This window comes from Luteimonas sp. gir (genome assembly GCF_037198055.1).
Classification (GTDB): Bacteria; Pseudomonadota; Gammaproteobacteria; order Xanthomonadales; family Xanthomonadaceae; genus Luteimonas; species Luteimonas citri_A.
In genome coordinates, this window is record NZ_JBBAXQ010000002.1 from 506,526 (window position 1) to 560,966 (window position 54,441).

Consider the following 54,441-nt stretch of genomic DNA (forward strand, 5'->3'; position numbering starts at 1 on the left):
TCCTCCGGCGCCTGCAATGGGGATTGGCGTTGGTCGCGGTCGCCTGGGTGATCGGGCAACTGGGCCCGGTGCTCACGCCGTTCGTGCTCGCCGCGCTGCTGGGCTGGCTGGGCGACCCGCTGGTCGATCGCATCGAGCGCCGCGGTCACTCGCGCACGCTGGCGGTCTCGCTGGTCTTCGCGCTGATGACGCTGTTGCTGGCGCTGGTGCTGATCATCTTGGTGCCGATGATCGAACGGCAGATCGTGACCCTCGTCGACAGCCTGCCGGCCTACCGCGACTGGATCATCGGCACCGCGCTGCCTTGGATCGAGCAGCGCACCGGCTACGAGGTCGTCGCCTGGCTCGATACCGACCGGTTGATCGAGCTGATCCGCGAACACTGGCAGCAGGCCGGCGGCGTCGCCGCGGCGGTGCTGGGCTACCTGTCGCGCTCGGGCTTCGCGCTGCTCGCGGTGGTGATCAACCTGGTGCTGGTGCCGATCCTGACGTTCTATTTCATGCGCGACTGGGACCTGTTGGTCGAGCGCTGCGCCTCGCTGGTGCCGCGCGACCACATCGGCACCGCGAATCGGCTGGCGCGCGAGACCAGCGAATCGCTTGGCGGTTTCCTGCGCGGCCAGTTCCTGGTGATGCTGGGACAGGGCGCGATCTATGCGGTGGGCATGTCGCTGGTCGGTCTGCGCCTGGGGCTGCTGATCGGCATGATCGCCGGGCTGATCAGCTTCATTCCGTACCTGGGCGCGACCGTCGGCATTTTGATGGCGTTGATCGCGGCAATCGTGCAGGTCCAGGGCTTCGACTGGACGCTGCTGATCCTGATCGGCGTGGTGTTCACGATTGGCCAGCTCGTCGAAAGCTACGTGCTGACCCCGCGCCTGGTCGGCGACCGGATCGGCCTGCATCCGGCCGCGGTGATCTTTGCAGTGCTGGCCGGCGGCCAGTTGTTCGGCTTCCTGGGCATGCTGCTGGCGTTGCCGATGGCCGCGGTGGCCAATGTGCTGTTGCGCTACGCACACGAGCGCTACACCCAGAGCAAGCTCTACGCGGGCGACAAGCCGACGATTGCATTGGCAGGCAGCAGCATCGCAGTGCCGCACGACAGCCGGACCGACGACCCGGTCGATCCGACGCGATGAGCGCGCCATCGCCGCAATTGCCGCTGGCGCTGCGCTATCCGCCGGACCAGCGGCTGGACACGTTCGTCGCCGACGACCCGGCGCTGATGCCGCAGTTGCGTGACTTCGCGCTGGCTGGTGCACGCCGGGCGCTGTACGTCGCCGGCCCGGCCGGCACCGGGAAGACCCACTTGGCGATCGCGCTGTGCGCGCAGGCCGAGCAACTGGGCCGCAGCGCGGTCTACCTGCCCTTGCGCAGCCTGGCCGGGCGCGTGCGCGCGGCCGCCGAGGCCTTGCAGGGGCATGATCTGGTCGCGGTCGATGGCTTGGAGGCGATCGCCGGGGATCGCGATGACGAGGTCGCGCTGTTCGACCTGCACAACCGGCTGCACGATGCCGGCCGCAGCGTGTTCTACACCGCCGACCAGCCGCCCGAGGGGTTGGCGCTGCGCTTGCCCGACCTGCGCTCGCGGCTTGCGCAGAGTGTGCGCGTGGTGTTGGCGCCGCTCGACGACGCCGGCCGGCACGCGTTGCTGCGCCTGCGTGCCGAACGCCGCGGCCTGCAGGTCGACGCGGCGACGATCGATTGGTTGTTGCGCCGGGTCGATCGCGACCTGCCGGCGCTGACCGCACTGCTCGACCGGCTCGATCGCGCCTCGCTGGCCTCGCAGCGCCGGCTCACCGTCCCGTTCGTGCGTCAGGTGCTGGCCGAGGCCTCGTAGCCGCAGTCGGCGCGCACGCGCGCCGTCACTCCTTCAGGCGCGGACGGATCGTCGCCAGGTTGCAGGGCCGGGTGGTCGAATCGAGCTGGTGGCGGATGATCCGCTCCCACGCCGTCGTGCAGGCCGAGGTCGAGCCGGGCAGGGCGAAGACGAAGGTCGCGTTCGCCAGGCCGGCGAATGCGCGCGACTGCAGCGACGAGGTGCCGATCTCCTCGAACGACACTGCGCGGAACAGTTCGCCGAAGCCCGGCATCTCCTTGTCGAGCAAGGGCAGCAGCGCTTCTGGCGTCGAATCGCGACCGGTGAAGCCGGTGCCGCCGGTGACCAGGATGCCGTCGACATCGGGATCGGCGATCCAGCGCGAGACCAGCGCGCGCATCGCGTAGCGGTCGTCGGGCAACAGGGCGCGCTCGGCGACGCGGTGGCCGTCGGCGCGCAACGCCTCGGCGAGGTAGTCGCCGGAGGTGTCGTTGGCGGCCGTGCGGGTGTCGGAGACCGTCAACACGCAGATGGACAGCGGAATACGTTCGTTCAATGCGCTCATGCGGTCAGATTACCACTGGCGCGTGTGCCTCCTTCGCATCTGTCGACTCGCGTGTAGGAGAGCTCGCCGTGCGAAGCGACGGCGTCGCCTGTCATGGGGCCGCAGGTGTGGAACAGGTACCCAGATCGCGGGTGTCAGTATTTTCCTATACGTAGTGAAGGAGAAATCTGACAGCGTGTGCGTGTCGTATCCGCGATGGTTGAGCTCGCGAGCCATCCGGCTCGCTTGCATGGAGGAACATCATGAAAAAACTGGGCCTGCGATTCGCCCTCGTGTGTGCGGTCGCCGTCGCGGCGTCGGGCAGCGCAAACGCGCTCGAGGGCACGCCGTGCACGGAGGGTCAGGAGAACGCATACGTGCAAACCGGGCTCTATGGCTACAAGGTCTATCAGTGCCTGGGCGTGTGGACCTATCTTTACGAATGCGATGAGTCCGGCTACTGCTTCATCGGCAGCCCCAGCTGACGCGGCGGCTTGAAACCGGAGGCTCTGACCCCGTCAGAGCCCATCTGCTGAGTGCGCGAGCGGTGGGCAGCGTCGCCCAGGTGACTCTGCAAGGCTCGCGCACGCTCACTGCGCGGTGAGCTGCGCCAGAGCGTCGGCTTGGTGTTCCTGCGACAAGCGGTCGACGAGCGGCTCGAGTTGGCCCTCGAGCACGTTGGGCAGGTCGTAGAGGGTCAGGCCGTCGACCCGGTGGTCGGTGATCCGGCCCTGCGGGTAGTTGTAAGTGCGGATGCGCTGGCTACGGTCGCCGCTGCCGACCTGCAGTCGGCGGATCTGCGCCGTCGCGGCCGCGCGGCGTTCGGCTTCGGCCTCGGCCAGCATCGCGCGCAGCCGCTTCATCGCCTTGTCGCGGTTGGCGTGCTGGCTGCGTTCGGTCTGCGACTCGACCACGGTGCCGGTGGGCACGTGGGTGATGCGGATCGCCGAGTCGGTCTTGTTGACGTGCTGGCCACCCGCGCCCGAGGAGCGGAAGGTGTCGACTTTCAGATCGGCCGGGTTGAGCACGATATCGGCGGCCTCGTCCTCGATCGGGATGATCGCGACGGTCGCCGCCGAGGTGTGGATGCGGCCCTGCGATTCGGTCTCGGGCACGCGCTGCACGCGGTGGGTGCCTGACTCGAACTTCAGCCGCGCGTAGGCGCCGGCGCCTTCCACGCTGGCGACGATCTCGCGAAAGCCGCCGTGCTCGCCCGGGTTGGCCGATTCGACCTCGACCCGCCAGCCGTTGCGCTCGGCGAAGCGCTGGTACATCCGGAACAGGTCGCCGGCGAAGATCGCGGCCTCGTCGCCGCCGGTACCGGCGCGGATTTCCAGGTACAGGCCACCCTCGTCGCGCGCATCGCGCGGGACCAGCAGCGCCAGCAGTTCGGCCTCGAGCGACTCGATGCGCGCGGTCGCCGCAGCGATTTCTTCCTCGGCGAGTTCGCGCAGATCGGCGTCGTCGAGCATCGCGCGCGCGGCGGCGAGGTCGGCATGGGCCGCGCGTTCCTGCGCCAGCGCCGCCGACAGCGGTTCGAGCTGGGCGAACTCGCGCGACAGCGCACGGTAGCGGCCCTGGTCGGCGACCGTGGTCGGATCGGAGAGCAGGCGTTCGACCTCGTCGCGACGCTCGGCCAGGGCCTCGAGCTTAACGCGCAGGGTCGGCAGCATCGGCATCGGTCCGGGCGGGAGCGGGTGGCAGCAGCCGGTCGAGGCTGTCGGCCAGCGCGTCGTCGCCGCGCAGCGCGGCCTCGCGCAGCGCAGCGGTGGGCAGGTGCAGTAGCCGATTGGTCAGGGTGTGGGCGAGCAGTTCGAGCACCGCCTCGGGGGGTTGGCCGGCCGCGAGTTGCTGGCGCGCGCGTGCCAGCGATTCGCTGCGGATCGCGTCGCCGTGCGCACGCAACCGCTTGACCGGAGCCAGACGCGCGCTCGCCGCACGGGTCTCGCCGTAGCGGCTGACCTGCAGGTCGATGATCGCCTCGGCATCGCTCGCAGCCTCGCGCCGGCTGCGGCGGTTGTCGTCGAGCGTGCGCTCGAGGTCGTCGACCGTGTACAGGAACACGTCGCGCAGTTCGGCGACATCGGGCGCGATGTCGCGCGGGACCGCGAGGTCCATCAGCAGCATCGGGCGGTGCTTGCGTGCGGCCAGCGCGGCGGCGACCTGGGGCCGGGTCAGCACGGGCTCGCGGCTGGCGGTGGCCGAGAACACGATGTCAGCCAGGAACAGGTGACGGTCGATCTCGTCGAGCGGCAACGCGATGCCGCCGTGCCGTGCCGCCAGTTCCTGGGCGTGGGCATAGGTGCGATTGGCGACCAGCAGCCGCTTGACCTTGGCCTGCGCCAGGTGCCGGGCTGCCAGCTCGATGGTCTCGCCGGCGCCGACCAGCAGCACCGCCGAATCGGAGGGGCGTGCGAACGATTCCTGCGCCAGCCGCACGGCGAGCGAGGCGACCGACACCGGGCTGTTGCCGATCCGGGTCTCGCTGCGCGCCCGCTTGGCGGTCACGAAGGCATGCTGGAACACGCGGTCGAGCTCGCCGCCCAGCGTGCCGGCGCTGCGTGCGGTGGCCCAGGCCTGCTTGACCTGGCCCAGGATCTGCGGCTCGCCGAGGACCAGCGAGTCCAGCCCGGTCGCCACCCGGAACAGGTGGCGCACCGCATCGTCGTCGCGATGGCGGTAGAGATAGGCGTCGAGCGAGCCGCCGCCCGTGCCGCCGTCCTGGTCGGGATGGGCAGCCAGCCAGTGCGCCAGTGCGCTGCCGTCGTCGTCGGCGACCGCGTAGAGCTCGGTGCGGTTGCAGGTCGACAGCAGCGCGACTTCGCGCACTTGGGGCAGCGACTTGAGTTCGGCCAGCGCCGTCTGCAGCGTATCCCCGGAGAACGCGACGCGCTCGCGCAGGGCGACCGGCGCGGTCTGATGATTGATGCCGAGGGCGTACAGACTCATGGGCTGGCGGGCTCTCCCGGGATGGCTCATCCCGTTCAGGCGCTTGCGATAAGCTTCCGGTGAAGCGCCCATTTTACGGCCCGGTTGCCCCAGATGCCCGTTTTCGATTCCATTCCGGTCGCCCGATTGCGCGCGGCCCTGCTGGTGCCGTTGCTCGGCGTCGTCTGCGCGGCGCAGGCGCAGCCTGCGGTCGAGGCTGCCGACCCGCTCAGGCGCGACGTACTCGGCGCCACATTGGCCGGCGAATTCGCGGTGCAGGCCGGGCGTCTGGACGAGGCCGCCAACTGGTATCTGGACGCGGCCCGCCATTCGGACGGCGATGCCGGGCTGGCCGAGCGGGCGACCCGCATCGCGCTGCTTGCCGGCGACGACCGTCGCGCGGGCCAGGCGCTGGACCTGTGGCGTCGCAACGCGCCCGAGTCGCTGCCGATGCGGGCCGCGGAGGCGACGCTGTCGTTGCGCAACGGGCGCGATAGCGCCGCGCGGCGGCAGCTCGAAGCGCTGTTGCGCAGTGATGATCCGACCGGCTGGCGGCATGCCTTCACGGTGCTGTCGGGCGGCGGACGGGACCCGCGCCAGGCGGCGCGGCTGCTTGAGCGGATCGTCGCCGACGGCGCGATTCCCGACGAGTTGCAGGCGTGGATGGCCTTCGGTGGCCTGGCCCAGCGCCTCGATCGTCCGGACCTGACCGAGCGCGTGCTCGACAACATCGTCGCGCGCTTCCCGGGCGAGCCGCGGGTCGCGCTGCTGCGCGCCAGTCAATTGCGCGAATCAGGTCGCACCGACGAAGCCCGCGCGGCGTTGGCGGCGATGGCCGAGGCGGCGCTGGCCGCGCCCGATCTGCGTCTGGCGATCGCGGGCGAGTACGAGGCGATGGGTGATCTCGACGCCGCCGAAGCCACGTTGGCGGCAGGTCCGCAGGATGGCCGCACTTATGTGCTGCGGGCCTCGCTGCTCGCCCGCGCCCAGGACAAGGCGCGGCTGGCGGCGCTGTACGAGGAGGTCAAGGCGGTGGCGCTGGCGCCCAATCCTGCCCAGCGGCTGCTGCTGGGGCAGATGGCCGAGTACCTGGAGCAATACGACGAGGCGCTGGACTGGTACGACGCGGTGCCGGGCGGCGAGGAGCGCTTCCAGGCCAGGCTGCGCGGCGCCCGGGTGCTGCACGAGCTGGGGCGCCACGACGAGGCCTGGGCGCGCTTGCGCGCGCTGCAGGCCGACGGCACCGCCGATGACGAGTTCCGCCGCAGCGCCTATCTGCTGGAGGCCGAGCTGCGCCAGTCGGCCGACGATCCGGCCGAGCTCGACGCCTACAATCGAGGACTGTCGGCGATGCCCGACGACCCGGCGCTGCTCTACGCACGCGCGCTGATGTGGGAGCGCCGCGACGACATTCCGCGCGCCGAGGCCGACCTGCGCCGGTTGCTGGTCGCCGAGCCGGAAAACGTCGCTGCGCTCAATGCGCTGGGTTACACGCTGGCCGATCGCACCACCCGCTATACCGAGGCGCTGGAACTGATCGACCGCGCGCGCGTGGCCGAGCCCGACAATGCCGCGATCGTCGACAGCTACGGTTGGGTGCTGCACCGCCTGGGCCGCAACGCCGAAGCGCTGGTGGAGTTGCGCCGGGCCTATTCGATGATGAAGGACGCGGAAGTCGCCGCGCACATCGCCCAGGTGCTCTGGGCGATGGGGCGCCGCGATGAGGCGCGCAAGTACTTCGACGAGGCGCGCGCCATCGATCCGGAGAACCGGTCGCTGCTGCGTGCGCTGGAGGTCACCGGCGCATGAGGTGCTGGCGTGGGATGGTGATGTTCGCGGCGATGGTCGCGCTGTCGGCCTGCACCAGCGTTCCGGTCCGCCCGCCTGCGGAGGTCGTGCGGCTCGATGCCGAGGCGCGGGCGGCGGCCGATGCCCGGCTCGCTGCGCGTGAGGCGGCGGTGCGCGCCCTGCCGGAGTTCGGATTTGCCGGGCGTGTGGCGATGTCAAACGGTCGCGATGGCGGCAGCGGCCGCATCGAGTGGCAGCAGCAGGGCGCGCGCTATCGGGTCGTGCTCAGTGCGCCGGTCACGCGCCAGAGCTGGCAGCTGCAGGGTGGACCGGACGGCGCGCGGATCGATGGCCTGGACGGCGGCCCGCACGAAAGCGCCGATGTCGGGCAATTGCTGTGGGAGACCACCGGGTTCGAGATCCCGGTCGCGGCGATGGCTGCCTGGGCGGCCGGCGCGCGCGCCGACGCTGCACTGTCGGGCGAGGCCGAGGTCGACTACGACGCCGCGGGACGCCTGGCGCGGCTGCGCCAGGACGGCTGGACGATCGATTATCTCGAGTGGCAACCCGAGACCGACGGCGCGCTGGCGCTGCCCACTCGCGTGAATGCCGCGCGCGGCACGGCGCGGGTGCGGCTGGTGGTCGATGCCTGGACGCTTCCCGGCGTTGCGTCCGCAGCGCCTGTCGCGCCGTGACGCCGCTGGACGATGCCGGCTGGTCCAGTTGGCCGGCCCCGGCCAAGCTCAATCTGTTCCTCAGGATCACCGCCCGGCGCGCGGATGGCTACCACGCCTTGCAGACGGTGTTCCGGATGCTCGACTGGGGCGACACGGTACGCCTGCGGCTTCGCGACGACGGTCTGATCCGCCGGGTCGGGGCTTCGGTCCCCGGATTGGCGGAGGACGATGATCTCGTCGTGCGTGCGGCGCGTCTGCTTCAAAATGCTGCCAATTGTACGCAAGGCGCCGATATCGCCGTCGAAAAGCGGATTCCGACCGGGGCCGGGCTCGGCGGCGGGTCGTCGGATGCGGCCACCGTGCTGCGGGTGCTCGACCGGCTGTGGGGCACTGATCTGGGGGAGGACCGGCTGGCCGAGCTGGGCCTGGCGCTCGGGGCCGATGTGCCGGTGTTCGTCCGCGGCCGCAACGCCTGGGCCGAGGGCGTGGGCGAAACGCTCAGCCCGGTGGCGCTCGAGCCGGCCTGGTATCTGCTCGCCGACCCCGGCGTGCACGTGAACACCGCGGGCCTGTTCCAGGCCCCTGAATTGACGCGAAATGCCCAGCCCGCGACAATGGTCGACTTCGTTTCAGGTGCTTCGCTCGGCAACGCGTTCGAGCCGGTCCTGCGGCGCCGCGAACCTGCCGTCGAGGCGGTGTTTGTCGCGCTCGCAACGGTCGGCACGCCACGCCTGACCGGGACGGGCAGCGGCTGCTTCGTCGAATTCGCGACCCGCGAATCCGCCGAGGCCGCCCAGGCGCAGGTCGCATCGCGGGTCCAGACCCGTGTGGTCGCCGGCGCCGTCCGCTCGCCGCTGCTCGAGGCACTGGAAAGGGAAATTCGGGATAAGGGTTGAAGATGCGTGGTGCGGCGCTGCCGAATCCCCGATCTCAAATCCAATCCTGTTCGCCATAGGGGCGTCGCCAAGTGGTTAAGGCACCGGGTTTTGATCCCGGCATTCGCAGGTTCGAATCCTGCCGCCCCTGCCATGCCCGTGCGCGCGTGCGTGCACGGTCCTTCCATCCGCTCGGTCAGAGCGACGCGGAATCTCCGACATGAAAGAAGAACGCAATCTCCTGATCTTCTCGGGCAACGCCAATCGCCCGCTCGCCAAGTCCGTCTGCCGCGAGCTGGGTGTGCGCCAGGGGCGGGCACTGGTGTCCACGTTCTCCGACGGCGAGGTACAGGTCGAGATCGAGGAGACCGTGCGTCGCCAGGACGTGTTCGTCCTGCAGCCCACCTGCGCGCCGTCTGCCGAGAACCTGATGGAGCTCTTGGTGCTGATCGACGCGCTCAAGCGCGCATCGGTGTCGAGCGTCACTGCGGTGATCCCGTACTTCGGCTATTCGCGTCAGGACCGCCGGCTGCGCTCGAGCCGTGTGCCGATCACCGCCAAGGTCGCCGCGCGCATCATCACCGCCGCCGGCGCCGATCGCGTGCTGACGGTGGACCTGCACGCCGACCAGATCCAGGGCTTCTTCGACATCCCGGTCGACAACGTCTATGCCTCGCCGTTGCTGCTGGCCGATATCTGGCGCGCGCACGGCACCGACAACCTGATCGTCGTGTCCCCGGACGTCGGTGGCGTGGTGCGCGCGCGCGCGATCGCCAAGCGGCTCGATGATGCGGATCTGGCGATCATCGACAAGCGCCGTCCGCGCGCGAACGTCGCCACGGTGATGAACATCATCGGCGACGTGCAAGGCAAGACCTGCGTGCTGGTCGACGACATCGTCGATACCGCCGGCACGCTGTGCGCCGCCGCTGCCGCGCTCAAGGCCCAGGGGGCCATCAAGGTGGTTGCCTATTGCACGCACGCGGTGCTGTCGGGGGCTGCGATCGACAACATCAACAAGTCCCAACTCGACGAGATGGTCGTCACCGACACCATTCCGCTGTCGGAGGCTGCACGCAACTGCGCGCGCATCCGCCAGCTCAGCGTCGCCGAACTGCTCGCCGAGACGATCCGCCGGATCGCGTTCGGCGAGTCGGTCAGCTCGCTGTACGTCGATTGATCCCAACCCAACCGGCTCTTCTGGTCGCGGAAGAGTCAATCCAACCGCCGCGAGGCGGAATCATCGCAACATCAAGAGTGAATCCAATGGCCATTTCGCATGAAATCAAGGTGCAGCGCCGCGAGGACGAGGGGAAGGGTGCGAGCCGCCGCCTCCGTCACGCCGGTGAAGTGCCTGCTGTCGTCTACGGCGGCGACCTCGCACCGGTGAGCATCAAGCTCAGCCACAACGATGTCTGGCTCGCCAGCCAGCACGAGTGGTTCTATGCATCGATCCTGGACCTGAGCCTCAACGGCGACGTCCAGAAGGTGCTGCTGCGCGATATGCAGCGTCACCCGTTCAAGCAGCAGATCCTGCACCTGGACTTCCAGCGCGTGAACGACAACGAGGTGATCAAGACGGCGGTGCAGCTGCACTTCCTCAACGAGGACACCTCGCCGGCCGGCAAGGCGGCCGACGTGATCGTGATGCACGAGCTCACCGAAGTCACCGTGACCTGTCTGCCCAAGGACCTGCCGTCCTCGATCGAGGTCGACCTGGCCAATCTGGCGGTCGGCGACATCATCCACCTCTCGGCGCTGAAGCTGCCCAAGGGCGTGGAGATTCCCGAGCTGGCGCTCGGTCCCGACCACGACGTCGCCGTCGTCGTCGCCAAGCACGGTCGCGTCGAAGCCGAGCCTGAAGAGGGCGAGGGCGCGTCGGCCGATGTGCCGGCGACCAAGGCCGCGAAGGACGAGTAATCCCGTCGCGGGCGTGCGCGCCTGTTGGCGCGCGCGTTCCGGCGGCATTGCGATGACGACCGGTCTGCAATTGATCGTGGGGCTGGGCAATCCCGGCCCCGAGTACGCGCGGACCCGGCACAACGCCGGGTTCCGCGTCGTCGACGCGCTTGCCGCACGTGCTGGCGAGGCGTTCGCCATCGATGCCAAGCTGTTCGGCGAGACCGCGCGGGTGCGCATCGATGGGCACGACGTGCGCCTGCTCAAGCCGGCGACCTTCATGAACCTCAGTGGCAAGTCGGTGCTGGCCGCGCAGCGGTTCTGGAAGATCGACCCCGAGCGCACGCTGATCGCCCACGACGAGCTGGACCTGCCGCCTGGCGTGGCCCGGTTCAAGTTCGACGGCGGCCATGGCGGCCAGAACGGCCTGCGCGACACGATGCGGCTGTTGGGTCACGGTCGATTCCATCGCCTGCGTATCGGTATCGGCCATCCCGGCCACCGCGACAAGGTCACGCCCTGGGTGCTGGGCCGGCCGAGCGCCGACGACGACATCCTGATCGGCCGCGCCGTGGACGACGCGATCGATGCACTGCCGCTCGCACTGGCGGGCAACTTCATGGACGCGATGACGCGGCTGCATACGGCGAAGCCGTAATTGGTGATTGGTGATTCATCGCGCGCCTGCCGCGTCGAGTCCTCAATCACGAATTGCGAATCACGAATCACGGACGCGCCATGGGCATCAAATGCGGCATCGTCGGCCTGCCGAACGTCGGCAAGTCGACTCTCTTCAATGCACTGACCAAGGCGGGCATCGCTGCGGCCAACTTCCCGTTCTGCACGATCGAGCCGAACGTCGGCATCGTGCCGGTGCCGGACCTGCGTCTGAACGCGTTGGCAACGATCGTCAAGCCGCAGAAGGTGCTGCCGACGGCAGTCGAGTTCGTCGATATCGCCGGGCTGGTCGCCGGTGCGGCCAGCGGCGAGGGCCTGGGCAACAAGTTCCTGTCGCACATCCGTGAGGTCGATGCGATCACGCACGTCGTGCGCTGCTTCGAGAACCCGGACGTCATCCACGTCAACAACAAGGTCGACCCGATCGCCGATATCGAGACGATCGACACCGAACTGGCGCTGGCCGATCTCGATTCGGTCGAGCGCGCGCTGCAGCGCGCCGAGCGTTCGGCCAAGACCGGCGACAAGGATGCGAAGGTCCGCGCCGAGGTGCTCGGCCGTGTGCACAAGGGCCTGGCCGACGGCCGGCCGGTGCGCTCGCTCGCGCTGTCGGACGACGACCGCGCGGCGATCCGCGACTTGTTCCTGCTCACCGCCAAGCCGGTGCTGTACATCGCAAACGTGCTCGAGAACGGCTTCGAGAACAATCCGCACCTCGATGCGGTGCGCGCGCGTGCTGCAGGCGAGGGCGCCGAGGTCGTGCCGGTGTCGGCGGCGATCGAAGAGGAGCTGTCGCAGCTCGACGACGCCGACCGCGACGCATTTCTGGCCGATCTTGGGCTCGACGAGCCGGGTCTGAACCGGGTGATCCGCGCCGCCTACGGCTTGCTGGCACTGCAGACCTACTTCACCGCCGGCGTCAAGGAGGTGCGGGCCTGGACGGTGAAGATCGGCGCGACGGCGCCGCAGGCCGCCGCGGTCATCCACACCGACTTCGAGAAGGGCTTCATCCGCGCCGAGGTCGTCGGCTATGACGACTTCATCCGCTACGGCGGCGAATCGGGCGCCAAGGAGGCCGGCAAGTGGCGCTTGGAAGGCAAGGAGTACATCGTCAAGGATGGCGACGTGATGCATTTCCGCTTCAACGTCTGATCGGCACCCAGTGGGCCTCGGCGGGTGCGTGGCACCGTCTGAGTCCACTGGAGGTTTCCTTCCGCCAAAGGCGCCCTTCGGGGCGCCTTTCGTGTCTCTGGCGCCAGGGACTCGACGCCGTGTGCCGGGAGAGAGGGGCGCGGCGCATCGCCGGTCGAATGTGCTGCGGCCCGGTGGGGCGGAGCGCCTACACTCCAGGCTTCGTCACGTCACCGGAGTTCCCATGCGCGCACTCGCCCTGTCTGCCTGCGTTCTGCTGTCGAGCGCCGTCCTCGTTCCATCTCCGGCCGTCGCGTCCGGCGCGGCGGCGGACCAGGTCGCGCCCGGCCCGGTGCTGGCGATCCACGGCGGTGCCGGGGTCGTGCGCGGCAATCTCACGCAAGAGGAAGAAACCTCGGCACGCGCGGCGCTGACGCTGGCGCTGCGTACCGGCCATGCCTTGCTGCGCGAGGGGCGGCCGGCGCTCGATGCGGTGGTCGCGGCGGTCACCGTGCTCGAGGACGATCCGGCGTTCAATGCCGGTCGCGGTGCGGTGTTCACCCATGAGGGTCACAACGAGCTCGATGCCTCGCTGATGGACGGGGCCACGCGCGCCGCGGGGGCTGTCGCGGGCGTGCGGCGGATCCGCAATCCGATCCAGCTCGCGCGGCGGGTCATGGAGGACTCCCCGCACGTGATGCTGATCGGCGAGGGCGCCGAGGCGTTCGCCCAGTCGCAGGGCGTCGAGTTGATCGATCCGGCCTGGTTCCGGACCGAGAAGCGCTGGCAGCAACTGCAGAAGGTCCGGGCCGAGGGTGCCGCGGCCGAGCGTGCGGCGACTGTCGTCGCTGACGATCCGCTGCGCTATTTCGGGACCGTCGGCGCGGTCGCGCTCGATGCGCGCGGCGCGCTGGCCGCGGCGACCTCGACCGGCGGCATGACTGATAAGCGCTGGGGGCGCGTGGGCGATGCGCCGGTCATCGGCGCCGGTACGTGGGCCGATGCGCAATGTGCGGTCTCGGGCACCGGCTGGGGCGAGTTCTACATCCGCAGCGCCGCCGCGCACACGATCTGCAGCCGCGTCGGGCTGCTGGGCGAGGGGATCGAGCAGGCGGCGGCTGCGGTGATCGACCGGGACATCCCGGCGATGGGCGGCAATGGCGGCGCGATCGCGCTTGATGCCGACGGCAACATCGCCATGCCGTTCAACACCGAGGGCATGTACCGGGGCTGGATCGGCGCCGATGGTGTGCCGCATGTCGCGATCGGGCGCGACGATGTCGCCCAGGAGGATGGCGCGCCGGCGCGTTGACCGGTACTATGCGCGCCCCGCCATCGCGTACGGCAAGTACCGGGGCGGGGCAGCCTGGCTCCACCGCATCGCGGCGTTGACAGGAAGGAAAACTGGCCGCAAAATCGCGGGCTGTTTTCACCGGCAACGCGAAATCGCCGGAGGGATACCCAAGCGGCCAACGGGGGCAGACTGTAAATCTGCTGGCTTACGCCTTCGGTGGTTCGAATCCACCTCCCTCCACCATCTTGCGGTCCGGTGGAACGAACAAGCAGTGCGACAGGTTGTGCGGCAGACTGGATCCCGGTGCGGGAGTAGTTCAATGGTAGAACCTCAGCCTTCCAAGCTGATGGTGCGGGTTCGATCCCCGTCTCCCGCTCCATTGACGGCTCCGGCCGCATCCAGAGGTTGAAATCGTTGCTCACGTAGCTCAGTCGGTAGAGCACCTCCTTGGTAAGGAGGAGGTCGAAGGTTCGATTCCTTTCGTGAGCACCACATCTATGCGGATCCTTCCGCGAAGAGCCCGGCAATCCATGGCCGGACTTTTCAAAAGGCAGTCAATTCACAAACGTTCAGCGAGACAAGGCAGCCATGGCAAAGGGTAAGTTCGAGCGCACCAAGCCGCACGTCAATGTCGGCACGATCGGTCACGTCGACCATGGCAAGACGACGCTGACGGCGGCGCTGACGAAGATCGGCGCCGAGCGTTTCGGCGGCGAGTTCAAGGCCTACGACGCGATCGACGCGGCGCCGGAAGAGAAGGCGCGCGGCATCACGATCTCGACCGCGCACGTGGAATACGAGAGCCCGACGCGCCACTACGCGCACGTCGACTGCCCGGGCCACGCGGACTACGTCAAGAACATGATCACCGGTGCGGCGCAGATGGACGGCGCGATCCTGGTGTGCTCGGCCGCTGACGGCCCGATGCCGCAGACGCGCGAGCACATCCTGCTGTCGCGTCAGGTCGGCGTGCCGTACATCGTCGTGTTCCTGAACAAAGCCGACATGGTGGACGACGCCGAGCTGCTCGAGCTGGTCGAGATGGAAGTGCGCGAGCTGCTGAGCAAGTACGAGTTCCCGGGCGACGACACCCCGATCATCTCGGGTTCGGCGCGCCTGGCGCTGGAAGGCGACCAGTCGGAGATCGGCGTGCCTGCGATCCTGAAGCTGGTCGACGCGCTGGACACCTGGATTCCGGAGCCGGAGCGCGACATCGACAAGGCGTTCCTGATGCCGGTCGAGGACGTGTTCTCGATCTCGGGTCGCGGCACGGTGGTCACGGGTCGTATCGAGCGCGGCATCATCAAGGTCGGCGACGAAATCGAAATCGTCGGTATCCGTCCGGTGCAGAAGACGACCGTTACGGGCGTGGAAATGTTCCGCAAGCTGCTCGATCAGGGCCAGGCGGGCGACAACGCCGGTCTGCTGCTGCGCGGCACCAAGCGTGACGACGTCGAGCGTGGCCAGGTGCTGGCCAAGCCGGGTTCGATCAAGCCGCACACCGACTTCGAGGCCGAGGTCTACGTGTTGTCGAAGGACGAGGGTGGTCGTCACACGCCGTTCTTCAAGGGCTACCGTCCGCAGTTCTACTTCCGCACCACCGACATCACCGGTGCGGTCGAGCTGCCGGAAGGCACCGAGATGGTGATGCCGGGCGACAACGTGAAGATGGTGGTCACGCTGATCAACCCGGTGGCGATGGACGAGGGCCTGCGCTTCGCGATCCGCGAAGGCGGCCGGACCGTCGGCGCCGGCGTGGTGGCCAAGATCATCAAGTAATCCCACGGCCCGCGCGCTTTCGCGCGCGGAGCCGGATCACTCTTCGCCTCGCGGGGGTGACGATTCAAAGGCGGGCCGGCAACCCGGTCCGCCTTCGTCGTCTAAGGAGTATCCTGGGCGGCGTGTTTCAACAGCCACACGCCAGTAGCTCAATTGGCAGAGCAGCGGTCTCCAAAACCGCAGGTTGGGGGTTCGAGTCCCTCCTGGCGTGCCATTTTTGCGGAGACTTTTCCGCACGGGCCCTGGCGCAGCGCGGCCTGGCCTGCCAAACGAGCAGTCGCAACCGATGAGTCGCCGGGACTTGAACAGCAGAGTGGAACATTCGAAAGGCGCATCCTCCGCGGATTTCGCCAAGTACGCCGCCGCCGCGCTGCTGGTCGTGGCCGGCGTGTTCGCCTTCTACTGGTTCCAGGCACAGATGGCCACGCCGGTGCGCAGCATCATCGTCGGTCTGTGCGTCGTCGGCGCTGCGGCGATCTTCCTGACCACCGGCAAGGGCCATCAGACCCGCGAATTCTTCTCGGAAACCCGTTTCGAGATGCGCAAGGTGGTCTGGCCGACGCGCCAGGAGGCGATGCGCCTGACCTGGATCGTCATCGTCGCGGTGATCCTCATCAGCCTGATCCTGGCCGGTTTCGACCGGGTCATCCAGTGGCTCATTCAGCTCATCCTGCGGCAGTGACGGAGTAACGAACCTGATGGAAACCGAAGGCGTCAAGCGCTGGTACGTCGTGCATGCCTATTCCGGCTTCGAGAAGTCGGTGGCGCAGGCGCTGCGCGATCGCATCGCGCGGACCGGCATGCAAGACCGTTTCGGCGATGTCCTGGTGCCGACCGAGGAAGTGATCGAAATGCGCTCCGGCCAGAAACGCCGTTCCGAGCGCAAGTTCTTCCCCGGCTACGTCCTGGTGCAGATCCTGACCTCAGACGAGGGCGGCATCCCGCGCATGGACAACGAGAGCTGGCACCTGGTCAAGGAGACCCCGAAGGTGATGGGCTTCATCGGCGGCACCGCCGACCGCCCGCTGCCGATCCGCGACGAAGAAGCTGCCGCGATCCTCGATCGCGTTCAGGAAGGCGTCGAGAAGCCGCGTCCGAAGGTGCTGTTCGAAGCTGGCCAGATGGTCCGCGTCATCGACGGCCCGTTCAACGACTTCAACGGCGTCGTCGAGGAAGTCAATTACGAGAAGAGCCGGCTGCGCGTCGCCGTGTTGATCTTCGGCCGTTCGACCCCGGTCGAGCTGGAATTCGGGCAGGTCGAGAAGGCCTGACCCGTTGCGCCCGGATGTGACGGGCGCGCAAAACCCTGCTATAGTGCACGGCTCACTGTCCGGTCGAGCCGGGCAAGCGCACAGGCCGCCGCATGGGCGGCCTTTGTCGCGGATGGACAACGTGAAGCCGGGACACGTGATTTTCCCGGCCCGATGGGGAGCCTGAGCACCAGGCGTTCGCACCCGGAGAGCACACAATGGCAAAGAAAGTCGTCGGTTACATCAAGCTGCAGGTGAAGGCCGGTCAGGCCAACCCCTCGCCGCCGGTCGGTCCCGCGCTGGGTCAGCGTGGCCTGAACATCATGGAGTTCTGCAAGGCGTTCAACGCAGCGACCTCCAAGCTCGAGCCGGGTCTGCCGACTCCGGTCATCATCACTGCGTACTCCGATCGTACGTTCACCTTCATCACCAAGAGCACGCCGGCCACGGTGCTGCTGAAGAAGGCGGCGGGCGTGAGCTCGGGCTCCAAGCGTCCCAACACCGAGAAGGTCGGCAAGGTCACGCGCGCCCAGCTCGAGGACATCGCCAAGGCGAAGGAGCCGGATCTGACCGCAGCGGATCTGGATGCAGCAGTGCGCACCATCGCGGGCTCGGCCCGTTCGATGGGCCTGACGGTGGAGGGCTGAGACCATGGCACAGACCAAGCGACAGAAGCGGCTGCAGGCCGCGGTGCAGCCGGGCAAGAGCTACGGCATCGATGACGCGCTGAAGATCGTCAAGGACAACAGCAACGCTAAGTTCGCCGAGGCTGTGGACGTCGCCGTCCGCCTGGGCGTCGATGCGCGCAAGTCCGACCAGCAGGTCCGCGGTTCGACCGTGCTGCCTGCCGGCACCGGCAAGAGCGTCCGCGTCGCGGTGTTCGCCCCCGCCGGTGCCAAGGCCGACGAGGCGCTGGCTGCTGGTGCCGACGCCGTCGGCATGGACGACCTGGCCGAGAAGATGCAGGCCGGCGACATCAACTACGACGTCGTGATCGCAACCCCGGATGCGATGCGCGTCGTCGGTAAGCTCGGCACGTTGCTCGGCCCGCGCGGCCTGATGCCCAACCCGAAGGTCGGCACGGTCTCGCCGAACCCGGGTGAGGCGGTCAAGAACGCCAAGGGCGGCCAGGTCCGCTACCGCACCGACAAGGCCGGCATCATCCATTGCACGATCGGCAAGGCCGACTTCGACGCCGACAAGCTCAAGGAAAACCTGCAGGCGCTGCTGGCCGACCTGGTGAAGGCCAAGCCGGCCACCGCCAAGGGCCAGTACCTGCAGAAGATCTCGCTCAGCTCGACGATGGGCCCGGGCGTGATCGTCGACCAGTCCACGCTGAGCATCGCGCGCTGATCGATCGGTGATATCGCGCGTCGCCCCGTCCGCGGGGCGACGCCACTTTTGGGGGCATCGCGACGGACCTTTGGTCCAGCGCGGCGCCGTCAAAGACCGCAGGCGCGGTCTGGATCGACGTGGCGACGGGCATGGATGCGTCCAACTGGCAGGGAATCGCCGCCACCGAGGATCGAGAGCGCTTAATCCCGAGGTGTCCGCACCGAAGGGCCTGCGCAGATGGTGATGCCCTTTCTGGAGTTTTCTGGTTCGACATGCGTCCAGCCAGGCGGGAAAGGCCACCACCGGGATGCTTCGCGCATCCCCGGTCTCCCAGGGACGGGGGCCGCTCAGGACCGCAACCGGCAGGAGCCGTGAGCGGAGTTCACAACGAGGAGTGATGAATGGCTCTCAATCTGTCCCAGAAGCAGGAAGTTGTCGCCGAGCTGGCACAGGTCGCCGCGAACGCCCACTCCCTGATCGCCGTCGAGTACCTGGGCACCTCGGTCAGTCAGCTGACCGCGATGCGCAAGAAGGCTCGTGAGACCGGTGTGTACTTGCGTGTTGTCAAGAACACCCTGGCCGCGCGTGCCGTGGAAGGTACCGAGTACGAGTGCGCCAAGGACTCGCTGTCCGGCCCGCTGCTGTACGCGTTCTCGACCGAGGAGCCCGGCGCTGCCGGTCGCCTGATCAAGGAATTCGCCAAGACCAACGACAAGCTGCTGCCCAAGCTGGTCGTCGTGGAAGGCCAGCTGTATCCGGCCAGCCATGTCGACGTGCTGGCGTCGCTGCCGACGCTCGAGCAGGCGCTGTCCATGCTGGCCCGCGTGCTCTCCGAGCCCGCCGCGATGTTCGCCCGCGCCGTCAAGGCCGTCGGCGACAAGCAAGGCGGTGGCGAGGACGCGCCGGCCGAAGCTGCTGCTGAAAGCGCGACCGAAGCGACGGCGTAAGCCCGATCTGCTGGTCCAACGAACCCAATCCCAGAAAACTTTTCAAAGGTAATCACAATGTCCCTTACCACTGAGCAGATCGTCGACGCCATCGCCGAGAAGTCCCTGATGGAAGTGATGGAGCTGGTCAAGGCCATCGAAGAGAAGTTCGGCGTCTCCGCTGCCGCCCCGGTCGCCGCCGCTGCCGCCGCTGCCGGCCCGGCCGCCGCTGCCGAAGAGCAGACCGAGTTCACCGTCATCCTGAAGGCTGCCGGCGACAAGAAGGTCGAGTCGATCAAGGTCGTCCGCGCCATCACCGGCCTGGGCCTGAAGGAAGCCAAGGATCTGGTCGAAGGCGCGCCGAAGGAGATCAAGGAAGGCGCGACCAAGGAAGAAGCCGAGAAGATCAAGAAGGATCTCGAAGCCGCTGGCGCGACCGTCGAGATCAAGTAAGCGGCACCATGGCATCGCAGCACATGCTGACGATGCGCCGGGGCCGGGGGCGAAAGCTCCCGGCCCTTGGTCGTTCCGGAAACCGGACGGCCTGAACAGACAACGACGCAGTTGTCAGTGGGTAGTAGCGGGAGAAGGCGTGCTGGTGCCGGCAATACCAGCGACTACCCAGTGGCAACTCATGTTCCCGGATCGCCAGTCGGTCCACCGATCCATCGAGGCGTACTCCCCATGACGACGTCCCAGCTCCAGTCGACCCCGCACCAGGCGAACTACTCGTTCACCGAGAAGAAGCGCATCCGCAAGAACTTCGGCAAGCGCCGGCAGATTCTCGAGGTGCCGTTCCTGCTGGCCATCCAGGTCGACTCCTATCGCGAGTTCCTGCAGGCCGACCGCGACCCCGCCAAGCGCGAGGACCGCGGCCTGCATGCCGCACTCAAATCCGTGTTCCCGATCGTCAGCTACAACGGCTATGCCGCGCTGGAGTACGTCGGCTACAAGCTCGGGGAACCGGGGTTCGACGAGCGTGAATGTCGCAACCGTGGCCTGAGCTACGGCGCCCCGCTGCGCGTAACCGTGCGCCTGGTGATCTACGACCGCGAGTCGTCGAGCAAGGCCATCAAGTACGTGAAGGAGCAGGAGGTCTACATGGGCGAGATTCCGCTCATGACCGACAACGGCACCTTCATCATCAACGGCACCGAGCGCGTCATCGTCTCGCAGCTGCACCGCTCGCCGGGCGTGTTCTTCGACCACGACCGCGGCAAGACCCACAGCTCGGGCAAGCTGCTGTACTCGGCCCGCATCATTCCCTACCGCGGCTCGTGGCTGGACTTCGAGTTCGACCCGAAGGACGCGCTGTTCACCCGTATCGACCGCCGCCGCAAGCTGCCGGTGTCGGTGCTGCTGCGCGCGCTCGGCTACAACAACGAAGAAATGCTCAACGAGTTCTTCGAGATCAACAGCTACCACATCCTGCCCGAAGGCGAGGGTGTGCAGCTGGAGCTGGTCTCCGAGCGTCTGCGCGGCGAGACGTTGAACTTCGACCTGCTCGACGGCGAGAAGGTCATCGTCGAGGCCGGCAAGCGCATCACCGCGCGCCACGTCAAGCAGCTCCAGGCCTCGGGCATCACCGCGCTGGCAGTGCCGGACGACTACCTGGTCGGGCAGATCCTGTCGCACGACGTCATTGATCCGTCGACCGGCGAGCTGGTCGCCACCGCCAACGACGAGATCTCGCTCGAGACCCTCGAGGCGCTGCGCAAGGCCGGCATCGAGACCATCGGCACGATCTGGGTCAACGACCTCGATCGCGGTCCGTACCTGTCCAACACCCTGCGCATCGACTCGACCAAGACCCAGCTCGACGCGCTGGTCGAGATCTACCGCATGATGCGTCCCGGCGAGCCGCCGACCAAGGACGCCGCGCAGAACCTGTTCCACAACCTGTTCTTCACCTTCGAGCGCTACGACCTGTCGGGCGTGGGCCGGATGAAGTTCAACCGCCGTCTGGGCCGCAAGGAAGTCACCGGTGCGCCGGTGCTCTACGACGCGCGCTACTTCGCCGAGCGCAAGGACGAGGACTCGGTCAAGCTGCGCGAGCAGTACGGCCAGACGTCCGACATCCTCGACGTGATCCGCGTGCTGACCGAGATCCGTAACGGTCGCGGCGTGGTCGACGACATCGACCACCTGGGCAACCGCCGTGTGCGCTCGGTCGGTGAAATGGCCGAGAACGTGTTCCGCGTGGGCCTGGTCCGCGTCGAGCGCGCCGTGCGCGAGCGCCTGACGATGGCCGAGGCCGATGGCCTGACCCCGCAGGAGCTGATCAACGCCAAGCCGGTCGCGGCCGCGGTCAAGGAGTTCTTCGGCTCCTCGCAGCTGTCGCAGTTCATGGACCAGAACAACCCGCTCTCGGAAGTCACGCATAAGCGTCGAGTCTCGGCTCTGGGCCCGGGCGGTCTGACCCGCGAGCGCGCCGGCTTCGAAGTGCGCGACGTGCATCCGACCCATTACGGCCGCGTGTGCACCATCGAAACGCCGGAAGGCCCGAACATCGGCCTGATCAACTCGCTGGCGACGTTCGCGCGTACCAACAAGTACGGCTTCCTCGAGACCCCGTACCGCAAGGTCGTCGACAGCCGCGTCACCGACGAGATCGAGTACCTGTCGGCGATCGAAGAGAACGACTACGTCATCGCGCAGGCCAACGCCGTCCAGGACGAGAAGGGCGTGATGACGCAGCAGTTCGTCGACTGCCGCTTCCAGGGCGAGTCGCTGCTCAAGCCGCCGGCTGAGATCCATTACATGGACGTCTCGCCGATGCAGACGGTGTCGGTCGCAGCGGCGCTGGTGCCGTTCCTCGAGCACGACGACGCCAACCGCGCACTGATGGGCGCCAACATGCAGCGCCAGGCCGTGCCGACGCTGCGTGCGCAGAAGCCGCTGGTCGGGACCGGCATCGAGCGCGCCGTGGCGCGCGACTCGGGCGTGACCGTCAACGCCCGCCGCGGCGGCGTGATCGAGCAGATCGACGCTGGTCGCGTCGTGGTCAAGGTCAACGAGGACGAGATCTCCGGCGAGCACGATGCCGGCGTCGACATCTACAACCTGATCAAGTACACGCGCTCCAACCAGAACACCTGCATCAACCAGCGTCCGCTGGTGAACGTGGGCGACGTGGTCGCGCGCGGCGACGTGCTGGCCGACGGTCCCTCGACCGACATCGGCGAGCTGGCCCTGGGCCAGAACATGCTGGTCGCGTTCATGCCCTGGAACGGCTACAACTTCGAAGACTCGATCCTGCTGTCGGAACGCGTCGTCAAGGAAGACCGCTACACGACGATCCACATCGAAGAGCTGACCGCGGTCGCTCGCGACACGAAGCTGGGGCCGGAGGAAATCTCCGCCGACATCCCGAACGTGTCGGAGAACGCGCTCAACCGTCTCGACGAGTCCGGCGTGGTGTACATCGGTGCGGAAGTCCGCGCCGGCGACATCCTGGTCGGCAAGGTCACGCCGAAGGGCGAGAGCCAGCTGACCCCGGAAGAGAAGCTGCTGCGCGCGATCTTCGGTGAGAAGGCCTCCGACGTGAAGGACAGCTCGCTGCGCGTGCCCCCGGGCATGGACGGCACCGTCATCGACGTGCAGGTCTTCACCCGCGACGGCATCGAGAAGGACAAGCGCGCCAAGCAGATCGAAGAGTCCGAGATCAAGCGCGTCAAGAAGGACTTCGACGACCAGTTCCGCATCCTCGAGTCGGCGATCTACGCGCGTCTGCGCTCGCAGATCCAGGGCAAGGTCGCCAACGGCGGTCCGGGCCTGAAGAAGGGCGACACGGTCTCCTCGCTGGTGCTCGACGGCCTGAAGAAGTCCGACTGGTTCCAGATCCGCATGAAGGACGAGGACGCGGCCGACGCGATCGAGCGCGCGCAGAAGCAGATCGACGCGCACCAGAAGGAGTTCGAGCGCCGGTTCGCCGACAAGCGCGGCAAGATCACCCAGGGTGACGACCTCGCGCCGGGCGTGCTGAAAATGGTCAAGGTCTATCTGGCCGTGAAGCGTCGCATCCAGCCGGGCGACAAGATGGCCGGCCGTCACGGCAACAAGGGTGTCGTGTCGACCATCGTGCCGGTGCAGGACATGCCCTACATGGCCAACGGCAACACCGTCGACATCGTGTTGAACCCGCTGGGCGTGCCGTCGCGTATGAACATCGGCCAGATCCTCGAAGTGCACCTGGGCCTGGCGGCCAAGGGCCTGGGCGAGAAGATCCAGCGGATGCTCGACGCGCAGGCCAAGGTCAACGAGCTGCGTGCGTTCCTCGACCAGATCTACAACCACGACAAGTCGGTGGCCGCACAGCGCGTCGACCTGTCGCAGTTCAGCGATGAGGAGCTGCTGACGCTGGCCGGCAACCTGACCGACGGCGTGCCGATGGCGACCCCGGTGTTCGACGGCGCCGCCGAGTCGGAGATCAAGGCGATGCTGGAACTGGCGGACCTGCCGACCAGCGGCCAGACCCGCCTGTTCGACGGCCGCACCGGTGAAGCGTTCGAGCGCGAGGTGACCGTGGGCTACATGCACATGCTCAAGCTCAACCACCTGGTCGACGACAAGATGCACGCGCGCTCGACCGGTCCGTACTCGCTCGTCACCCAGCAGCCGCTGGGCGGCAAGGCGCAGTTCGGCGGTCAGCGGTTCGGCGAGATGGAAGTCTGGGCGCTGGAAGCCTACGGCGCGGCCTACACCCTGCAGGAAATGCTGACGGTGAAGTCCGACGACGTGCAGGGCCGCAACCAGATGTACAAGAACATCGTCGACGGCGAGCACGAGATGGTCGCCGGCATGCCCGAGTCGTTCAACGTGCTGGTCAAGGAAATCCGCTCGCTGGCGATCAACATGGAGCTGGAGGAGCACTGAGGCAGGGCGTCTCGTCGCGCGGCGCATGTGAGCGCGCCGCGCGCGACAACGATCCATCCCGCCCCAGGTTCCCCATTCCCGGAGTAAAGACATGAAAGACCTGCTCAACCTCTTCAACCAGCAGCGCCAGATCCCGGACTTCGACGCGATCAAGATCGCGCTGGCCTCGCCCGACCTGATCCGTTCGTGGTCGTTCGGCGAAGTGAAGAAGCCCGAGACGATCAACTACCGTACGTTCAAGCCCGAGCGCGACGGCCTGTTCTGCGCGGCGATTTTCGGTCCGATCAAGGACTACGAGTGCCTGTGCGGCAAGTACAAGCGCATGAAGCACCGCGGCGTGGTGTGCGAGAAGTGCGGCACCGAGGTCACGCTGGCCAAGGTGCGCCGCGAGCGCATGGGCCACATTGACCTGGCCTCGCCGGTCGCCCATATCTGGTTCCTCAAGTCGCTGCCCTCGCGCATCGGCCTGATGCTGGACATGACCCTGCGCGACATCGAGCGCATCCTGTACTTCGAGGCGTTCGTCGTCACCGAGCCGGGCCTGACCCCGCTCGAGCGCGGTCAGCTGCTCAACGAAGAGCAGTTCCTGCAGATGCGCCAGGAGCACGGCGACGACTTCGACGCCGCGATGGGCGCCGAGGCGGTGTTCGACCTGCTGCGCACGATCGACCTGCAGGCCGAGATGGCCCGCCTGAAGGAAGAGATCGCCGCGACCGGCTCGGAGACCAAGCTCAAGCGTTTGACCAAGCGCATCAAGCTGGTCGAGGCGTTCATCGATTCGGGCAACCGTCCCGAGTGGATGATCATGACCGTGCTGCCGGTGCTGCCGCCGGATCTGCGCCCGCTGGTGCCGCTGGACGGCGGCCGCTTCGCGACCTCGGATCTCAACGATCTGTACCGCCGCGTCATCAACCGCAACAACCGCCTGCGTCGCCTGCTCGAACTCAATGCACCCGACATCATCGTGCGCAACGAAAAGCGCATGCTGCAGGAATCGGTCGATGCGCTGATGGACAACGGCCGTCGCGGCCGTGCCATCACCGGCACCAACAAGCGTCCGCTCAAGTCGCTGGCCGACATGATCAAGGGCAAGCAGGGCCGGTTCCGCCAGAACCTGCTGGGCAAGCGCGTCGACTACTCGGGCCGTTCGGTCATCGTGGTCGGCCCGACGCTGCGCCTGCACGAATGCGGCCTGCCGAAGAAGATGGCGCTGGAGCTGTTCAAGCCCTTCATCTTCGCCAAGCTGCAGCGCCGTGGCCTGGCCACGACGATCAAGGCGGCCAAGAAGCTGGTCGAGCGCGAAGAGGCGGAAGTCTGGGACATCCTCGAGGAAGTCATCCGCGAGCACCCGGTCATGCTCAACCGTGCGCCGACGCTGCACCGCCTGGGCATCCAGGCGTTCGAGCCGGTGTTGATCGAAGGCAAGGCGATCCAGCTGCACCCGCTGGTGTGTACTGCGTTCAACGCCGACTTCGACGGCGACCAGATGGCCGTGCACGTCCCGCTGAGCCTCGAGGCCCAGCTCGAAGCGCGTGCGCTGATGATGGCGTCCAACAACATCCTCTCGCCGGCCAACGGTGAGCCGATCATCGTGCCGTCGCAGGACGTCGTGCTCGGCCTGTACTACATGACCCGTGCGCTGGAGAACATCCCGGGCGAGGGCATGGTGTTCGCCAACATCGCCGAGGTGCGTCGCGCGTTCGACAACAAGGCCGCCGGCCTGCACGCCAAGATCCGTGTCCGCATCAACCAGACCGTGATCGGCGAGGACGGCTCGCGCGAGAAGGTGACCTCGATCGTCGAAACGACCGTGGGTCGTGCGCTGCTGCTGGAGATCATGCCCGACGGCCTGCCGTTCGAGCTGGCTAACGTCGAGCTCAACAAGAAGAACATCAGCCGGCTGATCAACGCCTGCTACCGTCGTCTGGGGCTCAAGGACACGGTCGTGTTCGCCGACAAGCTGATGTACACCGGCTTCGGCAACGCGACCCGTGCCGGCGTGTCGATCGGCATCAACGACATGACGATCCCCAACGAGAAGAAGGGCATCCTGGCCGAGGCCGAGACCGAGGTGCTGGAGATCCAGCAGCAGTACCAGTCGGGTCTGGTCACCGCCGGCGAGCGCTACAACAAGGTCGTCGACATCTGGTCGCGCACCAACGAGCGCATCGCCAAGGCGATGATGGACGCGATCGGCACCGACCACGTGACCAACGCCAAGGGCGAGACGGTCGCGCAGAAGTCGATGAACTCGCTCTACATCATGGCCGACTCCGGCGCGCGTGGTAGCCAGGCGCAGATCCGTCAGCTGGCCGGTATGCGCGGCCTGATGGCCAAGCCGGACGGCTCGATCATCGAGACGCCGATCATCGCGAACTTCCGCGAAGGCCTGAACGTGCAGGAGTACTTCAACTCCACGCACGGTGCCCGTAAGGGTCTGGCCGACACCGCGCTCAAGACCGCGAACTCCGGTTACCTGACCCGTCGCCTGGTCGACGTGGCCCAGGACGTGGTGATCACCGAAGTCGACTGCGGCACGCTCGACGGCCTGACCATGACCCCGATCGTCGAAGGCGGCGACGTGGTCGAGCCGCTGCGCGACCGCGTGCTGGGTCGTGTCGTGGCCGAGGACGTGTTCCTGCCGGGCAACGACGAGGATCCGATCGTCACGCGCAACACGCTGCTCGACGAGCAGTGGGTCGTGCGTCTGGAAGAGGCCGGTGTGCAGTCGATCAAGGTCCGCTCCACGATCACCTGCGAAAGCGCGTTCGGCGTGTGCTCGAGCTGCTATGGCCGCGACCTGGGCCGTGGCCACCTGGTCAACCAGGGCGAGGCCGTGGGCGTGGTCGCCGCGCAGTCGATCGGCGAGCCCGGTACCCAGCTGACGATGCGCACGTTCCACATCGGTGGTGCGGCGTCGCGAGCGGCCGCCATCGACAACGTGACGGTCAAGACCACCGGCTCGATCAAGTTCAACAACCTCAAGTTCGTGACCCACGAGAGCGGCAACCTGGTCGCGGTCTCGCGTTCGGGCGAGCTGTCGGTGCTCGACGGCCACGGCCGCGAGCGCGAGCGCTACAAGCTGCCCTACGGCGCGATGATCACCGTCCGTGACGGCGATGCCATCAAGGCCGGCCAGACGGTTGCGAACTGGGATCCGCACAACCACCCGATCGTGTCGGAAGTGGCGGGCTTCATCCGCTTCGTGGACTTCGTCGAGGGCGTCACCGTCATCGAGAAGACCGACGAACTGACTGGTCTGGCGTCGCGCGAGATCACCGATCCCAAGCGCCGCGGCTCGCAGGGCAAGGACCTGCGTCCGATCGTGCGGATCGTCGACAAGGCCGGTAACGACCTCAACATCCCGGGCACCGACCTGCCGGCGCAGTACCTGCTGCCGCCGCGCTCGATCGTCAACCTGCAGGACGGCGATGCCGTCGGCGTGGGCGACGTGGTGACCAAGGTGCCGCAGGAAGCATCCAAGACCCGCGACATCACCGGTGGTCTGCCGCGCGTGGCCGACCTGTTCGAGGCCCGCAAGCCGAAGGACCCGGCGATCCTGGCCGAGAAGTCGGGCATCGTCAGCTTCGGCAAGGACACAAAGGGCAAGCAGCGCCTGATCATCAAGGGTGCCGACGGCGAGGACCACGAGGAGCTGATCCCCAAGTACCGCCAGATCATCGTGTTCGAGGGCGAGCACGTCGAGAAGGGCGAGACCGTGGTGGACGGCGAGCCGAGTCCGCAGGACATCCTGCGCCTGAAGGGCGTCGAGGAACTGGCGTCGTACCTGACCAAGGAAATCCAGGACGTCTACCGGTTGCAGGGCGTGAAGATCAACGACAAGCACATCGAGGTGATCGTTCGCCAGATGCTGCGCAAGGTCGAGATCACCGATCCCGGTGACAGCCGCTTCCTCCATGGTGAGCAGGCCGAGCGCCAGCGCGTCATCGAGGACAACGCCAAGCTGATCGCACGCAACGAGCTGCCGGCCAAGTTCGATCCGGTCCTGCTGGGCATCACCAAGGCCTCGCTGGCGACCGAGTCGTTCATCTCGGCGGCCTCGTTCCAGGAGACCACCCGTGTGCTGACCGAGGCGGCCGTGCGCGGCACGCGCGACAGCCTGCGCGGTCTCAAGGAGAACGTGATCGTCGGTCGCCTGATCCCGGCCGGTACCGGCCTGGCCTACCACACCCAGCGCCGCCGGGCGGCGTCGGGTCTGACCGAGTCCGAGATGGACACGCTGTCGGGCGGTTCGGTGGCCGAGGACGTGGTCGAGACGGCGGCGCCGGTGGCGCTGTCGCCCGATCAGGTGATGCTTGAGGACGCTCCGGTGTCCCAGGTGGCTGACAGCGACGAGAACGCAGGCTAAGATAGCCCACCTTTGGCGGCCCTTCGGGGCCGCCCAGACTCCGAAATGAGGCGCAGGACGCGGCTCGTATTCGGTCCAGGACGGACGGGACGCGTTGTAGGCCGGGTCGACCCTGTGGGCGGCCGGCGGCAGTAGAGCTTGCGTTGACGCGTTGCGTCAGCGCGGGCTATACTTTTTCGTCTGGCAGACGGCACGTTCCGTCTGCCTTCGTTTTCACCGGGCCCAGGCCCGATCCACAGACCAGAGACTGATGGCAACGATCAACCAGCTGGTGCGGAAGTCGCGCAGCCCCGAAACCTACAAGAGCACTTCGCCCGCGCTGGCGAACTGCCCGCAGCGCCGTGGCGTCTGCACCCGCGTCTACACCACGACCCCGAAGAAGCCGAACTCGGCACTGCGCAAGGTCGCCAAGGTCCGCCTGACCAATGGCTACGAGGTCATCTCGTACATCGGCGGCGAAGGCCACAACCTGCAGGAGCACTCGGTGGTGCTGATCCGCGGCGGTCGCGTCAAGGATCTGCCGGGTGTGCGTTACCACACCGTTCGCGGTTCGCTCGACGCTGCCGGCGTCGCGAAGCGCAAGCAGGCACGTTCGAAGTACGGCGCAAAGCGTCCGAAGGGCTGAGGATTAGAGAATGTCGCGTAAAGGAAACACCCCGCAGCGCTCGGTGCTGCCCGACCCGAAGCACGGCAGCGAGACGATTGCCCGCTTCATCAACATGGTCATGAAGAGCGGCAAGAAGTCGGTCGCCGAGAAGATCGTCTACGGTGCGATGGATGTCATCGGCGAGAAGAACCCCGAAGCGCTCGAGCTGGTCGAGAAGGCGCTGGGCAACGTTTCGCCGGCCGTCGAGGTCAAGTCCCGCCGTGTCGGCGGCGCGACCTACCAGGTGCCGGTCGAAGTGCGTGCCTCGCGTCGCATGGCGCTGGCGATGCGCTGGCTGATCGAGTCGGCGCGCAAGCGCGGCGAGAACAGCATGCCGCGCAAGCTCGCCGCCGAGCTGATCGACGCCTCCGAGAACCGGGGCGGCGCGATCAAGAAGCGTGAAGAGACCCACCGCATGGCCGACGCCAACAAGGCGTTCGCGCACTACCGCTGGTAAGCGGACCCGCGGGCTCCGGTTGAACCCGGGGCCCGCTGGCACCATTTCAGGTGCCTCCAGGCGGTCATCGACCGCACGCAGGACCGACAAGCCGCCGCAAGGCGGCATTCGTCCATTCAAGCGATTTCATCGCGAAGGCGCCCAGGCTCTGTCGGGTCCTTCCATCCAAACGAGAATACTGACGTGGCTCGCACGACTCCCATCGAACGCTACCGCAACTTCGGCATCATGGCTCACATCGATGCCGGCAAGACGACCACTTCCGAGCGCATCCTGTTCTATACGGGCAAGAGCCACAAGATCGGCGAGGTGCACGACGGCGCCGCGACCATGGACTGGATGGAGCAGGAGCAGGAGCGTGGCATCACGATCCAGTCCGCGGCCACCACCGCGTTCTGGAAGGGCATGGACAAGTCCTTCCCCGAGCACCGCTTCAACATCATCGACACCCCCGGACACGTCGACTTCACGATCGAGGTCGAGCGCAGCCTGCGCGTGCTCGACGGCGCAGTGTTCGTGCTGTGCGCGGTCGGTGGCGTGCAGCCGCAGTCGGAGACCGTGTGGCGCCAGGCCAACAAGTACCACGTGCCGCGCATCGCGTTCGTCAACAAGATGGACCGCACGGGCGCCAACTTCCTCAAGGTCCGCGACCAGCTGAAGGCGCGCCTGGGTGCGGTGCCGGTGCCGATGCAGGTGCCGATCGGTGCCGAGGACGGCTTCGAGGGCGTGGTCGACCTGCTGAAGATGAAGGCGATCCACTGGGACACCGCGTCCCAGGGTCTGAACTTCGAGTACCGCGACATCCCGGCCGAGTTGCAGGCACAGGCCGAAGAGGCGCGTGCCTTCATGGTCGAGTCGGCTGCCGAGGCCAGCGAAGAGCTGATGGACAAGTACCTGGAGAGCGGTGAGTTGTCCGAGGACGAGATCGTCAACGGCCTGCGCGAGCGCACGCTCAAGACCGAGATCGTGCCGATGTTCTGCGGTACGGCGTTCAAGAACAAGGGCGTCCAGGCGATGCTCGACGGCGTCATCAAGCTGCTGCCGTCGCCGGTCGACGTGCCGGCGGTCAAGGGCGTGGACGTCGACGACGAGACCAAGGAGCTGTCGCGCGAGTCGAGCGACAAGGCCCCGTTCTCGGCGCTGGCGTTCAAGATCATGACCGACCCGTTCGTGGGTTCGCTGACGTTCTTCCGCGTCTACTCCGGTTCGCTGAACGCCGGCGACCAGGTGCTGAACTCGGTCAAGGGCAAGAAGGAGCGCATCGGCCGTCTGCTGCAGATGCACTCCAACAACCGCGAAGAGATCAAGGAAGTGCTGGCCGGCGACATCGCCGCGGCGGTGGGCCTGAAGGACGTCACCACCGGCGACACGCTGTGCGCGCAGGACGCGCCGATCGTGCTCGAGCGCATGAGCTTCCCCGAGCCGGTGATCTCGATGGCGGTCGAGCCCAAGACCAAGTCCGACCAGGAGAAGATGGGCCTGGCGCTCGGTCGCCTGGCGCAGGAGGATCCGTCCTTCCGTGTGCGCACCGACGAAGAATCGGGCCAGACGATCATCTCGGGCATGGGCGAGCTGCACCTGGACATCATCGTCGATCGCATGAAGCGCGAGTTCAACGTCGAGGCCAACGTCGGCAAGCCGCAGGTGGCCTACCGCGAGACGATCCGCAAGTCGGTCAAGTCCGAAGGCAAGTTCGTGCGCCAGTCGGGCGGTAAGGGCCAGTTCGGTCACGTGTGGCTGGAGATCTCGCCGCAGGAGCCGGGCACCGGTTACGAGTTCGAGAACGCCATCGTCGGCGGCGTCGTGCCCAAGGAGTACATCCCGGCGGTCGACAAGGGCATCCAGGAAGTGCTGGCCAACGGCATCATGGCCGGCTACCCGATCGTGGACGTCAAGGTCCGTCTGGTCGACGGCTCGTACCATGAAGTCGACTCGTCGGAAATGGCGTTCAAGATCGCCGGCTCGATGGGCTTCAAGGAAGGCTTCAACAAGGCCAGCCCGGTGCTGCTCGAGCCGATCATGAAGGTCGAGGTCGTCAGCCCCGAGGACTACCTGGGCGACGTGATGGGCGACGTCAGCCGCCGTCGCGGCATCCTGCAGGGCCAGGACGACAGCCCGTCGGGCAAGATCATCAACGCAATGATCCCGCTGGGCGAGATGTTCGGTTACGCCACGCAGCTGCGTTCGATGTCGCAGGGTCGCGCGACCTTCACGATGGAGTTCGACCATTACGCGGAAGCGCCGGCGAACATCGCCGAGACCGTTACCAAGAAGTAAGCGTGATTCGTGACGCGGGATCCGTGATCTGAAAGAACACGGGTCCCGCTTTTCACCGATCACCAATCACCAATCACGAATTACGGAGTTATTACGATGGCAAAGGGTAAGTTCGAGCGCACCAAGCCGCACGTCAATGTCGGCACGATCGGTCACGTCGACCATGGCAAGACGACGCTGACGGCGGCGCTGACGAAGATCGGCGCCGAGCGTTTCGGCGGCGAGTTCAAGGCCTACGACGCGATTGACGCGGCGCCGGAAGAGAAGGCGCGCGGCATCACGATCTCGACCGCGCACGTGGAATACGAGAGCCCGACGCGCCACTACGCGCACGTCGACTGCCCGGGCCACGCGGACTACGTCAAGAACATGATCACCGGTGCGGCGCAGATGGACGGCGCGATCCTGGTGTGCTCGGCCGCTGACGGCCCGATGCCGCAGACGCGCGAGCACATCCTGCTGTCGCGTCAGGTCGGCGTGCCGTACATCGTCGTGTTCCTGAACAAAGCCGACATGGTGGACGACGCCGAGCTGCTCGAGCTGGTCGAGATGGAAGTGCGCGAGCTGCTGAGCAAGTACGAGTTCCCGGGCGACGACACCCCGATCATCTCGGGTTCGGCGCGCCTGGCGCTGGAAGGCGACCAGTCGGAGATCGGCGTGCCTGCGATCCTGAAGCTGGTCGACGCGCTGGACACCTGGATTCCGGAGCCGGAGCGCGACATCGACAAGGCGTTCCTGATGCCGGTCGAGGACGTGTTCTCGATCTCGGGTCGCGGCACGGTGGTCACGGGTCGTATCGAGCGCGGCATCATCAAGGTCGGCGACGAAATCGAAATCGTCGGTATCCGTCCGGTGCAGAAGACGACCGTCACGGGCGTGGAAATGTTCCGCAAGCTGCTCGATCAGGGTCAGGCGGGCGACAACGCCGGTCTGCTGCTGCGCGGCACCAAGCGTGACGACGTCGAGCGTGGCCAGGTGCTGGCCAAGCCGGGTTCGATCAAGCCGCACACCGACTTCGAGGCCGAGGTCTACGTGCTGTCGAAGGACGAGGGTGGTCGTCACACGCCGTTCTTCAAGGGCTATCGTCCGCAGTTCTACTTCCGCACCACCGACATCACCGGTGCGGTCGAGCTGCCGGAAGGCACCGAGATGGTGATGCCGGGCGACAACGTGAAGATGGTGGTCACGCTGATCAACCCGGTGGCGATGGACGAAGGCCTGCGCTTCGCGATCCGCGAAGGCGGCCGGACCGTCGGCGCCGGCGTGGTGGCCAAGATCATCAAGTAATCCCAAGTCCCGCACGCGCACGCGTGTCGGGGCAGCGGTACGAGCGCGCGGACCGGTCCTGCCGGTCCGTTCGCTTTTCCGCAGGGCAGGGCTTGCGCCGGTCCTGCGGTACCCGCTAGAATGCAAGACCCTCGCGGGTTGGTTGATTCAAGGCCGCCCGCGAAATCGCGAAATGAGGTGCAGGATGCCCTCGTCTTCGCCAGACACGGAAATGTCGCGAGGCTGCGCTCCACCCGTTCCGAAGGTCTTCGGAGCATGATGGGATGGAGCGGGTCATTGCGTCTGCAATTCCAAGTCTGGGCGGATCGGGCAGCCGGTCTGCCTTTCGTTTTTCCAGGGAAAGGCCCCGGGGCGCGGGTGAATGCTCCGGTCAGCCACGATTTCACAGGGGTTCCGCGCACCCAGCCGCGGGCCCGTCGCTCTTTTAACGAAGGATATTTCCGTCATGACGGACCAAAAGATCCGGATCCGCCTCAAGGCGTTCGATCATCGTCTGATCGACCGTTCGGCCAGCGAGATCGTCGAAACCGCCAAGCGGACGGGCGCCCAAGTGCGCGGCCCCATCCCGCTGCCGACCAAGATCGAGCGTTACACCATCCTGACGTCGCCGCACGTCGACAAGGATGCGCGTGACCAGTACGAGACCCGCACGCACAAGCGCGTGCTCGACATCGTCGACCCCAACGACAAGACCGTGGACGCGCTGATGAAGCTCGAGCTCGCGGCTGGCGTCGACGTCCAGATCAAGCTGACCTGAGGGCCGCCACCATGACCGCGAAGATTCATTCGTTGGGCATCGTCGGCCGCAAGGCCGGCATGAGCCGCGTGTTCACCGAAGACGGCAAGTCCGTGCCGGTGACGCTGATCGAAGCCACCCCCAACCGTATCACCCAGGTGAAGACCCCCGAGACCGACGGCTACAGCGCCGTGCAGGTCACCGCCGGCAGCAAGCGTGCCGTGCTGGTCAACAAGCCCGAAACCGGTCACCTCGCCAAGGCGAAGGTCGAAGCCGGTCGTGGCCTGTGGGAACTGCGCGTGGCCGACGACAAGATCGCCGACTTCAGCGTTGGCGGCGAAATTCGCGCCGACATCTTCGAAGTGGGCCAGCTCGTCGACGTCCAGGGCGTCACCAAGGGCAAGGGCTTCCAGGGCACGATCAAGCGCTGGAACTTCAAGATGGGCGACGCCACGCACGGTAACTCGCTGTCGCACCGCCAGCCCGGTTCGCTGGGTCAGCGCCAGACGCCGGGCCGCGTGTTCCCGGGCAAGAAGATGTCCGGCCACATGGGCGCCGATCAGCAGACCACGCAGCGCCTGCAGATCGTCAAGGTCGACGCCGAGCGCGGCCTGATCGCGGTCAAGGGCGCCGTGCCGGGCGCGCCGGGCGGCGACGTGATCGTGCGTCCGTCGAGCAAGGCATAAGGAGTAGCACGATGGAACTCGCAATCAACAACAGCAGCAGCAAGCTGTCGGTCTCCGACGCCGTGTTCGGCCGCGATTTCAGCGAGGATCTGGTCCACCAGGTCGTCGTCGCCTATCGCAACGCCGGCCGCGCCGGCACCAAGGCCCAGAAGACCCGTTCGGAAGTCAACGGCACGACCAAGAAGTCGAAGAAGCAGAAGGGTGGCGGTGCACGTCACGGCGCCCTGACCGCTCCGATCTTCGTTGGTGGTGGCGTGACCTTCGCGGCCAAGCCGCGCAGCTTCGAGCAGAAGGTCAACCGCAAGATGTACCGCGCGGCGATGTCGGCGATCCTGTCCGAACTCAACCGCCAGGGCCGTCTGACGATCGTCGAGGCGTTCGACCTGACCGAGACCAAGACCAGCGGCATGGTCGCCAAGCTCAAGGAATTCGATCTGGGCAAGCGTCCGCTGATCGTGACCGAAGACGCGTCCGAGCACCTGTACCTGTCGGCACGCAACCTGCCGTACGTCGAGATCCGCGACGTGCAGGGCCTGGATCCGGTCGCGCTGGTCGGCGCCGATTCCGTGCTGATCACCACCGATGCGGTGAAGAAGATCGAGGAGTGGCTGGCATGAACGACGCCAAGCTCTATGAAGTGATCCGTGCGCCGCGCGTGTCCGAGAAGACCGCGCGCCTGCAGGAACTGTCCAACCAGTACGCGTTCGAAGTGTCGACGGTCGCCACCAAGGCCGACATCAAGGCCGCGGTCGAGAAGCTGTTCGACGTCAAGGTCGAGGCGGTCAACGTCGTCAACGTGAAGGGCAAGAACAAGTCCTTCCGTCAGCGTCAGGGCAGCCGCGGCGACTGGCGCAAGGCCTACGTGAAGCTGGCCGACGGCCAGTCGATCGACGTCATGAACGCGAAGGTCTGAGGAAGCCCCGATGCCATTGATGAAATTCAAGCCCACGTCCGCCGGTCGCCGCTCCGCGGTCCGCGTCGTGCACCCCGAGCTGCACAAGGGTGCGCCGCATGCCGCGCTGGTCGAGAAGAAGAGCAAGTCGGGTGGTCGCAACCACCACGGCCGGATCACCACGCGCCACATCGGCGGCGGTCACAAGCAGCACTACCGCATCGTCGACTTCAAGCGCGACAAGGAAGGTATTCCGGCGCGCGTGGAGCGTATCGAGTACGACCCCAACCGCACCGCGCACATCGCGCTGCTGGTGTATGTCGACGGTGAGCGCCGCTACATCATCGCCCCCAAGGGCCTGAAGGCCGGCGACCAGGTGATCGCGGGTTCCGATGCACCGATCAAGACCGGCAACACGCTGCCGCTGCGCAACATCCCGGTCGGTTCGACGATCCACTGCATCGAGATGAAGCCGGGCAAGGGCGCGCAGATCGCGCGTGCCGCCGGCGCCGCCGTCCAGCTGATCGCGCGCGAAGGCGTCTACGCCACCGTGCGTCTGCGTTCGGGCGAAGTGCGTCGCGTGCCGTCGGAGTGCCGCGCCACGATCGGCGAGGTCAGCAACGACGAGCACAGCCTCGAGAAGCTCGGCAAGGCCGGCGCCAAGCGCTGGCGCGGCGTCAAGCCCACCGTCCGCGGTGCGGCGATGAACCCGGTCGACCATCCGCACGGCGGTGGTGAGGCCCGCGCCGGACAAGGCAACCCGCACCCGGTCACCCCGTGGGGCGTGCCGACCAAGGGTTACAAGACCCGCCATAACAAGCGGACGCAGCAGTTCATCGTGCGCGACCGTAGGAGCTGATAGACCATGGCACGTTCACTCAAGAAGGGTCCGTTCGTCGACCACCACCTCATCAAGAAGGTCGAGGCCGCCGGCACCAACACCAAGAAGCCGATCAAGACCTGGTCGCGCCGCTCGATGGTCCTGCCGGAAATGGTCGGCTTCACGATCGCCATCCACAACGGCAAGAACCACATTCCGGTGCTCGTCAACGAGAACATGGTTGGCCACAAGCTCGGCGAGTTCGCCCTGACCCGGACGTTCAAGGGTCACGGCGGCGACAAGAAGTCGGGCAGGTAAGGAGCGCACAATGGACAAGGCAACGAAAGCCCGCCTCGAAGAGCAGAAGCGCGCTCGCACCGAGGTCAACAAGCGCACCGCGATCCTGCGGACCGCGCGCATCTCGCCCCAGAAGGCCCGCCTGGTCGCCGACCAGGTCCGCGGTCTGCCGGTCGAGCGCGCCGTCGGTCTGCTGAAGTTCTCGGACAAGAAGGCCGCGCACCTGATCAAGAAGGTCGTCGAATCGGCCATCGCCAACGCCGAGAACAACGCCGGCGCCGATGTCGACGAGCTGAAGATCGCCACCATCACGGTCGACGAAGGTCCGACGCTGAAGCGCTTCATGGCGCGCGCCAAGGGACGCGGTACCCGCATCCTCAAGCGCACCAGCCACATCACCGTCGTCGTGGGAGAGGGCAAGTAAATGGGTCATAAAGTTCATCCCACCGGTATCCGTCTGGGCATCGCCAAGGACTGGAACTCCAAGTGGTACGCCGGCAAGAAGGAATACGCCGAGTACCTGGCCGCTGACCTCAAGGTCCGCGAGATGCTGCGCAAGCGCCTGGCGCAGGCCGGCATCAGCAAGATCCTGATCGAGCGTCCGGCCAAGACCGCGCGTGTGACGATTCACACCGCCCGCCCGGGCGTGGTGATCGGCAAGCGCGGCGAGGACATCGAGAAGCTGCGTAAGGACGTGAGCCAGATGATGGGCGTTCCGGCGCACATCAACGTGACCGAGGTCCGCAAGCCGGAGCTCGACGCGCAGCTGGTCGCCGAGTCGATCGCCCAGCAGCTCGAGCGCCGCATCATGTTCCGCCGCGCGATGAAGCGTGCGGTCGGCAATGCGATGCGCCTGGGCGCACTGGGCATCAAGGTCAACGTCGCCGGTCGCCTCAACGGCGCCGAGATCGCACGTTCGGAGTGGTACCGCGAAGGTCGCGTGCCGCTGCACACGCTGCGCGCCGACGTCGACTACGGCTTCGCCGAGGCCAAGACGACCTACGGGATCATCGGCATCAAGACCTGGATCTACAAGGGCGAGATCTTCGATTTCTCCCAGGTCGGCCAGGAGAAGCAGGACGACACGCCGCGCGGCGAGCGTGGTGACCGCGGAGACCGCGAGCGCCGTGGTCCGCGTCGTGAACGCGAGGCGAGGGACTAATCATGCTGCAACCCAAGCGAACCAAATACCGCAAGATGCACAAGGGCCGTAACGAAGGCTTGTCGTGGAGCGGCAACGCCGTCAGCTTCGGCGAGTACGGCCTGCGGGCGACCGCGACCGGCCAGCTGACCGCGCGTCAGATCGAAGCCGGCCGCCGGACCATCAGCCGTCACGTCAAGCGCGGCGGCAAGATGTGGATCCGCGTGTTCCCGGACAAGCCGATCACCAAGAAGCCGATCGAAGTCCGAATGGGCTCGGGCAAGGGCGGTGTGGAGTACTGGGTCGCCCAGATCCAGCCCGGCCGCATGATCTACGAGATCGAGGGCGTCGAGGAGACGGTGGCACGCGAAGCGTTCCGCCTGGCTGCCGCCAAGCTTTCGGTCACCACCCAATTCGTGACCCGGACGGTGCGCTGATGGCTACGACCAAGGAACTCCGCGAGAAGTCGGCAGAAGAACTGCAGTCGCATCTGCTCGAGCTGCACAAGGAGCGTTTCTCGCTTCGCATGCAGAAGGCGACCGGTCAGCTGACCAAGACGCACGAAGCCCGTCGGGTGCGCCGCGAGATTGCGCGCGTCAACACCCTGATCGGCCAGAAGAAGTAAGGACCCGACCATGAATACCGAGAAGAAGCAGCGCACGGTCCAGGGCCGCGTGGTCAGCAACAAGATGGACAAGACCGTCACGGTGCTGGTCGAGCGTCAGGTCAAGCACGCCCTGTACGGCAAGTACATCAAGCGTTCGACCAAGCTCCACGCCCACGACGCCGAGAACGCCTGCCAGGAAGGCGATCTGGTGAAGGTCGTCGAGATCGCGCCGATGTCCAAGACCAAGAACTGGCGTGTGACGGAAATCGTCGCGCGCGCGGCCGAATAACGAGGAGCTCGAAATGATCCAGATGCAGAGCCACCTCGACGTGGCCGACAACAGCGGTGCCAAGGAAGTGATGTGCATCAAGGTGCTCGGCGGCTCCAAGCGCCGCTACGCCGCGATCGGCGACATCATCAAGGTGTCCGTGAAGGAAGCGATTCCGCGCGGCAAGGTCAAGAAGGGCGAGGTCTACGACGCCGTCGTGGTGCGTACCCGCAAGGGTGTGCGCCGTCCCGACGGTTCGCTGATCCGCTTCGATGGCAACGCCGCGGTGTTGCTCAACAACAAGCAGGAGCCGATCGGCACCCGCATCTTCGGGCCCGTGACCCGTGAGCTTCGTTCCGAGAAGTTCATGAAGATCGTGTCGCTCGCTCCCGAAGTGCTCTGAGCGGAGAGAACGAACATGGCCAATCGAATCAAGAAGGGCGACCACGTCATCGTGATCGCCGGCAAGGACAAGGGCAAGCGCGGTGATGTGGTGCGCGTGGTCGGCGACAAGGTCGTCGTCTCCAACGTCAACCTCGTCAAGCGCCACACCAAGCCCAATCCGCAAGCCGGCCAGGCCGGTGGCGTGATCGAGCGCGAAGCTCCGATCCACGCTTCGAACGTGATGCCGTTCAACCCTGCCACCGGCAAGGGCGAGCGCATCGGAACCAAGAAGCTCGAGGATGGACGCACGCTGCGCGTGTTCCGCTCGAGCGGTGAGGCGCTCGACGCCTGAGGATGCTCAAAATGACGACCCGTCTGGAACAGTTCTACAAGGATGAAGTGGTGCCGAAGCTCATGGAGCAGTTCGGTTACGACAACATCATGCAGGTCCCGCGCCTGACCAAGATCACGCTCAACATGGGCGTGGGCGAAGCTGCCGCGAACAAGAAGATCCTCGAGAACGCCACTGCCGACATGGCCAAGATCAGCGGTCAGAAGCCGCTGGTGACCAAGTCGCGCGTGTCGGTCGCCTCGTTCAAGATCCGCGACGGCTGGCCGATCGGCTGCAAGGTCACGCTGCGCCGCAACCGGATGTACGAGTTCCTCGACCGTCTGGTGAACGTCTCGCTGCCGCGCGTGCGCGACTTCCGTGGCGTGTCGGGCCGTTCGTTCGACGGCCGCGGCAACTACAACATGGGCGTGAAGGAACAGATCATCTTCCCGGAAATCGACTTCGACCAGGTCGACGCGATCCGCGGCATGGATATCGCCATCACCACCACCGCACGCACCAACGAAGAAGCCAAGGCACTGCTCGAAGCCTTCCGCTTCCCGTTCCGCAACTGAGGAAAGCACATGGCAAAGACGTCCATGGTCAACCGCGAGGTCAAGCGGACCAAGCTGGCCAAGCAGCACGCCGAGAAGCGTGCGGCGCTGAAGAAGATCATCAGCAGCCAGACCGCGAGCTACGAGGACAAGATCGAGGCCGCGACCAAGCTGCAGAAGCTGCCGCGCGATTCGTCGCCCTCGCGTCAGGTCAACCGTTGCGCCCTCACGGGCCGTCCGCGTGGCGTGTACAGCAAGTTCGGCCTGGGCCGCAACAAGCTGCGCGAAGCCACGATGCGCGGCGACGTGCCGGGCCTGCGCAAGGCCAGCTGGTAATCGAGCGGGCGGGGTACGGGTCTGGCGTTCCGGCGCCGGGCCTGTACAATACCGCCCCTCACGCTGTACCCCGGCCGGGCCACCGGTCGGTTCAAAACTAGAATTCGCGAAAGCGGATATCGGTGCACTCAGAAGGTAATCATCATGAGCATGACTGATCCCATCGCCGACATGCTGGTCCGCATCAAGAATGCGGCAGCGGTTGGCAAGCAGACGGTGAAGATGCCGTCCTCCAAGATCAAGGTCGCCATTGCCACCGTCCTCAAGGACGAGGGGTACATCGGCGATTTCCGCGTGACCGAGAACGGCGCCAAGGCCGAGCTCGAGATCGTCCTCAAGTACTACGAAGGCCGCCCGGTGATCGAGCGCCTGCAGCGCTTCTCGCGTTCGGGCCTGCGCCAGTACCGCGGCAAGGATGCGCTGCCCAAGGTCCTCAATGGGCTCGGCATCGCCATCATCTCCACGTCGAAGGGCATCATGACCGATGCGCAGGCGCGCCAGCAGGGCGTCGGCGGTGAAGTCCTGTGCTTCGTGGCCTAAGGGAGTAAGCGCACAATGTCCCGCGTCGCCAAGAAGCCCATCGCCCTGCCCAAGGGCGTCGAACTCAACATCCAGCCCGAGCTGGTCAGCGTCAAGGGCCCGAAGGGCACCCTGTCGCTCGCCAAGCCGGCGTCCATCGAGGTCAAGGTCGAGGACGGCACTGCGCTGCTGTCGGCCGCTGACCCGTCGCAGATCGCCCTGACCGGCACCCTGCGCGCGATCGTCGCCAACATGGTCCACGGCGTGTCCGAAGGCTTCGAGCGCAAGCTCGAGCTCGTCGGCGTCGGTTACCGTGCCGCCGTGCAGGGCAAGGACCTGAACCTCTCGCTCGGGTTCTCGCACCCGGTCGTGTTCCAGGCGCCCGAAGGCATCACCCTCAGCACCCCCACCCAGACCGAGATCCTGGTCCAGGGCGCGGACAAGCAGATGGTCGGCCAGGTCGCCGCGAAGATCCGCGGATTCCGTCCGCCGGAGCCCTACAAGGGCAAGGGCGTGAAGTACTCCGACGAAACCATCATCCGTAAGGAAGCCAAGAAGGCGTAAAGGCCGGGAATCGGGATGGGGAAATCCGGATGCATGCGAGCCACCGTCAGGTGCGCGCCTGCCCCGCCGCGGTTTCCCGGTCCTCACCCCCGACTTCTGTGTCCAGGCCGATCCGCTTCCACGAGGTCACCATCATGAGCATCAAGAACACCGCCCGCCTGCGTCGCGCCAAGTCGACCCGTGCGCGCATCCGCGAACTGGGCGTGCCGCGCCTGTCGGTGCTGCGCACCGGCCAGCACATCTACGCCCAGCTGTTCAATTCGGACGGCTCGAAGGTCCTGGCTTCGGCCAGCACGACCCAGAGCGATGTCCGCGAAGGTCTGAAGAACGGCAAGAACGCCGACGCCGCAGCCAAGGTCGGCCGCGCCATCGCCGAGAAGGCCAAGGCCGCGGGCATCGAGCGCGTCGCGTTCGACCGTTCGGGCTACCGCTACCACGGTCGCATCAAGGCGCTGGCCGACGCCGCGCGCGAAGGCGGCCTGCAGTTCTGATTCATGCTGTCGGCGCCGCGCCCTGTGCGCGGCGTCGCCTGACGCGCCGGCACGCGATGTGCCGGACGCCCGCGGCCTTCTGCGCCGCGTCCGCGTTCCACCGCACCAGATCACAACGCCAAGCGGCCTAAGCCGTACATCATTTCTCCAATACAGGCATCCAAGATGGCAAACGAAAGGGAAAACCGCGGGCGCGACCGTAATCGCGACCGCGAAGAACTCGACGACGGCATGATCGAGAAGCTGATCACGGTCAACCGCGTCAGCAAGACCGTCAAGGGCGGTCGCCAGTTCACGTTCACCGCGCTGACGGTCGTCGGCGACGGCAACGGCAAGGTCGGCTTCGGTTACGGCAAGGCGCGCGAAGTGCCGGTCGCGATCCAGAAGTCGATGGAACAGGCCCGCAAGAACCAGAAGGCCGTCGATCTCAACGGCAGCACCCTGTGGCACACGGTCAAGTCGCGCCACGGTGCGGCGAACGTGTTCATGCAGCCCGCTTCCGAGGGTACCGGCGTGATCGCCGGTGGCGCGATGCGCGCCGTGCTCGAGGCCGTCGGTGTCAAGGACGTGCTGGCCAAGGCCGTGGGTTCGCGCAACCCGATCAACCTGGTGCGCGCGACGATCCGCGGCCTGTCGGAGATGCATTCGCCGGCGCAGATCGCGGCCAAGCGCGGCAAGAAGCTGGAGGACATCACCCATGGCTAAGAACGAAGCCGCTGGCGGCACCGTCAAGGTGCGCCTGGTGAAGGGTCTGCGCGGTTCGCAGGCCAAGCACCGTCTGTCGGTCAAGGCGCTGGGCCTCAACAAGCTCAACGACGTGCGCGAACTGAAGGACAGCCCCCAGGTCCGTGGCCTGATCAACAAGGTCCACTACCTGGTCCGGGTCGAGGAGTAATCACATGAAGCTCAACACTCTCAAGCCCGCACCGGGCGCCCGCACCGAGCGCACCCGCGTCGGTCGCGGTATCGGCTCGGGCCTCGGCAAGACCGCTGGCCGCGGCCACAAGGGTTCGTTCGCGCGTTCGGGCAAGGGCAAGATCAAGGCCGGCTTCGAAGGCGGCCAGATGCCGCTGCGCAAGCGTTTGCCGAAGGTCGGCTTCCGTTCGCGCCTGAAGAACGACACCGCCGAGGTCTTCCTGTACCAGCTCGAGAAGCTCGAAGGCACGGTCGATTTCGCCGCGCTGCGCGCCGCCAAGCTGGTCCCGGCGACCGCCAAGCGTGCCAAGATCGTCAAGAACGGCGAGATCGGCAAGGCGCTGACCTTCAAGGGCCTGCTGGCCACCGCTGGCGCCCGTGCGGCGATCGAAGCGGCCGGCGGCAAGGTCGAGGAGTAATCGCCGATGTCGCGGAGCGGCAGCGCAATGGGTGGGGTTGGCGCCGGGCTCGGTAAGTTCACCGAGCTCCGCCAGCGCCTGCTGTTCGTGCTCGGGGCCCTGATCGTCTATCGCATCGGGTGCTTCATCCCGGTCCCGGGCGTCAATCCCGAGGCCATGCTGCAGCTGATGGAGCAGCAGGAAGGCACGATCGTGGACATGTTCAACATGTTCTCCGGTGGTGCGCTGTCGCGCTTCAGCCTGTTCGCGCTGAACGTGATCCCGTACATCTCCGCGTCCATCGTCATGCAGCTGCTGGTGCAGGTGGTGCCGAGCCTGAAGGCCATCCAGAAGGAAGGCGAGTCGGGTCGGCGTCGCATCACCCAGTGGTCGCGCATCGGTGCGATCCCGCTTGCGATCTTCCAGTCGGCGGGTATCGCGGTGGCGCTGCAGAGCTCGGGCGCCAACAATGGCATCCCGGTCGTCTATTCGCCGGGCATGGGCTTCGTGCTGACCGCGATCGTCGCGCTCACCGCCGGCACCATGTTCCTGGTTTGGCTGGGCGAGCAGGTCACCGAGCGCGGTATCGGCAACGGCGTGTCGCTGATCATCTTCGCGGGCATCGTCGCCGGCCTGCCGGGTGCGGTGTTCGGCACGATCGAGTCGCTGCGCAATGGCGACATGAGCCCGATCGCGGCGATCCTGCTGGTGGCGGTGGTGCTGGCGGCGACGTTCTTCGTGGTGTTCGTCGAGCGTGGCCAGCGTCGGATCACGGTCAACTACGCGCGCCGCCAGGGCGGTCGCAATGCGTACATGAACCAGACGTCGTTCCTGCCGCTCAAGCTCAACATGGCGGGCGTGATCCCGGCGATCTTCGCGTCGTCGATCATCATGTTCCCGGCGACGGTCTCGACCTGGTTCGGTGAGGCCGGATCGGCGACCTGGCTGCAGCGCCTGGCACAGGCGATGTCGCCCGGCGAGCCGCTGTACGTGCTGCTGTTCGGTGGTCTGATCGCTGGTTTCGCGTTCTTCTACACCGCGCTGGTGTTCAACTCGCAGGAAACCGCCGACAACCTGAAGAAGTCCGGCGCGCTGATTCCGGGCATCCGTCCGGGCAAGGCGACCGCCGACTACATCGATGGCGTGCTGACCCGTCTGACCGCGGTCGGCGCCGGCTATCTGGTGCTGGTCTGTCTGCTGCCGGAGTTCATGCGCGCAGAGTTCGGCAGCTCCTTCCACTTCGGCGGCACGTCGCTGCTGATCGTGGTGGTGGTGGTGATGGACTTCATCGCCCAGGTGCAGTCGCATCTGATGTCGCACCAGTACGAGAGCCTGCTCAAGAAGGCCAACCTCAAGGGCGGCTCACGCCCCCGCTGACGGTTCGGCGTTCGGCGCCGCCCCGCAGTCCGGGGCGGTGCGTGGTACCGCCTTGCGCCGATGGCGTGCGGCGGGCGCCACTTGGTGGTATGCTGTTCTGCTGCCGCCGGTTGCCTCGTGCGCCGGCACAGAATTCTTCGCGATCCGGGACTCTCCCCGGTATCGCACGTCTCGCCCGGCAGGGTGGGGCACGGGGTCCGGACACACGCGCCGGACCCCAGGATGGGCGACTCGCGCGGCGGTCTCGGGCGCGGGTGGTGCAGGGTGATCCGCACGCCAGAGTAGCGCGCGGGGCTTTTGGGGAGTCGTCCCCGGTTGCCGCCCCGGTACCGTCGCCGGAGCATGGGCACACTCCCCATGCCGGGTCGAGCCGCTTGTTCAGGGTGCGACTGCACGCAGTTCCGAGGCCTTGCTATCATTTCATGTTCCCCTTTGTCGGGATTGAACCCCCGGCAGCCCCAACAGTTGGAGATCCGCGCATGGCGCGTATTGCAGGCGTGAACCTGCCTGCCCAGAAGCATGTCTGGGTCGGGCTTCAGAGCATCTACGGCATCGGCCGTACCCGGTCGAAGAAGGTCTGCGAATCCGCGGGCGTCGAGGCCACCACCAAGATCCGCGACCTGTCGGAGCCGGAAGTCGAGCGCCTGCGCGCTGAAGTCGGCAAGTTCGTGGTCGAGGGCGACCTGCGTCGTGAGGTCGGTATCGCGATCAAGCGTCTGATGGACCTGTCGTGCTATCGCGGCCTGCGCCATCGTCGCGGCCTGCCGCTGCGCGGCCAGCGCACCCGGACCAATGCTCGTACCCGCAAGGGTCCGCGCAAGGCCATCAAGAAGTAAGGAATCCTATTCATGGCCAAGCCGTCCGCAACCAAGACCAAGAAGAAGATCAAGCGCGTCGTCACTGACGGCATCGCGCATGTCCACGCTTCGTTCAACAACACGATCGTCACGATCACCGACCGCCAGGGCAATGCGCTCTCGTGGGCGACCTCCGGCGGTGCCGGCTTCCGCGGTTCGCGCAAGTCGACCCCGTTCGCAGCCCAGGTGGCTGCCGAGAAGGCCGGCAAGGCCGCGCTCGACTACGGCGTCAAGTCGCTGGAAGTTCGCATCAAGGGCCCGGGTCCGGGTCGTGAATCGGCCGTGCGTTCGTTGAACAACGTCGGCTACAAGATCATCAACATCATCGACGTGACGCCAATCCCGCACAACGGGTGCCGTCCGCCGAAGAAGCGTCGCGTCTAAAGGAGCGATCAAGAAATGGCTCGTTATATCGGTCCTACCTGTAAGCTCGCGCGCCGCGAAGGCGCCGACCTGTCGCTCAAGAGCCCGACGCGCGCGTTGGATTCCAAGTGCAAGCTCGAGCAGAAGCCCGGCCAGCACGGCGCCGGCAACACCCGTCGCGGCAAGCTGTCCGACTACGCCACCCAGCTGCGCGAGAAGCAGAAGGTCAAGCGTATCTATGGTCTGCTGGAGCGTCAGTTCCGCAACTACTACAAGAAGGCCTCGACCAAGAAGGGCAACACGGGTGAAAACCTGCTGCAGCTCCTCGAGACCCGCCTCGACAATGTCGTCTACCGCATGGGCTTCGCCGTCACCCGCCCGGCCGCGCGCCAGCTGGTGTCGCACCGCGGCGTCACGGTCAACGGTCAGCCGGTCAATCTGCCGTCGTACCAGGTCAAGGCCGGCGACGCGATCGCGCTGTCGGAGAAGGCCCAGAAGCAGCTCCGCGTCCAGGAGGCTCTGACCGTCTCCTCGTCGATGGACCTGTCGCCGTCGTGGGTCGAGGTCGACTCGAAGAAGTTCAGTGGTGTGTTCAAGGCAGTGCCCGATCGTGGCGACCTGCCGGCGGACATCAACGAAGCGCTGATCGTCGAGCTGTACTCGAAGTAATTCATTCAGGCCTCCGCGCCCCCCGGCGCGGACGGTCTCCAGGAGACACACAAACATGACGGCTACCGCCAACCAGGTACTGCGTCCCCGTGGCCCGCAGATCGAACGCCTTGCCGGCAACCGTGCAAAGGTCGTGATCGAGCCGCTGGAGCGCGGTTACGGGCACACGCTGGGCAACGCCCTGCGTCGCGTGCTGCTGTCGTCGATTCCGGGCTTCGCGATCACCGAAGTCGAGATCGACGGCGTGCTGCACGAGTACAGCACCATCGAGGGCCTGCAGGAGGACGTGCTCGAAGTCCTGCTGAACCTGAAGGACGTCGCGATCCGCATGGGCACCGGCGAGAGCGCCACGCTGTCGCTGTCGAAGTCGGGCCCGGGCGTGGTGACTGCCGCCGACATCAAGACCGACCACAACGTCGAGATCCTCAACGGCGAGCACGTGATCTGCCATCTGACCAAGGATGCGTCGATCAACATGCGCCTGAAGATCGAGCGCGGTTTCGGCTACCAGCCGGCCGCCGCCCGTCGTCGTCCGGACGAGGAGACCCGTGCGATCGGTCGTCTGATGCTCGATGCATCGTTCTCGCCCGTCCGCCGCGTCGCCTATGAGGTCGAGGCCGCTCGCGTCGAGCAGCGCACCGACCTCGACAAGCTGGTCATCGATATCGAGACCAACGGCACGATCGATGCCGAGGAAGCCGTGCGCACCGCCGCCGACATCCTCACCGAGCAGCTGTCGGTGTTCGGCGACTTCACGCACCGCGACCGCGGCGCCGCCAAGCCGCAGACCCCGGGCGTCGATCCGATCCTGCTGCGCCCGATCGACGATCTGGAGCTGACGGTGCGTTCTGCCAACTGCCTCAAGGCCGAGAGCATCTACTACATCGGCGACCTGATCCAGAAGACCGAGGTCGAGCTGCTCAAGACGCCGAACCTGGGCAAGAAGTCGCTCACCGAGATCAAGGAAGTGCTCGCGCAGCGCGGCCTGGCCCTGGGCATGAAGCTCGAGAACTGGCCGCCGGCCGGTGTCTCCAGCCACGGCATGCTCGGCTGATGCAACACGTGGAAGGCGCGTCCTCTCAGGACGCGCCTTTCGCGCATCGCCAGACGGGCTTCGAGGCCCGCGGCGATCGCCGGTGATGGATCACCGGTTTTTCGGACCATCCGCAGTCCAAGTCACAACGCCAGGAAGGCGACAACGATGTCCAACGACCCACCATTCCACTGAAGGATCCATCCCATGCGCCACCAGAAAGCCGGTCGTAAGTTCAACCGCACCAGCGCCCATCGCGAAGCGATGTTCCGCAACATGGCTGCCTCGCTGATCAAGAACGAGCTGATCAAGACCACCCTGCCCAAGGCCAAGGAACTGCGCCGCGTGGCCGAGCCGCTGATCACCCTGGCCAAGGTCGACGGCGTCGCCAACCGCCGCCTCGCATTCGCGCGTCTGCGCGACAAGGAAGCGGTCGGCACCCTGTTCACGACGCTGGGCCCGCGCTATCAGTCGCGTCCGGGCGGTTACCTGCGCATCCTGAAGGCGGGCTTCCGCGCCGGCGACAACGCGCCGATGGCCTACGTCGAGCTGGTCGATCGCCCGCAGGCCGACGCCGCCGAGTGATTCCGACCGGTCGGGCATCGCCCGATCCGTGTCTCCCAGAGACCCCGGCCCATGCCGGGGTTTTCTGCGTCTGGGGGCATCGTTGCGAGTCCAGATCCGGCGCGTTGCGCAGCAGGTATTTGGCTTTCGCCGCTGCGGCGGGATAATCGCCGTCTCCCTTTCTGGCCCATTTCCATGAATCCACTGCGCTGGTCGTTCCGCACCCTGATGCTCGTCGGTGGTGTCGCCTGCTTTGCGCTGATCGGCTTTGCGATCTACTCGCAGCTGCAGTGGGGATTGCAGCCATGCCCCTTGTGCATCTTCCAGCGCATCGCGTTCGCGGCGCTGGGCCTGGTGCTGCTGATCGCCGGGGTGCATGCGCCCAAGAGGCAGGGCGGGCGGCGCGTCTACGGCGTGCTGGGTCTGGCCGCCGCCGCGGTCGGCATCGGCATCGCCGGGCGGCATGTCTGGCTGCAGATGCATCCGCCGGGCTTCGTGACCTGCGGCGCGCCGTTCGCCTTCATGCGCCAGACCATGGACACGCCCACGCTGATCCAGAAGGTCCTGACCGGCAGCGGCGACTGCGGCACGATCGACTGGACCTTCCTGGGCCTGTCGATGCCCGCCTGGAGCCTGCTGTGGTTCGTGTTGCTGGGCACGGTCGCGGTGTATGCCGCATGGCGCCCGCAGCGTGGCACGCGTTCTGGCAGCCGAAATTGACGCAGCGCAGCAAGCTGCGATGATGTGCGCTCGCACGAGGATGTTCCGATGCCCGCTTCCGCCGAACGCAGTCTGCGCCCTGTGACCCTGCCTGAAGACTGGGCCCCCGAGAGCTGGCGCAGCCGTCCCGCTGCGCAGCTACCGGTGTATCCCGATGCCGAGGCGTTGGGCGAAGTGCAGGCCGAACTGCGCGCGTTGCCGCCGCTGGTGACCTCCTGGGAGATCCTGAGCCTGAAGCAGCAGTTGGCCGAAGCCCAGGACGGCCAGCGCTTCGTGTTGCAGGGCGGCGATTGCGCCGAGCACTTCGGCGACTGCACCTCCGAGATCATCTCCAACCGCCTGAAGGTGCTGCTGCAGATGAGCCTGGTGCTCGTGCACGGCATGCGCCTGCCGGTCGTGCGGGTCGGCCGGTTCGCAGGCCAGTACGCCAAGCCGCGCTCGGCCGACACCGAAGTGCGCGACGGCGTCGCCTTGCCGAGTTATCGCGGCGATGTGGTCAATGCGCCGGGGTTCACCGCGCAGGCGCGGACCCCGGATCCGCGCCGCATGATCAAGGCGCACGCGCGCTCGGCGATGACGATGAACTTCGTCCGCTCGTTGATCGACGGTGGTTTTGCCGATCTGCATCACCCCGAGTACTGGGGGCTGGATTGGGTGGGGCATTCGCCGCTGGCCGAGGAGTACCAGCGCATGGTCTCGGGGCTCGGCGATGCGGTGCGTTTCATGGAAACCCTGGCCGGCACCCAGGTGCACACGCTCAAGCGTGTCGATTTCTACACCTCTCACGAAGCGCTGCTGCTGCCCTACGAGGAGGCGCAGACGCGCCAGGTGCCGCGCCAGTGGGGCTGGTTCAATCTCAGCACGCATTTCCCTTGGATCGGCGTGCGCACCGCAGCGCTCGATGGCGCGCATGTGGAGTACTTCCGCGGCCTGCGCAATCCGATCGGGGTCAAGGTCGGGCCGACCTCGACGCCGGACGAGCTGCTGCGCCTGATCGAGCTGCTCAATCCCGACGACGAGCCGGGCCGCCTGAGCCTGATTCACCGCATGGGCGCCACCAAGATCGCCGAGCGCTTGCCGGCGCTGCTCGATGCGGTCAAGCGCTCCGGCCGCCGCGTGCTGTGGATCTGCGACCCGATGCACGGCAATACCGAGTCGACCCGCAACGGCTTCAAGACCCGGCGCTTCGACAACATCCGCAGCGAGATCGAGCAGGCGTTCGACCTGCATGCCGCGGCCGGTACCCGCCTGGGGGGCGTGCACCTGGAGCTGACCGGCGAGGACGTCACCGAATGCATGGGTGGCGCGCGGGCGCTGACCGAGGTCGATCTGGAGCGCGCCTACAAGAGCCAGGTCGATCCGCGGCTCAATTACGAGCAGGCGCTGGAGACGGCGATGCTGATCGTGCGCAAGCACGCGCAGGTCGGCCGCGCGGTGGGGTGAGTCGCGTTGACGGAAGACAAGCAAAGCCTGCTCCGGGCGGGCATCGGCCTGCCGGCCGGAAGCCGCTTTCCCCTCGGTCAAGGCATCCTGCCTTGACTCGGGCGCGCGCCATCCATGGCGCGCTCGGCGCGGCCACCGGCCGCCAGTCCGCTGCCGACGACTTTCAGATCGTGCTTTCGTCAAGAACGAGCGCATTGCTTGCTTGAAAGAAGGGGTGATCCCCGAGCCGCAGTGCGTTGTGCCGGCTGGGGGTTGCGCAGAGCGGGCCATGGATGGCCCGCGGCGGCGAGTCAGCCATGGATGGCTGCCGAGCCGAGGAGTAACCCCCGGCCGGCGCAACGCTGTTTCCGAAGTCGAGTGCGAGACGCGGCCGCAGCAATCAGTCCGCGCTGCGAGGTTGCTTCAGCCGCCCGTACGCCGCCGGTACAGATCGCGCGCCAGCACCAGCACGATCAGCAGATTGAGCAGGAACACCCCCCAGGTCATCCAGTCGGGGTGGTGCCAGAGCGCGTAGACCTCGAACGGCAGATACGCGGCGGCGCCGATGACGCCGAGCCACGAGGCCCAGGCGCGGTGCCACCACAGACCCCAGGCTTCGAGCAGGCGCATGGCCGCATAGATCAACGCGACGGCAATCGCGATATGCAGCGTCTGCGGCGTGATCGCGTCGAGCAGATCCGTGCCGAAGCGATCGGCATCCGCGCCAAACCGCATGAGCACGCGCTCGACCTGGTGCTGCAGCGCATCGGGCCCGATTGCTGCGAGGCCGCCGGCGACGAGCAGGGCGACGGCGCCCTTGCTCGCCTCGAACAGCGCGATTGCGCGCAGGCCGTTGTGTGCAGGGGTGAGGTCGTCGGCCATCAGAACAACGCATCCTGGCGCGGCGGCGGGGGCAGGGGAGCGCCGGTCAGCGGCCAGCTGCCGAGCACGTCGTAGCGACCGCCGGGATTGAACAGCAGTTCAAAGGTGTCGACCGTCAGCGGGCCGATGTCGCAGTCCACGGCAGCGAGCCAGGGCTGCGCGTCGAGTCCCTTCGGCAGATAGGCCATTGTCAGGTGCGGCTGGGTCGTCACCTGTGCCGGCGTGATGCCGCAGCGGCGGATCGCATCGCGCGTCGCATCGCACAGCGCCTGCAGGGCCAGGCAGCGGTGCGGCAAGGCCACGACGGCGCCGGACTGGCGCCAGTAGACGAGCCGTTCGAGCGTGCACGTGTGCGGCGGGATGCGGGCCCCGACAGCCGCGAACACATCGAGCAGTGCGGGCGTTGCGAGATGGCCCATGTCGTGGCCGATGAAGCAAAGCGTGGCGTGCCACTGGTCGGCGCGCCGCAGTTGCAAAGAAGGCGCGTCCGATGGACGCGCCTCCTGCAGGCGTTGCGACAGCGTCGCGAGCGCCGCCCGAGCGGCGGCGTCGGGCCGCCAGCCCGGGAACAGCGCCTGGCTCACGCGGCGCGGGATGCGCGCTTGCGATCGCTCTCGGTCAGCAGCTTCTTGCGCAGCCGGATTTCCTTCGGGGTGACTTCGACCAGCTCGTCGTCCTCGATGAAATCCAGGGCCTGTTCCAGCGAGTACTTCAGCGCCGGGGTCAGCTTGATCGCGTCGTCCTTGCCCGAGGCGCGGACGTTGGTCAGCGGCTTGCCCTTGATGACGTTGACCGTCAGGTCGTTGTCCTTGGAGTGGATGCCGACCAGCTGGCCCTCGTAGACGTTGTCGCCTTCGGCCGCGAACAGCCGGCCGCGCTCTTCCAGCGGGCCGAGCGAGTAGGCCGGCGTCATGCCCGGCGCATTGGCGATCATCACGCCGTTGTTGCGCTTGGCGATCGGGCCGGTCTCCTTCGGACCGTAGTGGTCGAAGACGTGGAACAGCAGGCCCGAGCCCTGGGTCAGGGTCTTGAACTCGTTCTGGAAGCCGATCAGGCCACGCGCCGGAATCATATAGTCCAGGCGCACGCGGCCCTTGCCGTCGGGCTCCATGTTCTTGAGCTGGGCCTTGCGGGTGCCGAGCTTCTCCATCACGCCGCCCTGGTGCTGCTCTTCGATGTCCACCACGAGTTGCTCGACCGGCTCCATCAGCTGGCCGTCGATCTCCTTGATGATCACTTCCGGGCGCGACACGGCCAGTTCGTAGCCTTCGCGGCGCATGTTCTCGATCAGCACCGACAGGTGCAGCTCGCCACGGCCCGAGACCAGGAACTTGTCGGCGTCGGCGGTCTCTTCGACCTTCAGCGCGACGTTGTGCAGCGTTTCGCGCTCCAGGCGCTCGCGGATCTGGCGGCTGGTGATGAACTTGCCGCCGCTGTGTTCCTTGCTGCCGGCGAACGGCGAGTTGTTGACCTGGAAGGTCATCGAGATCGTCGGTTCGTCGACGGTCAGTGCGGGCAGTGCCTCGGGGGTGTCGAGCGCGCAGACGGTGTCGGAGATCGACAGGTCCTGCACGCCGGCGATCGCGACGATGTCGCCGGCCTGCGCCTCGTCGACCTCCACGCGCTCCAGGCCCAGGAAGCCGAGCACCTGCACGACCTTGCCCTGGCGCTTCTTGCCTTCGCGGTCGACGACACTCACCGGCATGTTCTTCTTCAGCTTGCCGCGCTGGATGCGGCCGATGCCGATCAGGCCGACGAAGTTGTTGTAGTCGAGCTGGCTGATGCGCATCTGGAACGCGCCGTCGATGTCGACTTCGGGGGCCGGCACGTGCTGCATGATCGCTTCGTAGAGCGGGGTCATGTCGCCCGAGCGGACGCTGTCGTCCAGGCTTGCATAACCGTGCAGCGCCGAGGCGTAGACGATCGGAAAGTCGAGCTGCTCGTTGGTCGCGCCGAGCTTGTCGAACAGGTCGAACACCTGGTCGATGACCCAATCGGGGCGCGCGCCGGGGCGGTCGATCTTGTTGACCACGACGATCGGCTTGAAGCCCATCGCGAACGCCTTCTGGGTCACGAAGCGGGTCTGCGGCATCGGCCCGTCCATCGCGTCGACCAGGATCAGCACCGAGTCGACCATCGACAGCACGCGCTCGACCTCGCCGCCGAAGTCGGCGTGTCCGGGGGTGTCGACGATGTTGATGCGATTGCCCTGCCAGTTGATGGCGGTGTTCTTGGCCAGGATCGTGATGCCACGCTCCTTTTCCTGGTCGTTGCTGTCCATCACGCGCTCGGCGAGCACAGTGCGTTCGGACAGGGTGCCCGACTGCTTGAGCAGCTGGTCGACGAGGGTGGTCTTGCCGTGGTCGACGTGGGCGACGATGGCGATGTTGCGCAGGCGTTCGAGAGACATGGGCAAGGCCGCACCTGGCTTTGACCTGGCGCGCTAGGGCAGTGGAGGAAGCCGGCTATCATACCTTGTCGCGCGCCGCGCGCGACAGGCGGCTTGAAATCGGCCATTGGGGCCGCATCCAGCCTGTCGGACCACCCCAACCCAGGATTCCCGATGTCCCTGCACGCCGTATTCGATACCGACCGTGGCCAGATCCAGGTCGAACTGTTCGCCGACAAGGCCCCGCTGACCGTCGCCAACTTCGTCAACCTGGCCAAGCGCGGCTTCTACGACGGGCTGAACTTCCACCGCGTCATCGCCGACTTCATGGTCCAGGGCGGCTGCCCCGAGGGCTCGGGCCGCGGCGGCCCGGGCTATCGTTTCGAAGATGAAACGAACAACGGCGTCAAGCATGAACGCGGTGTGCTGTCGATGGCCAACGCCGGTCCCAACACCAATGGCAGCCAGTTCTTCATCACCCACATCAAGACCGACTGGCTGGACGGCAAGCACACCGTGTTCGGCAAGGTCACGCAGGGCCTGGACGTGGTGGATGCGATCAAGCAGGGCGACGTCATCAAGTCGGTGAAGATCGAAGGCGACGCCGAGGCCGTGCTGGCCGCCAAGGCCGATCGCGTCGCGGAGTGGAACAAGACCCTCGCGGCGTGATGCAATCGGCAGGCCGGCGCATTGCCGGCCTGCCTGCTGTGAGGGACGCCATGACATCGCCTGCCCGCCTGCGATCCCTCGCGCTGCTGCCGGCCCTGCTGCTGGGCCTGGGCGCATGCGATCGCCCATCCGAGGACGCACAGCTGGCTCCGTCCACACCGTCGCCGGCGGCATCGCAGCCCCAGGATCCGGCGTTCGAACAGAGCCTGGAGGGCATCTGGAGCACCGGCGGCGCGCAGGGCGACGATGCGCAGACGGTCTACGCCATCGAATACCAGGCCGGCGCGGGCCTGCGGATTCTGCGCGATGGTGCCTGGCTCGACGGCGCTGTCGAGGACGTGGACCTCGACAACCAGACCCTGGCCTTCCGCATCGACCGTCAAGACGGGCCCGACGAGACCGCCACACTGCGCAAGGTGCGCGACGAGGCTGCCGATGGCTTTACATTACGGCTGACCTGGGCGCAGGGGCAGACCGAGGAATTGGGCTTCGTGCGCCGCCTCACCCCGCGCGATCGTCAGGAGATCACGCTCGCCGTCTCGCAGGCCGACCAGGTCCCGGCAGTGGCCTGCGATACCGACGCCGCCCAGGGCAGCCTGCGCGCGACGCTGGTCTGCAACCGCGACGACTTCGCCGCGCTCGACCGCAACCTGCACGCGCAACTGGTCGAGCTGTCGGCGCGCTACCCCGACGGCGACCGCACCGCGGCGGTGGTGGTCCAGC

Annotated in this window: 61 protein-coding genes and 5 tRNA genes (2 of these 66 running past the window's edge); 60 read left to right on the forward strand and 6 right to left on the reverse strand. The window is 66.6% G+C overall.

The window, feature by feature from the left end; genetic code table 11:
• Window positions 1–1,139: the 3' portion of an AI-2E family transporter gene (locus WAF18_RS05910; RefSeq protein ID WP_337244303.1), read on the forward strand. Its footprint begins 40 nt before the window's first position; the window shows 1,139 of its 1,179 coding nt (coding positions 41–1,179); its start codon lies off the left edge, out of view; its stop codon occupies window positions 1,137–1,139.
• The gene (gene hda, locus WAF18_RS05915; protein WP_337244304.1) at window positions 1,136–1,840 is read left to right on the forward strand and encodes a DnaA regulatory inactivator Hda; all 705 of its coding nucleotides are present in this window, start codon (window positions 1,136–1,138) and stop codon (window positions 1,838–1,840) included. The genes WAF18_RS05910 and hda overlap by 4 nt, the downstream gene beginning before the upstream one ends.
• A gap of 25 nt (window positions 1,841–1,865) precedes the next feature.
• On the opposite strand, the gene moaB is transcribed toward hda, so the two are convergent.
• The gene (gene moaB, locus WAF18_RS05920) at window positions 1,866–2,384 is read right to left on the reverse strand and encodes a molybdenum cofactor biosynthesis protein B (protein WP_183427378.1); all 519 of its coding nucleotides are present in this window, start codon (window positions 2,382–2,384) and stop codon (window positions 1,866–1,868) included.
• A 242-nt stretch (window positions 2,385–2,626) separates the two neighbouring features.
• Here moaB and WAF18_RS05925 point away from each other — a divergent pair, with 242 nt between their 5' ends.
• Window positions 2,627–2,848, forward strand: coding sequence for a hypothetical protein (locus WAF18_RS05925; RefSeq protein WP_337244305.1), 222 nt, complete (start codon window positions 2,627–2,629; stop codon window positions 2,846–2,848).
• A gap of 105 nt (window positions 2,849–2,953) precedes the next feature.
• On the opposite strand, the gene prfA is transcribed toward WAF18_RS05925, so the two are convergent.
• Together prfA and hemA are read right to left on the reverse strand one after the other, a co-directional pair.
• Window positions 2,954–4,036: a peptide chain release factor 1 gene (prfA, locus tag WAF18_RS05930; RefSeq protein WP_337244306.1), complete on the reverse strand. Its 1,083-nt coding sequence runs from the start codon at window positions 4,034–4,036 to the stop codon at window positions 2,954–2,956.
• The gene (gene hemA / locus WAF18_RS05935) at window positions 4,014–5,312 is read right to left on the reverse strand and encodes a glutamyl-tRNA reductase (RefSeq protein ID WP_337244307.1); all 1,299 of its coding nucleotides are present in this window, start codon (window positions 5,310–5,312) and stop codon (window positions 4,014–4,016) included. Before hemA ends, prfA begins: the two co-directional genes overlap by 23 nt.
• Before the next feature lie 93 nt (window positions 5,313–5,405).
• Here hemA and WAF18_RS05940 point away from each other — a divergent pair, with 93 nt between their 5' ends.
• The 55 genes from WAF18_RS05940 (at window position 5,406) to WAF18_RS06210 (ending at window position 49,799) form a co-directional block, all read left to right on the forward strand.
• Complete coding sequence (locus WAF18_RS05940) at window positions 5,406–7,100, forward strand: tetratricopeptide repeat protein (protein ID WP_337244308.1); 1,695 nt, start codon at window positions 5,406–5,408, stop codon at window positions 7,098–7,100.
• Window positions 7,097–7,774, forward strand: coding sequence for a lipoprotein insertase outer membrane protein LolB (lolB, locus tag WAF18_RS05945; RefSeq protein WP_337244309.1), 678 nt, complete (start codon window positions 7,097–7,099; stop codon window positions 7,772–7,774). Before WAF18_RS05940 ends, lolB begins: the two co-directional genes overlap by 4 nt.
• Window positions 7,771–8,652 (forward strand): 4-(cytidine 5'-diphospho)-2-C-methyl-D-erythritol kinase, encoded by an 882-nt coding sequence (gene ispE / locus WAF18_RS05950; RefSeq protein ID WP_337244310.1) that lies wholly within the window; start codon window positions 7,771–7,773, stop codon window positions 8,650–8,652. The genes lolB and ispE overlap by 4 nt, the downstream gene beginning before the upstream one ends.
• 57 nt (window positions 8,653–8,709) lie before the next feature.
• Window positions 8,710–8,785: transfer RNA gene (locus WAF18_RS05955), tRNA-Gln, on the forward strand.
• Between the two features lie 66 nt (window positions 8,786–8,851).
• A complete protein-coding gene (locus tag WAF18_RS05960) occupies window positions 8,852–9,811 on the forward strand; it encodes a ribose-phosphate diphosphokinase (RefSeq protein WP_183427372.1) in 960 nt (319 codons plus the stop codon).
• Window positions 9,812–9,897: 86 nt separating this feature from the next.
• Window positions 9,898–10,551 carry a 50S ribosomal protein L25/general stress protein Ctc gene (locus WAF18_RS05965; protein WP_183427371.1) on the forward strand — a complete coding sequence of 218 codons (654 nt, stop codon included), beginning with the start codon at window positions 9,898–9,900 and terminating at the stop codon, window positions 10,549–10,551.
• A 52-nt stretch (window positions 10,552–10,603) separates the two neighbouring features.
• Window positions 10,604–11,188 (forward strand): aminoacyl-tRNA hydrolase, encoded by a 585-nt coding sequence (gene pth, locus WAF18_RS05970; RefSeq protein ID WP_337244311.1) that lies wholly within the window; start codon window positions 10,604–10,606, stop codon window positions 11,186–11,188.
• Window positions 11,189–11,268: 80 nt separating this feature from the next.
• A complete protein-coding gene (gene ychF, locus WAF18_RS05975) occupies window positions 11,269–12,360 on the forward strand; it encodes a redox-regulated ATPase YchF (protein WP_337244312.1) in 1,092 nt (363 codons plus the stop codon).
• A gap of 238 nt (window positions 12,361–12,598) precedes the next feature.
• A complete protein-coding gene (locus tag WAF18_RS05980; RefSeq protein WP_337244380.1) occupies window positions 12,599–13,651 on the forward strand; it encodes an isoaspartyl peptidase/L-asparaginase in 1,053 nt (350 codons plus the stop codon).
• Window positions 13,652–13,790: 139 nt separating this feature from the next.
• Window positions 13,791–13,876 (forward strand) — tRNA-Tyr (locus WAF18_RS05985).
• A gap of 62 nt (window positions 13,877–13,938) precedes the next feature.
• Window positions 13,939–14,012, forward strand: a tRNA-Gly gene (locus WAF18_RS05990).
• A gap of 37 nt (window positions 14,013–14,049) precedes the next feature.
• A tRNA-Thr gene (locus WAF18_RS05995) sits at window positions 14,050–14,125 on the forward strand.
• Between the two features lie 96 nt (window positions 14,126–14,221).
• Entirely contained in the window at window positions 14,222–15,412 is a 1,191-nt protein-coding gene (tuf, locus tag WAF18_RS06000; RefSeq protein ID WP_337244313.1) for an elongation factor Tu, read from the forward strand.
• Between the two features lie 138 nt (window positions 15,413–15,550).
• Window positions 15,551–15,626, forward strand: a tRNA-Trp gene (locus WAF18_RS06005).
• A gap of 87 nt (window positions 15,627–15,713) precedes the next feature.
• Window positions 15,714–16,094 (forward strand): preprotein translocase subunit SecE, encoded by a 381-nt coding sequence (gene secE / locus WAF18_RS06010; protein ID WP_337244314.1) that lies wholly within the window; start codon window positions 15,714–15,716, stop codon window positions 16,092–16,094.
• A gap of 16 nt (window positions 16,095–16,110) precedes the next feature.
• Window positions 16,111–16,683, forward strand: coding sequence for a transcription termination/antitermination protein NusG (gene nusG, locus WAF18_RS06015; RefSeq protein WP_183427983.1), 573 nt, complete (start codon window positions 16,111–16,113; stop codon window positions 16,681–16,683).
• 197 nt (window positions 16,684–16,880) lie between these two features.
• Window positions 16,881–17,309, forward strand: coding sequence for a 50S ribosomal protein L11 (gene rplK, locus WAF18_RS06020; RefSeq protein WP_183427982.1), 429 nt, complete (start codon window positions 16,881–16,883; stop codon window positions 17,307–17,309).
• 4 nt (window positions 17,310–17,313) lie between these two features.
• On the forward strand, window positions 17,314–18,015 hold the full coding sequence (gene rplA, locus WAF18_RS06025) for a 50S ribosomal protein L1 (protein ID WP_183427981.1): 702 nt from the start codon (window positions 17,314–17,316) through the stop codon (window positions 18,013–18,015).
• Window positions 18,016–18,398: 383 nt separating this feature from the next.
• On the forward strand, window positions 18,399–18,944 hold the full coding sequence (gene rplJ / locus WAF18_RS06030; protein ID WP_183427980.1) for a 50S ribosomal protein L10: 546 nt from the start codon (window positions 18,399–18,401) through the stop codon (window positions 18,942–18,944).
• Window positions 18,945–19,001: 57 nt separating this feature from the next.
• Window positions 19,002–19,376, forward strand: coding sequence for a 50S ribosomal protein L7/L12 (gene rplL / locus WAF18_RS06035; protein ID WP_183427979.1), 375 nt, complete (start codon window positions 19,002–19,004; stop codon window positions 19,374–19,376).
• A gap of 231 nt (window positions 19,377–19,607) precedes the next feature.
• Window positions 19,608–23,798 carry a DNA-directed RNA polymerase subunit beta gene (gene rpoB, locus WAF18_RS06040; protein ID WP_337244315.1) on the forward strand — a complete coding sequence of 1,397 codons (4,191 nt, stop codon included), beginning with the start codon at window positions 19,608–19,610 and terminating at the stop codon, window positions 23,796–23,798.
• A 91-nt stretch (window positions 23,799–23,889) separates the two neighbouring features.
• Window positions 23,890–28,167, forward strand: coding sequence for a DNA-directed RNA polymerase subunit beta' (gene rpoC / locus WAF18_RS06045; protein WP_337244316.1), 4,278 nt, complete (start codon window positions 23,890–23,892; stop codon window positions 28,165–28,167).
• Between the two features lie 250 nt (window positions 28,168–28,417).
• Entirely contained in the window at window positions 28,418–28,792 is a 375-nt protein-coding gene (gene rpsL, locus WAF18_RS06050) for a 30S ribosomal protein S12 (protein WP_183427976.1), read from the forward strand.
• A 10-nt stretch (window positions 28,793–28,802) separates the two neighbouring features.
• On the forward strand, window positions 28,803–29,270 hold the full coding sequence (gene rpsG / locus WAF18_RS06055; RefSeq protein ID WP_183427975.1) for a 30S ribosomal protein S7: 468 nt from the start codon (window positions 28,803–28,805) through the stop codon (window positions 29,268–29,270).
• A gap of 183 nt (window positions 29,271–29,453) precedes the next feature.
• Window positions 29,454–31,547 (forward strand): elongation factor G, encoded by a 2,094-nt coding sequence (fusA, locus tag WAF18_RS06060; protein ID WP_337244317.1) that lies wholly within the window; start codon window positions 29,454–29,456, stop codon window positions 31,545–31,547.
• A gap of 96 nt (window positions 31,548–31,643) precedes the next feature.
• Window positions 31,644–32,834, forward strand: coding sequence for an elongation factor Tu (tuf, locus tag WAF18_RS06065; RefSeq protein WP_337244313.1), 1,191 nt, complete (start codon window positions 31,644–31,646; stop codon window positions 32,832–32,834).
• A 445-nt stretch (window positions 32,835–33,279) separates the two neighbouring features.
• Window positions 33,280–33,591, forward strand: a complete 312-nt coding sequence (rpsJ, locus tag WAF18_RS06070) for a 30S ribosomal protein S10 (RefSeq protein ID WP_047137645.1) — start codon at window positions 33,280–33,282, stop codon at window positions 33,589–33,591.
• Window positions 33,592–33,602: 11 nt separating this feature from the next.
• Window positions 33,603–34,256: a 50S ribosomal protein L3 gene (rplC, locus tag WAF18_RS06075; RefSeq protein ID WP_183426254.1), complete on the forward strand. Its 654-nt coding sequence runs from the start codon at window positions 33,603–33,605 to the stop codon at window positions 34,254–34,256.
• Window positions 34,257–34,267: 11 nt separating this feature from the next.
• Window positions 34,268–34,873: a 50S ribosomal protein L4 gene (rplD, locus tag WAF18_RS06080; protein ID WP_337244318.1), complete on the forward strand. Its 606-nt coding sequence runs from the start codon at window positions 34,268–34,270 to the stop codon at window positions 34,871–34,873.
• The gene (rplW, locus tag WAF18_RS06085; RefSeq protein ID WP_183426252.1) at window positions 34,870–35,169 is read left to right on the forward strand and encodes a 50S ribosomal protein L23; all 300 of its coding nucleotides are present in this window, start codon (window positions 34,870–34,872) and stop codon (window positions 35,167–35,169) included. The genes rplD and rplW overlap by 4 nt, the downstream gene beginning before the upstream one ends.
• Window positions 35,170–35,179: 10 nt before the next feature.
• Complete coding sequence (gene rplB, locus WAF18_RS06090; protein WP_047137641.1) at window positions 35,180–36,007, forward strand: 50S ribosomal protein L2; 828 nt, start codon at window positions 35,180–35,182, stop codon at window positions 36,005–36,007.
• Between the two features lie 6 nt (window positions 36,008–36,013).
• Window positions 36,014–36,286 carry a 30S ribosomal protein S19 gene (rpsS, locus tag WAF18_RS06095; RefSeq protein WP_047137640.1) on the forward strand — a complete coding sequence of 91 codons (273 nt, stop codon included), beginning with the start codon at window positions 36,014–36,016 and terminating at the stop codon, window positions 36,284–36,286.
• A gap of 10 nt (window positions 36,287–36,296) precedes the next feature.
• Window positions 36,297–36,689 carry a 50S ribosomal protein L22 gene (gene rplV, locus WAF18_RS06100; protein WP_047137639.1) on the forward strand — a complete coding sequence of 131 codons (393 nt, stop codon included), beginning with the start codon at window positions 36,297–36,299 and terminating at the stop codon, window positions 36,687–36,689.
• Window positions 36,690–37,427 carry a 30S ribosomal protein S3 gene (gene rpsC / locus WAF18_RS06105; protein ID WP_047137638.1) on the forward strand — a complete coding sequence of 246 codons (738 nt, stop codon included), beginning with the start codon at window positions 36,690–36,692 and terminating at the stop codon, window positions 37,425–37,427.
• Between the two features lie 2 nt (window positions 37,428–37,429).
• Entirely contained in the window at window positions 37,430–37,843 is a 414-nt protein-coding gene (gene rplP / locus WAF18_RS06110) for a 50S ribosomal protein L16 (protein WP_183426251.1), read from the forward strand.
• A complete protein-coding gene (rpmC, locus tag WAF18_RS06115; RefSeq protein WP_047137636.1) occupies window positions 37,843–38,031 on the forward strand; it encodes a 50S ribosomal protein L29 in 189 nt (62 codons plus the stop codon). Before rplP ends, rpmC begins: the two co-directional genes overlap by 1 nt.
• A gap of 10 nt (window positions 38,032–38,041) precedes the next feature.
• Window positions 38,042–38,302 (forward strand): 30S ribosomal protein S17, encoded by a 261-nt coding sequence (gene rpsQ / locus WAF18_RS06120; protein ID WP_047137635.1) that lies wholly within the window; start codon window positions 38,042–38,044, stop codon window positions 38,300–38,302.
• Between the two features lie 13 nt (window positions 38,303–38,315).
• Entirely contained in the window at window positions 38,316–38,684 is a 369-nt protein-coding gene (gene rplN / locus WAF18_RS06125; protein WP_047137634.1) for a 50S ribosomal protein L14, read from the forward strand.
• A gap of 15 nt (window positions 38,685–38,699) precedes the next feature.
• Complete coding sequence (rplX, locus tag WAF18_RS06130) at window positions 38,700–39,017, forward strand: 50S ribosomal protein L24 (protein WP_047137633.1); 318 nt, start codon at window positions 38,700–38,702, stop codon at window positions 39,015–39,017.
• 11 nt (window positions 39,018–39,028) lie between these two features.
• Window positions 39,029–39,571 carry a 50S ribosomal protein L5 gene (gene rplE, locus WAF18_RS06135; protein WP_047137632.1) on the forward strand — a complete coding sequence of 181 codons (543 nt, stop codon included), beginning with the start codon at window positions 39,029–39,031 and terminating at the stop codon, window positions 39,569–39,571.
• A 9-nt stretch (window positions 39,572–39,580) separates the two neighbouring features.
• Complete coding sequence (gene rpsN / locus WAF18_RS06140; protein WP_183426250.1) at window positions 39,581–39,886, forward strand: 30S ribosomal protein S14; 306 nt, start codon at window positions 39,581–39,583, stop codon at window positions 39,884–39,886.
• Window positions 39,887–40,030: 144 nt separating this feature from the next.
• Window positions 40,031–40,426, forward strand: a complete 396-nt coding sequence (gene rpsH, locus WAF18_RS06145; protein ID WP_183426249.1) for a 30S ribosomal protein S8 — start codon at window positions 40,031–40,033, stop codon at window positions 40,424–40,426.
• A gap of 15 nt (window positions 40,427–40,441) precedes the next feature.
• Window positions 40,442–40,969, forward strand: coding sequence for a 50S ribosomal protein L6 (gene rplF / locus WAF18_RS06150; protein ID WP_183426248.1), 528 nt, complete (start codon window positions 40,442–40,444; stop codon window positions 40,967–40,969).
• 134 nt (window positions 40,970–41,103) lie between these two features.
• On the forward strand, window positions 41,104–41,460 hold the full coding sequence (gene rplR / locus WAF18_RS06155; RefSeq protein ID WP_183426247.1) for a 50S ribosomal protein L18: 357 nt from the start codon (window positions 41,104–41,106) through the stop codon (window positions 41,458–41,460).
• 165 nt (window positions 41,461–41,625) lie between these two features.
• On the forward strand, window positions 41,626–42,165 hold the full coding sequence (gene rpsE / locus WAF18_RS06160; protein ID WP_183426246.1) for a 30S ribosomal protein S5: 540 nt from the start codon (window positions 41,626–41,628) through the stop codon (window positions 42,163–42,165).
• Complete coding sequence (gene rpmD, locus WAF18_RS06165) at window positions 42,158–42,355, forward strand: 50S ribosomal protein L30 (protein ID WP_047137627.1); 198 nt, start codon at window positions 42,158–42,160, stop codon at window positions 42,353–42,355. Before rpsE ends, rpmD begins: the two co-directional genes overlap by 8 nt.
• 4 nt (window positions 42,356–42,359) lie before the next feature.
• Window positions 42,360–42,794 (forward strand): 50S ribosomal protein L15, encoded by a 435-nt coding sequence (rplO, locus tag WAF18_RS06170; RefSeq protein ID WP_183426245.1) that lies wholly within the window; start codon window positions 42,360–42,362, stop codon window positions 42,792–42,794.
• Window positions 42,795–42,800: 6 nt separating this feature from the next.
• Window positions 42,801–44,150, forward strand: coding sequence for a preprotein translocase subunit SecY (secY, locus tag WAF18_RS06175; protein ID WP_183426244.1), 1,350 nt, complete (start codon window positions 42,801–42,803; stop codon window positions 44,148–44,150).
• Window positions 44,151–44,629: 479 nt separating this feature from the next.
• Window positions 44,630–44,986, forward strand: coding sequence for a 30S ribosomal protein S13 (gene rpsM / locus WAF18_RS06180; protein ID WP_183426243.1), 357 nt, complete (start codon window positions 44,630–44,632; stop codon window positions 44,984–44,986).
• A gap of 12 nt (window positions 44,987–44,998) precedes the next feature.
• Window positions 44,999–45,391, forward strand: a complete 393-nt coding sequence (gene rpsK, locus WAF18_RS06185; protein ID WP_047137623.1) for a 30S ribosomal protein S11 — start codon at window positions 44,999–45,001, stop codon at window positions 45,389–45,391.
• A 15-nt stretch (window positions 45,392–45,406) separates the two neighbouring features.
• Window positions 45,407–46,039 carry a 30S ribosomal protein S4 gene (gene rpsD, locus WAF18_RS06190; RefSeq protein WP_183426242.1) on the forward strand — a complete coding sequence of 211 codons (633 nt, stop codon included), beginning with the start codon at window positions 45,407–45,409 and terminating at the stop codon, window positions 46,037–46,039.
• Window positions 46,040–46,094: 55 nt separating this feature from the next.
• Window positions 46,095–47,093 (forward strand): DNA-directed RNA polymerase subunit alpha, encoded by a 999-nt coding sequence (gene rpoA / locus WAF18_RS06195; RefSeq protein ID WP_047137621.1) that lies wholly within the window; start codon window positions 46,095–46,097, stop codon window positions 47,091–47,093.
• Window positions 47,094–47,279: 186 nt separating this feature from the next.
• Complete coding sequence (gene rplQ / locus WAF18_RS06200; protein ID WP_183426241.1) at window positions 47,280–47,657, forward strand: 50S ribosomal protein L17; 378 nt, start codon at window positions 47,280–47,282, stop codon at window positions 47,655–47,657.
• A gap of 174 nt (window positions 47,658–47,831) precedes the next feature.
• Window positions 47,832–48,356 (forward strand): disulfide bond formation protein B, encoded by a 525-nt coding sequence (locus WAF18_RS06205; protein WP_337244319.1) that lies wholly within the window; start codon window positions 47,832–47,834, stop codon window positions 48,354–48,356.
• A gap of 48 nt (window positions 48,357–48,404) precedes the next feature.
• A complete protein-coding gene (locus tag WAF18_RS06210; protein WP_337244320.1) occupies window positions 48,405–49,799 on the forward strand; it encodes a 3-deoxy-7-phosphoheptulonate synthase class II in 1,395 nt (464 codons plus the stop codon).
• 402 nt (window positions 49,800–50,201) lie between these two features.
• Here the strand turns inward: WAF18_RS06210 and WAF18_RS06215 are convergent, their stop codons facing one another.
• From WAF18_RS06215 to typA, 3 genes are read right to left on the reverse strand one after another with little or no spacing between them, the layout of a single operon-like run.
• Window positions 50,202–50,660, reverse strand: coding sequence for a DUF2127 domain-containing protein (locus WAF18_RS06215; protein ID WP_337244321.1), 459 nt, complete (start codon window positions 50,658–50,660; stop codon window positions 50,202–50,204).
• Window positions 50,660–51,244, reverse strand: coding sequence for a 2'-5' RNA ligase family protein (locus WAF18_RS06220; protein WP_337244322.1), 585 nt, complete (start codon window positions 51,242–51,244; stop codon window positions 50,660–50,662). Before WAF18_RS06220 ends, WAF18_RS06215 begins: the two co-directional genes overlap by 1 nt.
• The gene (typA, locus tag WAF18_RS06225) at window positions 51,241–53,070 is read right to left on the reverse strand and encodes a translational GTPase TypA (protein WP_337244323.1); all 1,830 of its coding nucleotides are present in this window, start codon (window positions 53,068–53,070) and stop codon (window positions 51,241–51,243) included. Before typA ends, WAF18_RS06220 begins: the two co-directional genes overlap by 4 nt.
• 153 nt (window positions 53,071–53,223) lie before the next feature.
• Here typA and WAF18_RS06230 point away from each other — a divergent pair, with 153 nt between their 5' ends.
• Both WAF18_RS06230 and WAF18_RS06235 read left to right on the forward strand, forming a co-directional pair.
• Window positions 53,224–53,718 (forward strand): peptidylprolyl isomerase, encoded by a 495-nt coding sequence (locus WAF18_RS06230; protein WP_183426235.1) that lies wholly within the window; start codon window positions 53,224–53,226, stop codon window positions 53,716–53,718.
• 50 nt (window positions 53,719–53,768) lie between these two features.
• A protein-coding gene (locus tag WAF18_RS06235) for a hypothetical protein (protein WP_337244324.1) crosses the window boundary here: on the forward strand, window positions 53,769–54,441 show its 5' portion. 107 nt of this gene lie beyond the right edge of the window; the window shows 673 of its 780 coding nt (coding positions 1–673); its start codon is at window positions 53,769–53,771; the stop codon falls past the right edge of the window.

What these genes read in the sequence shown, in the direction of transcription:
- hda (WP_337244304.1), top strand. Translation starts at nt 1,136, where the DNA reads ATGAGCGCGCCATCGCCGCAATTGCCGCTGGCGCTGCGCTATCCGCCG.
- moaB (WP_183427378.1), bottom strand. Translation starts at nt 2,384, where the DNA reads ATGAGCGCATTGAACGAACGTATTCCGCTGTCCATCTGCGTGTTGACG.
- WAF18_RS05925 (WP_337244305.1), top strand. Translation starts at nt 2,627, where the DNA reads ATGAAAAAACTGGGCCTGCGATTCGCCCTCGTGTGTGCGGTCGCCGTC.
- prfA (WP_337244306.1), bottom strand. Translation starts at nt 4,036, where the DNA reads ATGCTGCCGACCCTGCGCGTTAAGCTCGAGGCCCTGGCCGAGCGTCGC.
- hemA (WP_337244307.1), bottom strand. Translation starts at nt 5,312, where the DNA reads ATGAGTCTGTACGCCCTCGGCATCAATCATCAGACCGCGCCGGTCGCC.
- WAF18_RS05940 (WP_337244308.1), top strand. Translation starts at nt 5,406, where the DNA reads ATGCCCGTTTTCGATTCCATTCCGGTCGCCCGATTGCGCGCGGCCCTG.
- lolB (WP_337244309.1), top strand. Translation starts at nt 7,097, where the DNA reads ATGAGGTGCTGGCGTGGGATGGTGATGTTCGCGGCGATGGTCGCGCTG.
- WAF18_RS05960 (WP_183427372.1), top strand. Translation starts at nt 8,852, where the DNA reads ATGAAAGAAGAACGCAATCTCCTGATCTTCTCGGGCAACGCCAATCGC.
- WAF18_RS05965 (WP_183427371.1), top strand. Translation starts at nt 9,898, where the DNA reads ATGGCCATTTCGCATGAAATCAAGGTGCAGCGCCGCGAGGACGAGGGG.
- pth (WP_337244311.1), top strand. Translation starts at nt 10,604, where the DNA reads ATGACGACCGGTCTGCAATTGATCGTGGGGCTGGGCAATCCCGGCCCC.
- ychF (WP_337244312.1), top strand. Translation starts at nt 11,269, where the DNA reads ATGGGCATCAAATGCGGCATCGTCGGCCTGCCGAACGTCGGCAAGTCG.
- tuf (WP_337244313.1), top strand. Translation starts at nt 14,222, where the DNA reads ATGGCAAAGGGTAAGTTCGAGCGCACCAAGCCGCACGTCAATGTCGGC.
- nusG (WP_183427983.1), top strand. Translation starts at nt 16,111, where the DNA reads ATGGAAACCGAAGGCGTCAAGCGCTGGTACGTCGTGCATGCCTATTCC.
- rplK (WP_183427982.1), top strand. Translation starts at nt 16,881, where the DNA reads ATGGCAAAGAAAGTCGTCGGTTACATCAAGCTGCAGGTGAAGGCCGGT.
- rplA (WP_183427981.1), top strand. Translation starts at nt 17,314, where the DNA reads ATGGCACAGACCAAGCGACAGAAGCGGCTGCAGGCCGCGGTGCAGCCG.
- rplJ (WP_183427980.1), top strand. Translation starts at nt 18,399, where the DNA reads ATGGCTCTCAATCTGTCCCAGAAGCAGGAAGTTGTCGCCGAGCTGGCA.
- rplL (WP_183427979.1), top strand. Translation starts at nt 19,002, where the DNA reads ATGTCCCTTACCACTGAGCAGATCGTCGACGCCATCGCCGAGAAGTCC.
- rpoB (WP_337244315.1), top strand. Translation starts at nt 19,608, where the DNA reads ATGACGACGTCCCAGCTCCAGTCGACCCCGCACCAGGCGAACTACTCG.
- rpoC (WP_337244316.1), top strand. Translation starts at nt 23,890, where the DNA reads ATGAAAGACCTGCTCAACCTCTTCAACCAGCAGCGCCAGATCCCGGAC.
- rpsL (WP_183427976.1), top strand. Translation starts at nt 28,418, where the DNA reads ATGGCAACGATCAACCAGCTGGTGCGGAAGTCGCGCAGCCCCGAAACC.
- rpsG (WP_183427975.1), top strand. Translation starts at nt 28,803, where the DNA reads ATGTCGCGTAAAGGAAACACCCCGCAGCGCTCGGTGCTGCCCGACCCG.
- tuf (WP_337244313.1), top strand. Translation starts at nt 31,644, where the DNA reads ATGGCAAAGGGTAAGTTCGAGCGCACCAAGCCGCACGTCAATGTCGGC.
- rpsJ (WP_047137645.1), top strand. Translation starts at nt 33,280, where the DNA reads ATGACGGACCAAAAGATCCGGATCCGCCTCAAGGCGTTCGATCATCGT.
- rplC (WP_183426254.1), top strand. Translation starts at nt 33,603, where the DNA reads ATGACCGCGAAGATTCATTCGTTGGGCATCGTCGGCCGCAAGGCCGGC.
- rplD (WP_337244318.1), top strand. Translation starts at nt 34,268, where the DNA reads ATGGAACTCGCAATCAACAACAGCAGCAGCAAGCTGTCGGTCTCCGAC.
- rplW (WP_183426252.1), top strand. Translation starts at nt 34,870, where the DNA reads ATGAACGACGCCAAGCTCTATGAAGTGATCCGTGCGCCGCGCGTGTCC.
- rplB (WP_047137641.1), top strand. Translation starts at nt 35,180, where the DNA reads ATGCCATTGATGAAATTCAAGCCCACGTCCGCCGGTCGCCGCTCCGCG.
- rpsS (WP_047137640.1), top strand. Translation starts at nt 36,014, where the DNA reads ATGGCACGTTCACTCAAGAAGGGTCCGTTCGTCGACCACCACCTCATC.
- rplV (WP_047137639.1), top strand. Translation starts at nt 36,297, where the DNA reads ATGGACAAGGCAACGAAAGCCCGCCTCGAAGAGCAGAAGCGCGCTCGC.
- rpsC (WP_047137638.1), top strand. Translation starts at nt 36,690, where the DNA reads ATGGGTCATAAAGTTCATCCCACCGGTATCCGTCTGGGCATCGCCAAG.
- rplP (WP_183426251.1), top strand. Translation starts at nt 37,430, where the DNA reads ATGCTGCAACCCAAGCGAACCAAATACCGCAAGATGCACAAGGGCCGT.
- rpmC (WP_047137636.1), top strand. Translation starts at nt 37,843, where the DNA reads ATGGCTACGACCAAGGAACTCCGCGAGAAGTCGGCAGAAGAACTGCAG.
- rpsQ (WP_047137635.1), top strand. Translation starts at nt 38,042, where the DNA reads ATGAATACCGAGAAGAAGCAGCGCACGGTCCAGGGCCGCGTGGTCAGC.
- rplN (WP_047137634.1), top strand. Translation starts at nt 38,316, where the DNA reads ATGATCCAGATGCAGAGCCACCTCGACGTGGCCGACAACAGCGGTGCC.
- rplX (WP_047137633.1), top strand. Translation starts at nt 38,700, where the DNA reads ATGGCCAATCGAATCAAGAAGGGCGACCACGTCATCGTGATCGCCGGC.
- rplE (WP_047137632.1), top strand. Translation starts at nt 39,029, where the DNA reads ATGACGACCCGTCTGGAACAGTTCTACAAGGATGAAGTGGTGCCGAAG.
- rpsN (WP_183426250.1), top strand. Translation starts at nt 39,581, where the DNA reads ATGGCAAAGACGTCCATGGTCAACCGCGAGGTCAAGCGGACCAAGCTG.
- rpsH (WP_183426249.1), top strand. Translation starts at nt 40,031, where the DNA reads ATGAGCATGACTGATCCCATCGCCGACATGCTGGTCCGCATCAAGAAT.
- rplF (WP_183426248.1), top strand. Translation starts at nt 40,442, where the DNA reads ATGTCCCGCGTCGCCAAGAAGCCCATCGCCCTGCCCAAGGGCGTCGAA.
- rplR (WP_183426247.1), top strand. Translation starts at nt 41,104, where the DNA reads ATGAGCATCAAGAACACCGCCCGCCTGCGTCGCGCCAAGTCGACCCGT.
- rpsE (WP_183426246.1), top strand. Translation starts at nt 41,626, where the DNA reads ATGGCAAACGAAAGGGAAAACCGCGGGCGCGACCGTAATCGCGACCGC.
- rpmD (WP_047137627.1), top strand. Translation starts at nt 42,158, where the DNA reads ATGGCTAAGAACGAAGCCGCTGGCGGCACCGTCAAGGTGCGCCTGGTG.
- rplO (WP_183426245.1), top strand. Translation starts at nt 42,360, where the DNA reads ATGAAGCTCAACACTCTCAAGCCCGCACCGGGCGCCCGCACCGAGCGC.
- secY (WP_183426244.1), top strand. Translation starts at nt 42,801, where the DNA reads ATGTCGCGGAGCGGCAGCGCAATGGGTGGGGTTGGCGCCGGGCTCGGT.
- rpsM (WP_183426243.1), top strand. Translation starts at nt 44,630, where the DNA reads ATGGCGCGTATTGCAGGCGTGAACCTGCCTGCCCAGAAGCATGTCTGG.
- rpsK (WP_047137623.1), top strand. Translation starts at nt 44,999, where the DNA reads ATGGCCAAGCCGTCCGCAACCAAGACCAAGAAGAAGATCAAGCGCGTC.
- rpsD (WP_183426242.1), top strand. Translation starts at nt 45,407, where the DNA reads ATGGCTCGTTATATCGGTCCTACCTGTAAGCTCGCGCGCCGCGAAGGC.
- rpoA (WP_047137621.1), top strand. Translation starts at nt 46,095, where the DNA reads ATGACGGCTACCGCCAACCAGGTACTGCGTCCCCGTGGCCCGCAGATC.
- rplQ (WP_183426241.1), top strand. Translation starts at nt 47,280, where the DNA reads ATGCGCCACCAGAAAGCCGGTCGTAAGTTCAACCGCACCAGCGCCCAT.
- WAF18_RS06205 (WP_337244319.1), top strand. Translation starts at nt 47,832, where the DNA reads ATGAATCCACTGCGCTGGTCGTTCCGCACCCTGATGCTCGTCGGTGGT.
- WAF18_RS06210 (WP_337244320.1), top strand. Translation starts at nt 48,405, where the DNA reads ATGCCCGCTTCCGCCGAACGCAGTCTGCGCCCTGTGACCCTGCCTGAA.
- WAF18_RS06215 (WP_337244321.1), bottom strand. Translation starts at nt 50,660, where the DNA reads ATGGCCGACGACCTCACCCCTGCACACAACGGCCTGCGCGCAATCGCG.
- typA (WP_337244323.1), bottom strand. Translation starts at nt 53,070, where the DNA reads ATGTCTCTCGAACGCCTGCGCAACATCGCCATCGTCGCCCACGTCGAC.
- WAF18_RS06230 (WP_183426235.1), top strand. Translation starts at nt 53,224, where the DNA reads ATGTCCCTGCACGCCGTATTCGATACCGACCGTGGCCAGATCCAGGTC.